Source organism: Vibrio sp. 10N.222.54.A3, from assembly GCF_041474095.1.
Taxonomy (GTDB): domain Bacteria; phylum Pseudomonadota; class Gammaproteobacteria; order Enterobacterales; family Vibrionaceae; genus Vibrio; species Vibrio crassostreae_C.
Window position 1 is genome coordinate 1 of record NZ_JBFRTN010000004.1, and the last position, 57,671, is coordinate 57,671.

57 protein-coding genes (1 of these 57 running past the window's edge) are annotated in these 57,671 nt (G+C 42.7%); 30 read left to right on the forward strand and 27 right to left on the reverse strand.

Annotation, left to right across the window (positions count from 1 at the left end):
* The first annotated feature begins 395 nt into the window (after positions 1-395).
* Positions 396-2,003 carry a BCCT family transporter gene (locus AB4507_RS00640; RefSeq protein WP_372182041.1) on the forward strand — a complete coding sequence of 536 codons (1,608 nt, stop codon included), beginning with the start codon at positions 396-398 and terminating at the stop codon, positions 2,001-2,003.
* A 205-nt stretch (positions 2,004-2,208) separates the two neighbouring features.
* Here AB4507_RS00640 and AB4507_RS00645 read toward each other — a convergent pair whose 3' ends face one another.
* A complete protein-coding gene (locus AB4507_RS00645) occupies positions 2,209-3,135 on the reverse strand; it encodes a M14 family metallocarboxypeptidase (protein ID WP_372138001.1) in 927 nt (308 codons plus the stop codon).
* Positions 3,136-3,309: 174 nt separating this feature from the next.
* Between AB4507_RS00645 and AB4507_RS00650 the strand changes: the two genes are divergently transcribed.
* Entirely contained in the window at positions 3,310-4,215 is a 906-nt protein-coding gene (locus AB4507_RS00650) for a DUF808 domain-containing protein (RefSeq protein ID WP_372138002.1), read from the forward strand.
* A 117-nt stretch (positions 4,216-4,332) separates the two neighbouring features.
* On the opposite strand, the gene pyrC is transcribed toward AB4507_RS00650, so the two are convergent.
* The 3 genes from pyrC to AB4507_RS00665 all read right to left on the reverse strand — a co-directional run bounded on the left by pyrC (position 4,333) and on the right by AB4507_RS00665 (position 7,948).
* Positions 4,333-5,361: a dihydroorotase gene (gene pyrC / locus AB4507_RS00655; RefSeq protein WP_372129481.1), complete on the reverse strand. Its 1,029-nt coding sequence runs from the start codon at positions 5,359-5,361 to the stop codon at positions 4,333-4,335.
* A gap of 192 nt (positions 5,362-5,553) precedes the next feature.
* A complete protein-coding gene (locus AB4507_RS00660) occupies positions 5,554-5,712 on the reverse strand; it encodes a YqaE/Pmp3 family membrane protein (RefSeq protein ID WP_017059962.1) in 159 nt (52 codons plus the stop codon).
* 286 nt (positions 5,713-5,998) lie between these two features.
* Positions 5,999-7,948 (reverse strand): adhesion domain-containing protein, encoded by a 1,950-nt coding sequence (locus tag AB4507_RS00665; protein WP_372158945.1) that lies wholly within the window; start codon positions 7,946-7,948, stop codon positions 5,999-6,001.
* 482 nt (positions 7,949-8,430) lie between these two features.
* Here AB4507_RS00665 and AB4507_RS00670 point away from each other — a divergent pair, with 482 nt between their 5' ends.
* The 8 genes from AB4507_RS00670 to AB4507_RS00705 all read left to right on the forward strand — a co-directional run bounded on the left by AB4507_RS00670 (position 8,431) and on the right by AB4507_RS00705 (position 15,691).
* Positions 8,431-8,961 carry a hypothetical protein gene (locus tag AB4507_RS00670; RefSeq protein WP_102321323.1) on the forward strand — a complete coding sequence of 177 codons (531 nt, stop codon included), beginning with the start codon at positions 8,431-8,433 and terminating at the stop codon, positions 8,959-8,961.
* Between the two features lie 66 nt (positions 8,962-9,027).
* Entirely contained in the window at positions 9,028-9,555 is a 528-nt protein-coding gene (locus AB4507_RS00675) for a hypothetical protein (protein ID WP_240800848.1), read from the forward strand.
* A complete protein-coding gene (locus AB4507_RS00680; RefSeq protein WP_372182042.1) occupies positions 9,555-10,835 on the forward strand; it encodes a TcfC E-set like domain-containing protein in 1,281 nt (426 codons plus the stop codon). Before AB4507_RS00675 ends, AB4507_RS00680 begins: the two co-directional genes overlap by 1 nt.
* A gap of 5 nt (positions 10,836-10,840) precedes the next feature.
* Positions 10,841-12,355 (forward strand): CS1-pili formation C-terminal domain-containing protein, encoded by a 1,515-nt coding sequence (locus AB4507_RS00685; protein WP_372182043.1) that lies wholly within the window; start codon positions 10,841-10,843, stop codon positions 12,353-12,355.
* Between the two features lie 13 nt (positions 12,356-12,368).
* Positions 12,369-13,073 (forward strand): hypothetical protein, encoded by a 705-nt coding sequence (locus AB4507_RS00690; protein WP_229648578.1) that lies wholly within the window; start codon positions 12,369-12,371, stop codon positions 13,071-13,073.
* Positions 13,030-14,157 carry a hypothetical protein gene (locus AB4507_RS00695; RefSeq protein ID WP_372182044.1) on the forward strand — a complete coding sequence of 376 codons (1,128 nt, stop codon included), beginning with the start codon at positions 13,030-13,032 and terminating at the stop codon, positions 14,155-14,157. The genes AB4507_RS00690 and AB4507_RS00695 overlap by 44 nt, the downstream gene beginning before the upstream one ends.
* Positions 14,154-14,894, forward strand: coding sequence for a LysM peptidoglycan-binding domain-containing protein (locus tag AB4507_RS00700; RefSeq protein WP_065584792.1), 741 nt, complete (start codon positions 14,154-14,156; stop codon positions 14,892-14,894). The genes AB4507_RS00695 and AB4507_RS00700 overlap by 4 nt, the downstream gene beginning before the upstream one ends.
* Before the next feature lie 533 nt (positions 14,895-15,427).
* Positions 15,428-15,691, forward strand: coding sequence for a hypothetical protein (locus AB4507_RS00705; protein WP_017062773.1), 264 nt, complete (start codon positions 15,428-15,430; stop codon positions 15,689-15,691).
* Between the two features lie 255 nt (positions 15,692-15,946).
* Here AB4507_RS00705 and AB4507_RS00710 read toward each other — a convergent pair whose 3' ends face one another.
* Together AB4507_RS00710 and AB4507_RS00715 are read right to left on the reverse strand one after the other, a co-directional pair.
* Positions 15,947-16,957, reverse strand: coding sequence for a helix-turn-helix domain-containing protein (locus AB4507_RS00710; protein ID WP_102321327.1), 1,011 nt, complete (start codon positions 16,955-16,957; stop codon positions 15,947-15,949).
* Positions 16,958-17,053: 96 nt separating this feature from the next.
* Positions 17,054-18,010: a helix-turn-helix domain-containing protein gene (locus AB4507_RS00715; protein WP_102321328.1), complete on the reverse strand. Its 957-nt coding sequence runs from the start codon at positions 18,008-18,010 to the stop codon at positions 17,054-17,056.
* 269 nt (positions 18,011-18,279) lie between these two features.
* Between AB4507_RS00715 and AB4507_RS00720 the strand changes: the two genes are divergently transcribed.
* Both AB4507_RS00720 and AB4507_RS00725 read left to right on the forward strand, forming a co-directional pair.
* Positions 18,280-19,044 carry an EAL domain-containing protein gene (locus tag AB4507_RS00720; RefSeq protein WP_017062770.1) on the forward strand — a complete coding sequence of 255 codons (765 nt, stop codon included), beginning with the start codon at positions 18,280-18,282 and terminating at the stop codon, positions 19,042-19,044.
* Between the two features lie 209 nt (positions 19,045-19,253).
* The gene (locus tag AB4507_RS00725) at positions 19,254-21,125 is read left to right on the forward strand and encodes an MOSC N-terminal beta barrel domain-containing protein (RefSeq protein ID WP_372182046.1); all 1,872 of its coding nucleotides are present in this window, start codon (positions 19,254-19,256) and stop codon (positions 21,123-21,125) included.
* Positions 21,126-21,231: 106 nt separating this feature from the next.
* On the opposite strand, the gene nadE is transcribed toward AB4507_RS00725, so the two are convergent.
* Positions 21,232-22,062, reverse strand: coding sequence for an ammonia-dependent NAD(+) synthetase (gene nadE, locus AB4507_RS00730; protein ID WP_017062768.1), 831 nt, complete (start codon positions 22,060-22,062; stop codon positions 21,232-21,234).
* Between the two features lie 109 nt (positions 22,063-22,171).
* On the opposite strand from nadE, the gene AB4507_RS00735 reads away from it, so the two are divergent.
* Both AB4507_RS00735 and AB4507_RS00740 read left to right on the forward strand, forming a co-directional pair.
* A complete protein-coding gene (locus tag AB4507_RS00735) occupies positions 22,172-22,693 on the forward strand; it encodes a nicotinate-nicotinamide nucleotide adenylyltransferase (protein ID WP_372182047.1) in 522 nt (173 codons plus the stop codon).
* A gap of 22 nt (positions 22,694-22,715) precedes the next feature.
* A complete protein-coding gene (locus tag AB4507_RS00740; protein ID WP_116871305.1) occupies positions 22,716-23,207 on the forward strand; it encodes a hypothetical protein in 492 nt (163 codons plus the stop codon).
* A gap of 151 nt (positions 23,208-23,358) precedes the next feature.
* Here the strand turns inward: AB4507_RS00740 and AB4507_RS00745 are convergent, their stop codons facing one another.
* Positions 23,359-23,985: a hypothetical protein gene (locus tag AB4507_RS00745; RefSeq protein WP_061032206.1), complete on the reverse strand. Its 627-nt coding sequence runs from the start codon at positions 23,983-23,985 to the stop codon at positions 23,359-23,361.
* Positions 23,986-24,160: 175 nt separating this feature from the next.
* On the opposite strand from AB4507_RS00745, the gene AB4507_RS00750 reads away from it, so the two are divergent.
* The gene (locus AB4507_RS00750; RefSeq protein ID WP_372182050.1) at positions 24,161-25,267 is read left to right on the forward strand and encodes a 1-acyl-sn-glycerol-3-phosphate acyltransferase; all 1,107 of its coding nucleotides are present in this window, start codon (positions 24,161-24,163) and stop codon (positions 25,265-25,267) included.
* 149 nt (positions 25,268-25,416) lie between these two features.
* Here the strand turns inward: AB4507_RS00750 and AB4507_RS00755 are convergent, their stop codons facing one another.
* Positions 25,417-26,016: a hypothetical protein gene (locus AB4507_RS00755; protein WP_017062763.1), complete on the reverse strand. Its 600-nt coding sequence runs from the start codon at positions 26,014-26,016 to the stop codon at positions 25,417-25,419.
* 103 nt (positions 26,017-26,119) lie between these two features.
* Between AB4507_RS00755 and AB4507_RS00760 the strand changes: the two genes are divergently transcribed.
* Positions 26,120-26,416 (forward strand): YnjH family protein, encoded by a 297-nt coding sequence (locus AB4507_RS00760; RefSeq protein ID WP_017067955.1) that lies wholly within the window; start codon positions 26,120-26,122, stop codon positions 26,414-26,416.
* Between the two features lie 36 nt (positions 26,417-26,452).
* On the opposite strand, the gene AB4507_RS00765 is transcribed toward AB4507_RS00760, so the two are convergent.
* The gene (locus AB4507_RS00765) at positions 26,453-26,752 is read right to left on the reverse strand and encodes a YfcZ/YiiS family protein (RefSeq protein WP_017062761.1); all 300 of its coding nucleotides are present in this window, start codon (positions 26,750-26,752) and stop codon (positions 26,453-26,455) included.
* 530 nt (positions 26,753-27,282) lie between these two features.
* Between AB4507_RS00765 and AB4507_RS00770 the strand changes: the two genes are divergently transcribed.
* Positions 27,283-27,744, forward strand: a complete 462-nt coding sequence (locus AB4507_RS00770; protein ID WP_004731875.1) for a TetR/AcrR family transcriptional regulator — start codon at positions 27,283-27,285, stop codon at positions 27,742-27,744.
* A gap of 384 nt (positions 27,745-28,128) precedes the next feature.
* Here AB4507_RS00770 and AB4507_RS00775 read toward each other — a convergent pair whose 3' ends face one another.
* The 6 genes from AB4507_RS00775 to AB4507_RS00800 form a co-directional block, all read right to left on the reverse strand.
* Positions 28,129-28,911: a heme ABC transporter ATP-binding protein gene (locus tag AB4507_RS00775; RefSeq protein ID WP_017062759.1), complete on the reverse strand. Its 783-nt coding sequence runs from the start codon at positions 28,909-28,911 to the stop codon at positions 28,129-28,131.
* Positions 28,911-29,948, reverse strand: coding sequence for an iron ABC transporter permease (locus tag AB4507_RS00780; protein WP_048609731.1), 1,038 nt, complete (start codon positions 29,946-29,948; stop codon positions 28,911-28,913). Before AB4507_RS00780 ends, AB4507_RS00775 begins: the two co-directional genes overlap by 1 nt.
* Positions 29,949-30,072: 124 nt before the next feature.
* Entirely contained in the window at positions 30,073-30,960 is an 888-nt protein-coding gene (locus tag AB4507_RS00785) for a hemin ABC transporter substrate-binding protein (RefSeq protein ID WP_372182051.1), read from the reverse strand.
* Positions 30,961-31,108: 148 nt separating this feature from the next.
* Entirely contained in the window at positions 31,109-31,522 is a 414-nt protein-coding gene (locus tag AB4507_RS00790) for a biopolymer transporter ExbD (protein WP_017062756.1), read from the reverse strand.
* Positions 31,519-32,220 carry a MotA/TolQ/ExbB proton channel family protein gene (locus AB4507_RS00795; protein ID WP_017062755.1) on the reverse strand — a complete coding sequence of 234 codons (702 nt, stop codon included), beginning with the start codon at positions 32,218-32,220 and terminating at the stop codon, positions 31,519-31,521. Before AB4507_RS00795 ends, AB4507_RS00790 begins: the two co-directional genes overlap by 4 nt.
* Before the next feature lie 2 nt (positions 32,221-32,222).
* Positions 32,223-33,029: a TonB family protein gene (locus AB4507_RS00800; RefSeq protein WP_372182052.1), complete on the reverse strand. Its 807-nt coding sequence runs from the start codon at positions 33,027-33,029 to the stop codon at positions 32,223-32,225.
* 160 nt (positions 33,030-33,189) lie between these two features.
* Between AB4507_RS00800 and hutW the strand changes: the two genes are divergently transcribed.
* The 4 genes from hutW to AB4507_RS00820 all read left to right on the forward strand — a co-directional run bounded on the left by hutW (position 33,190) and on the right by AB4507_RS00820 (position 36,529).
* Entirely contained in the window at positions 33,190-34,599 is a 1,410-nt protein-coding gene (gene hutW, locus AB4507_RS00805) for a heme anaerobic degradation radical SAM methyltransferase ChuW/HutW (protein WP_372182053.1), read from the forward strand.
* Positions 34,600-34,647: 48 nt separating this feature from the next.
* The gene (gene hutX / locus AB4507_RS00810) at positions 34,648-35,169 is read left to right on the forward strand and encodes a heme utilization cystosolic carrier protein HutX (protein WP_016784265.1); all 522 of its coding nucleotides are present in this window, start codon (positions 34,648-34,650) and stop codon (positions 35,167-35,169) included.
* 155 nt (positions 35,170-35,324) lie between these two features.
* Positions 35,325-35,855, forward strand: a complete 531-nt coding sequence (gene hutZ / locus AB4507_RS00815; protein ID WP_004731858.1) for a heme utilization protein HutZ — start codon at positions 35,325-35,327, stop codon at positions 35,853-35,855.
* Positions 35,856-35,968: 113 nt separating this feature from the next.
* Complete coding sequence (locus tag AB4507_RS00820) at positions 35,969-36,529, forward strand: ATP:cob(I)alamin adenosyltransferase (protein ID WP_017062752.1); 561 nt, start codon at positions 35,969-35,971, stop codon at positions 36,527-36,529.
* Positions 36,530-36,623: 94 nt separating this feature from the next.
* Here AB4507_RS00820 and AB4507_RS00825 read toward each other — a convergent pair whose 3' ends face one another.
* Positions 36,624-37,538 (reverse strand): chemotaxis protein, encoded by a 915-nt coding sequence (locus AB4507_RS00825; protein WP_017062751.1) that lies wholly within the window; start codon positions 37,536-37,538, stop codon positions 36,624-36,626.
* A 281-nt stretch (positions 37,539-37,819) separates the two neighbouring features.
* Here AB4507_RS00825 and ppiC point away from each other — a divergent pair, with 281 nt between their 5' ends.
* Complete coding sequence (gene ppiC / locus AB4507_RS00830; protein WP_258185064.1) at positions 37,820-38,101, forward strand: peptidylprolyl isomerase PpiC; 282 nt, start codon at positions 37,820-37,822, stop codon at positions 38,099-38,101.
* 283 nt (positions 38,102-38,384) lie between these two features.
* Entirely contained in the window at positions 38,385-39,791 is a 1,407-nt protein-coding gene (locus AB4507_RS00835; protein WP_017062749.1) for an alpha-amylase family glycosyl hydrolase, read from the forward strand.
* A 128-nt stretch (positions 39,792-39,919) separates the two neighbouring features.
* Here AB4507_RS00835 and AB4507_RS00840 read toward each other — a convergent pair whose 3' ends face one another.
* The 4 genes from AB4507_RS00840 to AB4507_RS00855 all read right to left on the reverse strand — a co-directional run bounded on the left by AB4507_RS00840 (position 39,920) and on the right by AB4507_RS00855 (position 45,158).
* Positions 39,920-41,791, reverse strand: coding sequence for a methyl-accepting chemotaxis protein (locus AB4507_RS00840; protein ID WP_372156715.1), 1,872 nt, complete (start codon positions 41,789-41,791; stop codon positions 39,920-39,922).
* Positions 41,792-42,226: 435 nt separating this feature from the next.
* Complete coding sequence (locus AB4507_RS00845; protein WP_017067418.1) at positions 42,227-43,597, reverse strand: YjiH family protein; 1,371 nt, start codon at positions 43,595-43,597, stop codon at positions 42,227-42,229.
* 228 nt (positions 43,598-43,825) lie between these two features.
* A complete protein-coding gene (locus AB4507_RS00850; RefSeq protein ID WP_017062746.1) occupies positions 43,826-44,500 on the reverse strand; it encodes a YoaK family protein in 675 nt (224 codons plus the stop codon).
* 175 nt (positions 44,501-44,675) lie between these two features.
* On the reverse strand, positions 44,676-45,158 hold the full coding sequence (locus tag AB4507_RS00855) for a GFA family protein (RefSeq protein ID WP_170926836.1): 483 nt from the start codon (positions 45,156-45,158) through the stop codon (positions 44,676-44,678).
* 32 nt (positions 45,159-45,190) lie between these two features.
* Here AB4507_RS00855 and AB4507_RS00860 point away from each other — a divergent pair, with 32 nt between their 5' ends.
* From AB4507_RS00860 to AB4507_RS00870, 3 genes are all read left to right on the forward strand, one after another.
* Positions 45,191-45,844, forward strand: a complete 654-nt coding sequence (locus AB4507_RS00860) for a hypothetical protein (protein ID WP_017064322.1) — start codon at positions 45,191-45,193, stop codon at positions 45,842-45,844.
* Positions 45,845-45,968: 124 nt separating this feature from the next.
* A complete protein-coding gene (locus tag AB4507_RS00865; protein ID WP_372182054.1) occupies positions 45,969-46,268 on the forward strand; it encodes an isoamylase early set domain-containing protein in 300 nt (99 codons plus the stop codon).
* Positions 46,269-46,544: 276 nt separating this feature from the next.
* Entirely contained in the window at positions 46,545-47,855 is a 1,311-nt protein-coding gene (locus AB4507_RS00870; protein ID WP_372182056.1) for a peptidoglycan DD-metalloendopeptidase family protein, read from the forward strand.
* A gap of 106 nt (positions 47,856-47,961) precedes the next feature.
* Here the strand turns inward: AB4507_RS00870 and AB4507_RS00875 are convergent, their stop codons facing one another.
* Both AB4507_RS00875 and AB4507_RS00880 read right to left on the reverse strand, forming a co-directional pair.
* Complete coding sequence (locus AB4507_RS00875) at positions 47,962-49,806, reverse strand: bifunctional diguanylate cyclase/phosphodiesterase (RefSeq protein ID WP_104216192.1); 1,845 nt, start codon at positions 49,804-49,806, stop codon at positions 47,962-47,964.
* Between the two features lie 142 nt (positions 49,807-49,948).
* Positions 49,949-50,845, reverse strand: a complete 897-nt coding sequence (locus AB4507_RS00880) for a LysR family transcriptional regulator (protein WP_017068382.1) — start codon at positions 50,843-50,845, stop codon at positions 49,949-49,951.
* 108 nt (positions 50,846-50,953) lie between these two features.
* Here AB4507_RS00880 and AB4507_RS00885 point away from each other — a divergent pair, with 108 nt between their 5' ends.
* The 3 genes from AB4507_RS00885 (at position 50,954) to AB4507_RS00895 (ending at position 53,030) form a co-directional block, all read left to right on the forward strand.
* A complete protein-coding gene (locus tag AB4507_RS00885) occupies positions 50,954-52,159 on the forward strand; it encodes a multidrug effflux MFS transporter (RefSeq protein WP_104216191.1) in 1,206 nt (401 codons plus the stop codon).
* Between the two features lie 100 nt (positions 52,160-52,259).
* Positions 52,260-52,610: a hypothetical protein gene (locus AB4507_RS00890; protein WP_017057980.1), complete on the forward strand. Its 351-nt coding sequence runs from the start codon at positions 52,260-52,262 to the stop codon at positions 52,608-52,610.
* Between the two features lie 285 nt (positions 52,611-52,895).
* Complete coding sequence (locus AB4507_RS00895) at positions 52,896-53,030, forward strand: hypothetical protein (RefSeq protein ID WP_010431176.1); 135 nt, start codon at positions 52,896-52,898, stop codon at positions 53,028-53,030.
* Positions 53,031-53,183: 153 nt separating this feature from the next.
* On the opposite strand, the gene AB4507_RS00900 is transcribed toward AB4507_RS00895, so the two are convergent.
* The 3 genes from AB4507_RS00900 to AB4507_RS00910 form a co-directional block, all read right to left on the reverse strand.
* Positions 53,184-53,801 carry a glutaredoxin domain-containing protein gene (locus AB4507_RS00900; protein ID WP_017062739.1) on the reverse strand — a complete coding sequence of 206 codons (618 nt, stop codon included), beginning with the start codon at positions 53,799-53,801 and terminating at the stop codon, positions 53,184-53,186.
* Positions 53,802-53,869: 68 nt separating this feature from the next.
* Entirely contained in the window at positions 53,870-54,760 is an 891-nt protein-coding gene (locus AB4507_RS00905) for a DMT family transporter (protein WP_017062738.1), read from the reverse strand.
* Positions 54,761-54,915: 155 nt separating this feature from the next.
* Positions 54,916-55,914, reverse strand: coding sequence for a porin (locus AB4507_RS00910; protein ID WP_372182057.1), 999 nt, complete (start codon positions 55,912-55,914; stop codon positions 54,916-54,918).
* Between the two features lie 376 nt (positions 55,915-56,290).
* Between AB4507_RS00910 and AB4507_RS00915 the strand changes: the two genes are divergently transcribed.
* Positions 56,291-57,307: a succinylglutamate desuccinylase/aspartoacylase family protein gene (locus tag AB4507_RS00915; protein WP_372182058.1), complete on the forward strand. Its 1,017-nt coding sequence runs from the start codon at positions 56,291-56,293 to the stop codon at positions 57,305-57,307.
* A 314-nt stretch (positions 57,308-57,621) separates the two neighbouring features.
* Here AB4507_RS00915 and AB4507_RS00920 read toward each other — a convergent pair whose 3' ends face one another.
* A protein-coding gene (locus AB4507_RS00920) for a DsbA family protein (protein WP_017071614.1) crosses the window boundary here: on the reverse strand, positions 57,622-57,671 show its 3' portion. Its footprint extends 670 nt past the window's final position; 50 of the gene's 720 nt are visible here — the last part of the coding sequence; the start codon falls outside the window, past its right edge; its stop codon occupies positions 57,622-57,624.

Sequence of the window (57,671 nt, forward strand, 5' to 3'; positions counted from 1 at the left end):
GAAAGCCGCGATGAACCTTTTTTATTAGAGCTATAAGTAAATTGGGTGATTATTAAAATTATCTGCAAAAAGTTTGGATGTGACTTTACGGTGCGTCATTTTAATTTAAATTGTTGTATTTGAAGGTTTTTATTCTTTTGTTTTATTCTGTTTTTATTGGGTTAACTATCACTATCAACGGTGGTTTGGGTGACTATTGAGCTAAAAATCAGTCAAAATGCTTTGAGCTGTGCTATAATGTGCGCCTTGGGATTGAGCCAGTAAGTCCATTTATCACTAACTATTGTGATTTTTATTGCCTTTTATTTAGGCGATGCGGCGAGCCAATCAAGTAGTAGTTGGATATGGAGAGCGTCCTTATATTCGTTGAATCGGATATGCGAACATCATAATTTATGAGTTTTAAATCAAAAAAGTACAGTATTGATTCTACTGACTATCAAGTTGGTCAAGACAACGTCAGTAAATGGGGCATGGATGTCCATAACACAGTTTTCGTAGCCTCAGTTGGCTTATCTCTTCTCTTCATCATCACTCTTCTTGCTCTTCCTCCTGCAGATGCTAAAGCTGCAATTGATTCTATTAAGGGTGCTGTTCTATCAAAGTTTGACTTCCTGTTTATGTGGGGAGCTAACATCATGCTAGCGTTTGCTGTTGTTCTTGCTTTTTCACCGTTGGGTAAAATCCGTTTAGGTGGCGAAGACGCGACGGCGGACTATTCAATGTCATCTTGGATTGCGATGTTATTCGCAGCAGGTATGGGTATTGGACTTATCTTCTGGGGTGTTGCAGAGCCAACTGCGTTCTTCACTAACTGGTTCGGAACGCCATTAGACGCAGAACCTTTCACAGCCGCTGGTCGTGAACTGGCGCTAGGCGCAACCGTATTCCACTGGGGTTTTCATGCATGGGCTATCTATGGCATGACGGCGCTTTGTCTGGCGTACTTTGTTTATAACAAAGGCTTACCGCTATCAATGCGTTCTGTGTTTTACCCAATTCTGGGTGAGCGTGTGTGGGGCAAAACTGGTGATGTAATCGATGTACTAACCGTACTGGTTACTCTGTTTGGCCTTGCGACTTCATTGGGCTTAGGTGGTACACAAGCAGCAAGTGGTATTAGCCACGTGTTCGGCTTGGAAAACAACATCTTCCTTCAGCAATCTATCATCGTTCTGATCATGGGCTTGGCGATCATCTCTGTACTACGTGGTATGGACGGTGGTGTTAAGTTCCTAAGTAACCTGAACATGGTTATTGCGTTCGTATTCCTTGGTCTTATCGCTATTCTGAACTTCACAACCGTGCTTGATTCTGTGGCAACGGCGGTGACGGGTTATGCGAACAACATCGTAGCGTTGAGCCAAAGCTCTGGTCGTGAAGACACAACATGGCTGCATGGCTGGACTGTGTTCTACTGGGCATGGTGGGTTGCGTATGCACCATTCTTCGGTATGTTTGTAGCGCGTATTTCTAAAGGCCGTACGGTTCGTGAGTTTTTACTTTGCGTACTGATTATCCCAACATTGGTAACGTCGGCTTGGATGGCTATCTTCGGTGGCGTGGCTATCGAGCAGGTGATTAATCATGTAGGGCAACTTGGTCTCGACCAAGGCATCACAGACGTGTCTCTAAGCTTGTTCTACATGCTAGATGCTTACTCGTTCGGTAGTATTCTGTCAGTTCTCGCAGTCGCGCTGATCATCGTGTTCTTCGTTACAACGTTGGACTCAGGTTCTATCGTTATCGATGGCATGACGGCGGGTGGTAAATTAGAAGTGCCAGTGAAACAGAAAGTCGTTTGGGCGGTTATCTCAGGTGCTATCGCGATGGTGATGCTGTGGATTGGTGGTACTCAATCAATCCAAGCTCTGCAATCTATTACGATTATTGCAGCACTGCCGTTTACGATCATTCTTTTGATTGGTTGTGTGAGCTTGTTGAAAGGCCTACTGACAGAAGTCGGTAAAGGGCAAGAAACGGTTACTCCGGCCACTAAGTAAGTACCTCTAGATAGGAACTTACTCTAATCAGCAGATTCAAAGCTCCCTTGCACCGCGTGCAAGGGAGCTTTTTTATGCCGTAGAAGACATCAGCGAAAGAGAAACAAAAAAGAGCCACAAGTGAGTAGTCATTTGTGGCTCTTTTAGTTCTTGGCTCTTAGTTATTAGTCTAGGTGCCCGGTTCTAGCTATGAGCGGGTTTACGCTTACGCGTTCAATTCGTGCTGAATAACGTAATCCAAAGCACCAACAACAGCAGCAACTTGAGCATCGTTACACTCTTCGTCTGTTACTTTGTCACTGTCTGGGTAAACCTCTGTGGTTGTACCGTACTTACAGTCAGTCACGCCGCCACATAAGCCAAGCTTCTTCATTGGGTAGTTGATCACGCCGTGTTGAGTGACGTCTGAACCAATGATCTTGCCTTCGTCATCCGCAGGCGCAATGTGGGTTACTTTTTCAACTGAAGCGATGACAGCAGCTTGGAATTCAGGTTGTGGGTTTTCAGTATCGCCAACCGTGTAGAAACCGTCTGGGATCATACCTTCGATGTACTCAATGCCATCACGAGCTGCGAGTGCAGGTCGGAATTCAGTTTCATCAGAGTCAGTCGTCTCATGCAGGTCAACGTGAACCAATACTTCTGGCAGAGACGCTACTAGAGCTCGTAGGTTTGCTGATTCTTCTGCTGGCGTACCGTCGTAGAAAGAGCGGTTTGGATCAACAGCATTTGGATTCCAGCGGTTGATCACTTCGTAGCCCCAAGGGCTCACACAAGGTGCGACAACAATGTTGAAGTGCGCCGTGTACTTCTCTGCTTGAGTATCTGCGAATTTGATCGCACCGTGTACACCACTTGTCTCATAACCGTGAACACCGCCAGTTACCAGAACGGTTGGTTTTGATGCATCCCAGTTTTTGCTCTTGATTGCAAAAAGCGGGAAACGAACTTCATTGTAGCTCAGTGCGCCGTATTGCTGGATGTCAAAGCGGTCTGCTAATGCTTGGATTTTAGGAACGACTTCTTGCTGGTATTCGCGCTTAACGGTTCTTTGAGCAAACCATGCTTGACGTTCTGCTTGTTGCCATTTTTGCCCTAGCTTACCAATCGGGTAGGTAGATTCACTTTTCATCTATACTTTTTCTTTTATGTTCGTGAAAGATTAAGACAGATTATTCCTGTCTAACAGAGACAGCAATAGAAAACACAACTTGTGACTTTATTTTTTACAGACTCATAACTTTGATGAGTGGATTGATGGTGTTACATTTTATCAATTGTTTAATCCCTTAAAAGAGACCATAAAATGGCTGGAGCAAGTTTATTAACGCTACTGGATGACATTGCAACCGTGTTGGATGATGTCGCACTGATGTCTAAGGTGGCAGCTAAAAAAACCGCTGGTGTGTTGGGGGATGATTTAGCGCTGAACGCTCAGCAGGTATCCGGTGTTTCTGCTGAAAGAGAAATCCCAGTGGTATGGGCGGTTGCCAAAGGCTCATTTAAAAACAAGCTGATTTTGGTGCCTGCGGCATTATTGATCAGTGCTTTTATTCCTTGGCTGATCATGCCTTTGCTTTTGATTGGTGGTCTGTTTCTTTGTTTTGAAGGCGCAGAGAAAATCTTAGAGAAGCTCTTTCCTCATTCTCATCAAGATGACGAAAAGGGAGAGGATACGAGTACTGGTGAATCCATAGAGGAATATGAGAAGAGAAAGGTCGCAGGCGCGATTCGTACTGATTTCATATTATCTGCGGAAATCATTGTAATTGCGCTGGGTACCGTAACGGGTACAAGTATCGTGACTCAGATTCTTGTGGTGAGTTTGATAGCGGTTGTGATGACGATTGGTGTTTATGGCTTAGTGGCAGGGATCGTTAAGCTGGATGATTTAGGTTTCTATCTCCAGCGAACATCGAATGGCAGTGGCATTAAAACTCGATTGGGTAACGGGCTAGTCGCGTTTGCGCCCAAGTTAATGAAGACGCTTGCGGTGGTCGGTACTGCGGCGATGTTCTTGGTTGGCGGCGGTATTGTGGTGCACAACGTTCCTGCGATTCATCACTTAATTGAACCGATTATTATGGACTTCAGTGGGCATACGATTGCGACTGCGGTGGTACCAACGCTATTAAATGGTGTGATTGGGGTTTTATCTGGATTGATTGTCGTTGCTATTTGGACTGCTATCGGAAAAATTCGCGGTAAGTAATCGTTAAATTACTGCTGGGAATAAGACAGTCTTTCATCGAAACAAAAAAGGGTCACCATAATTACTATGGTGACCCTTTTCGCTAAATGGAGGGTGTTTATTTAACAGCCCAAGTGCTTATTTTACAGACCAAGCAATCGCCTCGCCGCCACGGATTGGCACAACGATGTCTGAACCGAAAGGCATCGTTTCAGCAACATTCCACTCTTCTTTAACGAGCGTAATTGTATCTGAGTTACGTGGCATGCCGTAGAAGTCTGGGCCATTGTGGCTCGCGAATGCTTCTAGGTTCTCAATCTTGCCTTCTAAATCGAATACTTCAGCGTACAGTTCAACCGCAGCGTGCGCTGTGTAAGAACCTGCACAACCACACGCTGACTCTTTTGCACCTTTAGCGTGTGGTGCAGAGTCTGTACCCAAGAAGAACTTCTTGCTGCCGCTTGTTGCCGCTTCGATAAGCGCTAATTGGTGCGTGTTGCGCTTTAGGATAGGAAGGCAGTAGAAGTGTGGCTTAATGCCGCCAACCAACATGTGGTTGCGGTTGTAAAGCAGGTGGTGAGCGGTGATAGTCGCAGCAACGTTGTCGTTCGCGTTCTTCACGAAAGTCGCAGCATCTGCAGTTGTGATGTGCTCTAGAACAATCTTCAGGTTAGGGAAGTCGTTCACAATCGGTGCAAGTACTGTGTCCAGGAACTGCTTCTCACGGTCAAAGATATCAACATCGTGAGTCGTTACTTCACCGTGTACCAAAAGTAGCATGCCAACTTCCTGCATTGCTTCTAGTACGTGGTAAATCTTTTGAGCAGAAGTTACGCCTGAATCAGAGTTTGTTGTTGCGCCAGCAGGGTATAGCTTCGCTGCTACAACAGCGCCAGATTCTTTCGCTTTACGAATTTCATCAGGTGTTGTGTTGTCTGTCAGGTAAAGTGCCATTAGAGGCTGGAATTGTTCACTTGGCTGCTCTGCCATGATGCGTTCACGGTAAGCAAGAGCCATTTCGGTATCGGTTACCGGTGGGATCGTATTTGGCATGATTAACGCTCGACCATTGTAACGGCTGATATCGCGAACTGTATCTTTTAATACTTCGCCATCGCGTAGATGAACGTGCCAGTCGTCAGGACGAGTAATCGTAAGTTGTGTCATTGAAGGCTCCCACCATTTGAAGTGTTATGTAGTTGGAGCCTAAACTCAGCGAAATCTGTGAAAGCAATCGCTTACGTTTAGGCGACAGGATGATAGTGGAAAAGTACTTTCATTTCATCCTATTTTTAACTCTTCATGGCTAGGAGCTTGTTTTTATGGATATTTTATTCGGTATCTATTTGTTAATAAGGGTTAGCGGGTGGCTACCCACAGACCATGGATCATTCCTGGAACCCAGAAGAAGAAAGTAAGAATGATATTAATCACCAAATCTTTCCCGGCGCCGCGAGCGAAGAACACGCCAACAGGCGGAAGCAGTACACATAAGATGATAATGACGAGTTTGTTCATGATAAATCCTTTTTATTCAATGAAAGTTCAATGCGGTAAACGTGTTCATATTATAGAACGTCTCGAGAGTGTTACGGCATTGCTGCCTTAATGTACCAAAATAGAAAGCTAAACATCTCAAGATACTAGCCTAGTATCAAGTGTTTAATGCCTGCCAGTTCGACTAAAGTTAGATTGGATGTAATAGTGAGGTTTGAGTTGAAATTGTTTAAATTGAAACATAAATAGTGTGCAGTCTAGCGTTAAACTAGTTACGAATAACTAGTTTAACGCTAGCGTCTTAGGATTATTCGGTATCAACCCAAAGCTCTAATCCATTTAGGTAGCTGTCTCCTGTGGCCCTAAAGCCTGTTAACTGCTCATCTGCGGTTAGAGTATATTCATCGCTATAGTGACCTGAGTAAGATTTGCTACCACAGGTTAACAGTAAGCCACCAGATTTATTATATAGAAAGAGTCGAGACATATCGTTTCCAGACCCAAACTCTGTGGGTCCCCAGACAGCTCTAACTCTACCTATGTCAGCAACGTTTATTGTATGTTTGGCTCCGCCAGTGCCTCCAATATGAGCACCTCCTACCTGCGAGATAGAATCTACAATAAACCCACAGCCAAACGTCACTTGAGCATTGATACGAGTATCAAATAGATAATCATTACCAATGTCATCACCAAGGAATTTAACTGGATACCCTAGAGGTGTTGCATCGACGCAAGCAGCAAATCGAACACTCGAATTGGCATCATATGTACTAACAACTCTATCTGCCATGTTTACGGAATGATGATAGCTAGTTCCACTTGCTCCTTGGTTACTAGCCCAGTAGCTAACGTCAATTGGCCAGTTGTGATTAGTAAACAAACGGCCACTAGTATTGCCATCATCATATAGGCTTCGAAGTTCCGTCACCGTTGGCAATCGTGCTCCTCTAGCTTGGCACAAGTGATTAGCAGTGTGCCAATCGTGAGAAGCCGTGGTGATACCATTTAAAGCGGTAGTACCGTTACCAACTTGAGGTGTGGCGATGATTTCAGCATCTTTAGCATCTGCGTACATCAACGGTGGTAGGTAGATATTCCCTGAGACGATTGGCTCATATGGGTTACCGACGTAACCTTGCAAAATTCCTGTGGCATAGCCCCCTTTTCCATCAGACACAACATAGGACACAGATGTTTCTCCAGGTTGGGTACTAGTGAAATCAAACTCAGTATCATTGAAAAGATTACCATCGTTGTTGGCATCGTTTGGAATTAAGATGGTTGCACCAAAGCTGTATATGTCAACGAGATGAAGAGTATCACCGTCAGGGTCACTTATAAGATCCGCAACATTGAACCTTAATTGTTTACCATAAGGAATTTTAGCTACCTCGTCACCAGAGTCTGGATCTATATAACTGATTTTCCTACGAGATTCTGCTGTTGGTGCACTGTTTGTGTCTGTTGAGACCGCGATATCAATACTACCAGCTAACACACTTGAACCATCACTATAGCTATATAGGATGCGTTCTACGCCGCTTGGTATGCCATCTCCTGGGGTGTAATCAATCGTATTAGTTGATGTGTTTGCAATAGCAGTTGAATTTGTCGCATCACCATTAGGCAATGTAACCGTGGTTGCTAATGCATATGTGCTTGTGTCTAGAGAGTACCCCGCGTTCCCAAGCTCTTTAGCGATATCTATTTGTACAGATGTGAAAGAGGAGGTTAGTCCTGAAATCGGTGTAAGTTGCTCAGTTGACTCACCGACAGCCGCACGAACTGTCGCTTCAGCAAAACCATCTCCTGATGTTGCTGAAGTAGCGCTAATACGCGCCTCTCCATGGTTACTATGGGAGCTCATAGCGATGTCAGAAGGTAGCGCAGCGCCAACTCGATAGCGGTAGTCGCACACTTTTGCACTTTGAGCGCTAATGGTGAAGCCATTGGCATTTTGGGATACAACATTACAATCATAGCTATTATTCAAAGACGTAACTGTCGTTAATGTAACTGACGAATCATCAGATGACTCCATATTATTCGACAAATCAACAAAAAAGGTATTTGTGGGAGTGCTTTGACGAATTACATCCTGAGCATAGTAAAGGGTATCTCCTGATGTTGGAGATTCGGGTTTGGAGTTAGTAGTCGCTTCGTCGCTAGATGCACCACACCCAAACAGCGCCAATGATATCGCTACTGACAGGGATAATTTATGAAAAGGTGCGTATGTACTTATTCTCATCATGTATTTAATACTCATTAGTGAATGTTATGGGAATTAAGCAAAGAGAGCACAGCCCATTATTTATTTGCGTATTCTAACAAGGCTAAATCACTTTAAATTAGCACGAGCTAGTATCTGGCACTGGTGAGTGCCTAGTTGACAGCTGGCGCTATTAGCAATGATATAAGTTAAAACTCAAACTGTTATACGTCTCTAGTATTTATATTGAAGTGGGGTTGTTCATGTGAATAACTACTTTTATAAGATAAGACCGAAGGTGGGATCTAATACCAGTTACTAAATTAGCGAATGAGTAACCTAAGGAATTAAATGCCTAGGTTATTTTTTAGGTGAATGGTTTTCTTGCTCAAATATCCACTAGGCATATCGGAAGGTCACTTTTCTTTACTTGCTAACCAAAACGTTTATTCATTGCATATCATACACCCGAAGTTAGCAAGGGGCTAACTAATCATATTATGAATATATCGAAGGAAATAAAAGTGAAAAAACTAACACTTATTACACTGCTATCTGCAATTACATCTGTTCCAGCTTTTTCTGCACCTGGCGATACCTCTATTGGTTCTGTAGTATTCAGCGGCTTTGTTCCTGGTTTTGTATCCAACGGTGACATCCTTGTTACTGGTGCGGGCGGTAGTGAAGACCCTGCTTCTTTTGTTGGTACGTTACAGGTGAACGCTGACGGTACGTTCGCAACGACTAAAGCAGTTGTTTTGGAAGCGCATGACTACACGGGGGCTGTGCTTGGGGCTTTAACTCCAGCTAACTGGACGGTATCACAAGTAAATGTGCTTCCAGCTTCAATGGGTGAAGTACAGCCTAACATTGTCGTCGGCGATAACCTTTCAGCGACGGAACTTACTGCAGCTGACTACTTAGCTTCAACTCAACTTTCAGCAGGCGATACGATTCAACTGTATGTTGCTAACGATACAGCACACTCAACTCCAGATGATATTGCTGGTACAGAAGTTATCGTTAACGTTGATATGATTGCAACTTTGCCATAAGAAAAAATCTCATTATTTGATAGGCACTTAATTAATTAAGTGCCTTGTTTTTCGAGGCTGATGAAAATGAATATCTATATAAATTATTTCTTTCTATTATTGCTTGTTATTTTTAGTTTCAATAGCTTTGGCTATGAAAGCTATTCATTTCCAGTAAATACACAAATAAATAGAGCGAATTTGTATGACTATTCTATAAATGTAGATTTATCTGATGAGTTTATTGCACTGAAGTATGATGGTGAGAACGAAACCTTTCTAAATGGGCGTTTTTATTCTTATATTAGAACGAATATACCAACAAGCTCTGGGGATTCGTTTGAATACAGTTATAACATATCAGAGTTCACTTCTAAATGTGTTTTCAACGATAGCGGTGAGACTATGTATGATGATTTTGTCGATCTCTATATCGATAGAAAACATTACTCTGATATTTCAGATATACCAAACTTTGAATTTAATAATATTAAAAATACTGAATATGAAAACTCTACCAATGAATTTGAATTAGTGACAAATAAAAATATACCGAGTGATGAGCCATTAGATTGCAATGGTCGTATTACGTTCAATGTGGAGCTTCAACTATAATGTTTATTAGACTTTGGTTTGGTTTAAACTTAATTATCATATTTTTCTTGGCCATAATATATAGTTCAAAATCCGTCGCAAATATTCCAGATGGATTTGAAGATATGTTTGAAGAGAAGTTGATAAGAATGCCACTAATTCTCTCGGCTGATAACAACAAATTATTCTATTCGGAAGCTTTCATCTCGGGTGATGAAGTAAGAATTCCCACTTCACAAAAACAACTTGTAGCACAAGCATTGGCGAATGAACTTGGTATTGAGAAAGATGTTAGCGATGCGATGGCAACAACACTGGTAAATGGGGTTGAATCGAGCCTAGATTGTAAAGGTTATCGAAGTGAATGTGGTCTACTACCTGATTTATATGATTTTGTTTATGTGCCAGATAGCCAATCATTGATTATTCATGTTAACTCACAATTCTTAACTGAGATAATAGAAGAGTCAGAAATAAAATTTGTAAAAGAAGAGATCGATCAAAACGCGATCATTATGTCACATGGTTTGAATCTATCTGGTTCTTATAGCGACAACACTGATTATACATCGTCTTATTCTTATCAACATGAAAATTATGCAGGTTTTGGCAAGTATGGCTATTTGCATAATGATCTAAACTTTAGTGATGTCAATGGTTTCAGTTCGGATGACTCATCGTATAACTATGTTGGTGGTAATACTCGTTTCTCTGTCGGGTATAAATACCAAGAACGCCCTTGGAATAGTACTCAGTTTTTAGAAAATGGCAGCAAAACTTCTGGTTACATGTTGTCGATTGGATCGACGAGAGAGCTAGTAAAAAAATCATCTTCTAATTCTAGACGAGTATATTTGAACATTTCAAGAGCTGGTCGACTAGAAATTAATGATGATAGAGGCCGTGTTCTATTAAGTCGTAATGTGGATGCAGGGCAAGAATACTTTGACTATAACGAGCTACCATTTGGTACTTATACTGCGACAATTCGAATATTTGATGGCAGTGAAGAGTTTTACACAGAAGATAGGTTGATAGTCAATACAAGCTCTTCGTCGATTAAAACCGGCGAACTAGATTATCATATTACAGCCGGTTATTTATCAAGAGACCTGACGAATACGGGACTAGAGGACGATTTTGACCAGAAATCCATCAACTTTGCTTATGATAATTATGAAAGTCCAATGTTCACCAATGGGAAATTGAGCTATCAAGTTACGGATTTTTTGCACTGGGTGCAGGTTCGTTTATTACAGGGGAAGATAATTATAATTATGTTGGTGGTCACTTATCTTTAGGGGAAGTGTCCAGAATATCGGCAGTAACAGGATTATTTGACGATGGATCTAGTTTTTATAATTTTGATGTGGGGATTTATAACTTAAGTGTATCTTACACAAAATTTGACAGTGAAAATGATAATAGTATTGGAGATATTAGTTTGTCTCAACTTTTATTCAGTAACTCGAACTATACGTCATTATCAGTAAATTACAACAAGTACTTAACGAGAAATATATCATCATATATATCGGGTATATTAACAAAAAACCAATATAAAGATTTTAGTAATGGTTATAATAATGAATCAGAAAGTTGGTCTGCAAGAAGTGGCGTGCAGATATCATCATTACCACTTGACTCAAAGGTGAACTTAGAGTTATCAGCAAGTGAATCGAGCGATATAAATTATGGTGTTATGGCCTCAATAATTATTCCAATAGGCCAGGAAAACACATACACACATAGTACACAAGCACAAATAGATGATAGTGGTGATGTTGCGCTATCGCATAGAGATACAGTCTCAAGTAGTCTAATTAACAGAAACAATCTAAATGTATCAAGCTCTGCGGGACTTTATTATCAAGATTCTACTGAAGACCAAAGCAGTGCCGATTTATCATTGTCTGCAAATTATAAGAATAAATATATTGACTCAAACTCTTATACCTATATCAATTCAAGTAGCAATACAAGTGTTTCTGCATATATTGGTACAAGTAATATCGTAACTTCTCAAGGAATAGAGTTTACGAGTGAAAAGTCATCTTCTTATTTTATTTCGAATAATGATACAGGGGAACTGTCTTCGGATGGAAAATTCTTGGCGGTAGTTAACTCCGAGCAGAATGGAAAACAAAGCAATGCTTATGTTAGTGGAGATGCTTTGACGGTATATCCATTAAAAGAGTTCTATGAATATGAATTCAAGCTTGATACGGAAGCCTCTGATTTTTACAACAATGGTGAGTCTTATACGTCGGCTACTAGTTATCCAGGAACTGTTATCCGTTTGGATACGTCGTTGTCTGAGTTGAAATCATTTATATCGACGTTTAGTGATATAAATGGAAATCCAATAGACGGAGTTGAATGTATCGGTGGAGGTTGTGTTTCTACTGACAAGCTTGTTGAAGGTGTGTATCAATTTAAGGTGAAAGATAAACAACCTTACAAAATTATATCTAAGGAAAACCAATGTGTAATACCGGAGTTATCATCGGTTAATAATTTGAATTTAGGTAATAACTTCTGTATGCCATCATTCGAAGAAAATAGTGAAGGTTATCAGATAGCCCTAGTTGATGGTGTTTATTATTACTACTTAGGGCAATACAAGGATAGTAATATTGTATTGAACTATCAGAACAAACTGAACAACTCAGGTGTTGAAATTATAAACAAAAAGCTTGGCGGTTATTTGTATATATTCGCTAAGTCTCCTGAGCAACTAACTACGGCAAACAAACTGTATGTTGATGAACTCATTAATTATGCAGTTCATATGGAGATGACGCCATATGCTTATAACTAACATAGAGAAAATTATGCAACGTGTAATATTTACTTCGATACTATTAATGACGACCTCTTTTAGCCATGCATTTAGCATAGATAAAATGCTTCTTATAGCTGGAGAAGATGGTAATGGAGTTTTTACTCTGACTAGTTCGAAAACTGAACCTGAATATATAAAAGGTAACGTTAGCCAAGTAAAGGTTGAAAACGGAGAGTTAGAAAAGGTAGAGCTAACAAAAGATAATTTACCTTTATGGGATCTTGCGCTATTACCCAATAAACTGATATTAAATCCGGGGGAAAGACGTCGTGTATCAGTAAAGAATTTATGTCAGGTTAATTGTGATGATTTAGAGAAGGACAAAGTTTATCAAGTGACTTTCATGCCTAGCGTTATCGATGGAGATAAAAAAGAAAGTATAATTGGTATTAATTATGGTTATGCTCCTTATTATATTGTACCTGCAAAAAATACTAATGTTGACTACAAAGTTAAATATAACGGTTCAGAAGTTTATGTGGAAAATAATGGTAACACATTTTTCTACATACAGTTTGATAACTGTAAACCGAATTCTGTTAGTAACAAATGTAAACAAACTAATACAATACTATCTGGTCGAAAGAAAACCATAAAATTAGCAGAAGGCCTGCAAAATGTCGATTCGTTATCCGTTAAGGTAGCCAACCATGATTACAGTTATAACAAAAATATCACTATTAAAAAGAAATAGCCTAATTAGTATAGCGCTATTATTCACGGCTTTAGATAGTAGCCATGCTGCAGATGTATACGGAACGATTACAGCAAACAACTCTGTGGTTTGGAACAATGCGGCGCCAAATAGTTATTTCGGTAGTGAAGCTATATCTCCATCTGCATGGACGATAGCGCAAGAGCAACCAACGGCAGAGTGGTATCCCGCAACGATGGATAACCAACCCGTTAATAACGTTAGCTTTGTTAATCATTCTACAGGCGAAAGTTTTAACACCAGCCTGGAGTTGTTAGGCGTTGAGTATAATTTGGGTAGCTCGGCTAGTTATTTCACATCAAAAGACTACGGGTCAAATGTGGGAATGGGAGTTGCCAATGAGTGTGCAGCTACAAATATAAGTGGTTCGAGTGCGAAAGTGGGCCAAGAGTCGACTTTGTGTGTGTCGCGAATGGGTTACACAGCAACAAGCCGAATAGAGCCTTTTAAGTTTTATCGACCTGCTTTCGCTTTGCCTAATATCAGTAATGATGTGTTCGCAGCCCCTGTTGGATCTGGAACTTTTACGGCATCAATTAACCTTTCACCCACTTACTTTTTTACAAGTCAAACCGGTATGATGACTTATACCAGAGTGCCGGAGACGTTAATTATCACGATTGATTATCAAGCTGCGATCCTTGAATCATTAACGGTACTTGGAGACGGGAATATTGAACCCCAGTATGATACTGCAACAAAAAGGATCTCTGGTACAACGAGGTATGATGTTAGCTTGTTAGGGACTTTACCTACAGGCGTTATTATGACATTTAGCCCTACGTCAGGTGACTATGAGCTTACAAATATTGATAACTCGCTAGAAAAGATACCCTACACAATCACGTGTGCCATTGGCTGCGAAAGCCCTGACAAGGTGATTGTCCAAGACGGAGTACTTAATACCGTATCTTTTCCTGATTCAGAAGTGATTACAGTGAATGGAGAAGGTAGTAACAAAGTTGATGTAGCATACGATGTTAGTTTTGATGTCGATGGAAATGCACTCAGTTCAGGTAATTACCAAGGGTCGTTTAATGTTGTTTATGAGGTGAACCTGTGAACCGACTAATTAATAATATTTTTTTTATGTTTCTAGTACTAACCAGCGGTGCAGCGGTTGCTGAGAAGCCAACTGCTCATATTTTGGGGGTAGGGGCAAACTATGGCTATAATTTTGATGGAGATATGTTTGAGAATTCTCAATCTATTTATTTTCTCTACCAATATAACCGACTTCAATTGAATCTAGGTATCAAACATTATAAATTATTAGATGATTCTGAGTACATACCTGATTTAGGTTTGCTTTATAGTATACATGATGGAGAAGAAATTGATTTAAAGGTTGGAGTCGGATTTGAAGATAAATATCCAACAATAGAGTACCTTGCTGAGTATGCTTTGAATGAATATTTCGGTGCGAGTATCGCACTTAATCAAACGTTGAATGATGATTTTGGGCAAAATCAACGAGAAGCCGTGGTTGGATTATCTTATTATTTCAATGACAGCAAGCGTAAGATTGAGTCTGACCAAGTTGAACCTCGCCCTTCGTCACTTGAAATTACGAAAGCTCCGGATTGCACATCTGACCCAACTGATACGGACTGTGACTTCGATACTATGTCTAACAGTATATCCGAAGTTGCTGTTAAGCCGACATTACCTTATGTCGTACAAGAAGGTGATTGGTTATATGAACTACGTAGAAAGTTCGGCTTCGATTTAGAAGAGATCATTGAGAGTAATGATATTGAAAATCCTGATTTGATCATTCCTGGCCAAGTATTAGAATAAGCTCTTACCGGTAACCTGATCAATATTAAAGTATTACTAGACCTATTTCTTATAAGGTATGGTGATGCTTTTTTTTTGCACTCGATTAAATCTGTCTAACTATTCATCTATGATCTTACATAGCTTACGTTGATGTGAATAATCAAGTGTTGCCAAGAATCATGGTTTACATACCAGATCTTAGGTTCAGGTATTAAATATTACGAAGTTAGATAAAATTTAATTCTCTTAATGTAAAACCATTAAACTACTATGAAGACTTGCAAGATATGTATTAGCGTTTTACTCTTCGGTCTCTCCCTAAGGTTTAACTGCCATCAAATCGCTAACCAGTGCATAATATGCATAAGTCTGGTGAATTGATGTGGCCGTATCCATGCTATATCATGATCGTTATGAATGGACTTTTCTGAACAAATTAATGTTTACAAATCTAACATCACGGATGCAAGAGTGGCTGGTAGGCATTAGACTTCTTTTTTCCTGCGAATAAGCTAAACTCTCATATGTAACCAATTACATTTGAGGTGTTTATGAAGTCGTTTGTCAATATTAAGGTCGTTTTATGTTCGTTTTTATTTTTTGCAACCTCAGCGATTGCTTCTATTAGTGCTGATGATGTCACGTTTTCAGGCCGAGTCGATGGAGATATACGAGCAATTTATTCTGACAAAAGTCTAACGAATGTGGATGGCATGCAAAACACGAAAGCTGTAAGAGGCATGACTCAGAGCAGTTATGTAACATTACTAAACAATGAAGTAGATGATGTAATTGTTCGTGAGGTTGACATGTAGTCAAGCGAACATAGCATATTAGATTCTAACTTTTTACCATATGCTTTAATACTCAATCGCTTAATTACATAGTATATAGATTGTACTGATAATTTAAGTGGGAAAATAATGAGGTATATTGGTTCAATAATATCGAATACGAATGTCAAAACTGTAGAGCTGTGTTTTGAAAGATTGAAGCAAGCAGGAGTTCATCCATCAGAACTATCTTTCGATGGATTGGTACTCCTGTTAATGTGCGCGGAAAGAGACCGCTTAGCAACACTGAGAGCTAATTGAGCATGGGTTTGAACAGGTTTGACAGCCTGTAAGCAAGTTCAAGAACTCGGGTTGAGTAAATAGCTGGCTTGTTTTTATGTGCATTAAAGCTTTAGAATAATAGTGTTTACCAATTTTGATTGCACCGTTGGTTGATTTTTTCTCGTACGAAACAACAGAAAATCCCATTTTTTCGAGTACTTCTGCTGAGCTCTTTATAGCAACTGTTGTGTAGTAGTCGGTAATGTTAGCGTGTTTTGCTAGAAACCTGAATTCTCTATTTAATTGTAGACGAAAAGGTCGCTCGTACAGCGAATGATGGCTCACCGCAAAATAAGCTAATTTTCGTCTTTTATTATAAGGAACGGTTTTTCTTAAATCTATTTCATCAATCGACTTTTGAGAAAGTGTTTCAATTTCGGAGATCATACCTTCAGTCGTGAATATAGTGCCTATGTTATGTCCTAATAGCTCCCCTGTGACGCTGTCGACATATTTATAGGCAATGAAACGTTTTTCATTGCAATATTTTAAAAAATCGATTTTATAGAGTCCATGCTTAATATTCTCATCAGAGGTTTTCTCATGAAAAACAAGTACAGAATTTACAATCTCACTATCATTAGAATTTCCAATCGGATATTCACAAACAGGATTGTGTTCGATCATCGATGTTGACTGATAATTTGCTCTGGCGATCAAGTTATTTAAACTACGGTATTTCTCTTCCATCAGAGTATTGAATTGATCAACTCTATTTTTAGAACTAGGGTCTTGATGTTGTAAATGACTAACTTTAGATAGATAAGGCTCAAGATCGTTGGTAAATTCTCGCAAAACACGAATACTACGGCTAAGAGTTGGTTTAGTTGTTCCTCTTTCCCATCGACTAAGTGTAACGGTATCAATGTTCGATAGATCTCCTCCGAGTAAGTTGAGCTTTGTAGCTGCTTGACTTTGTGTTAGTTCATTCGCGATTCGATATTTTTTTAAGTATTCGCCAAACACAGTAGTTTTCTCCAATCTTTTGCATAAGGCGAAGTATTATTATGTGTAGAAACTTAAGATGGTAGGCATCTTAATTTAAAGTCTGTTTGGCTATGCCTAATGATTTTTGATTGAGTATTGGTTATCCCACTGGGTTGTTTTTATGAGGGTTATTATTTCGGGTTGAGAAAGAAGTGTCGCTGTATCAATTTCGTATAAGCAATGTTCGAATGAGCGGTTGCCTAATTTAAAACCTCCTTTTTCTGACTCAATATCAAATGCTATTTTCTTAAATCCAAGTTGCTCTAAAATTTGTCCGATTTCAGGCCATGCACTAAAGAAATAATAACGTTGAACATTTGAATAGTGAATTAGGTTTATAAATTGAGAAACTAACATACATCGAAATATCTGGAAATTAGAAGAGTAACGATTATAATTACAAACCGATAACTTAGTCGAATTTTTATAACTGACAGATTTTGTCAGGTCGATATCAATGATTTTTGAATGAGTAACTTTGTCAAAATAGTCACTTTCGAATATAAAACTAATTGAGTGACCTACCAACTGCCCGCTTTCTGTTATAAATCTTTTTAAAATAGCTCGTTTGTTTTGTTGGTAGTCATATAGATTAATGTCGAAAAAACCCTTCGGTGTATGGATGGCTGTTTCGTAAAAGATTTTAAGGCTAGATAGTATCTTGTCATCATCTTTCAAAAGAAGTGGCATCTCAGTAATTAAAGTTGATTGTGGCTCTTGTGGCTCTTCATAACTTAATGATGAAAGCTTCGTTACCCTGTTATTAAAACGAAGTTGTTCAACCTCGTCTAGTAGCTTTGTTTCGTTTGGATTAGGTATTAATTCATAAAAGTCACTCAGGTCAACCTGTAAACAACGCAAGATTCTTAGGCATTTTGCAAGTGTTGGTTTGGTTTTTCCTCGTTCCCAACGACTGAGAGTTACCACGTCTACAGAGCGAAACTCTTCATTTGCAAGGTTTAACTTAACAGCAAGCTCACTCTGAGTAAGACCTAGTGAGACTCTCAATTCCTTTAAATAGTCACCAAACATACATTATCCCTAAGCGTAATTTGATCTAATTGAAGTATAGTCATCTATGATAGTTTATGGCGTTTTTAATAACCTATCTAAATGTAACAGACTCGAGATTACCGTTTTGAAACGGCATTGTGTATTTGTACAGGAGTTCGTTTAACTACTTATGCAGTTTGTCTTCACGGTTAAGAAGTAGGCATGTAAAGCTACATATGATTTGTTCATGCTAATCCTTGCTAGTTATTGATCTGTAGTATGGATTAATCACAAAAAGAGGTTTGTTTATGAATACGAATATGTTGTCTGAAAATTTACAAGCCGAAGCACTTATTGACGATGTTAATCAGGGATTGTTTTATCCTGTTTTTCAACCGATAACTAATGGCAATGGAACTGTCGGTGCTGAGGTTTTGTTACGTTGGGAAAAAGGGCACGATGTTGAATCGTCAATTCGCTGTCTGTTAGACTCTAAGAAGATTGCATGGTTTACTCAAATATTCTTGTTAAGAGTGTCCGAGGAATTATTGTCTCAGAAGAAAATGATTGATTTTCTGACTATTAATATCTCCCCTGATCACGTTTTAAGTTTCACTTTTCTACGTGATATTTCCCCAATTTGGCAAGCATGTAATAAGTTGGGTATAACCTTATGGATTGAGCTTACTGAGAATGAACAATACCCGGTTGGCATTGACGAGAAAAGGATGATGTCCCAGTTTGGAGTATGTCGTGGTCTTGGAATTAAAATCGCGATAGATGACTATGGCAGTGGTTATAACACTGGTGAAGCACTGATTAGGGTTGTTAAACCGAACATAGTGAAAATAGATCGGTCGTTAATGAGAAACCGGAGTGATAATTCGACCTTTTGGGAGCGTCTTAGATTTTTAGCTCGGAAGTATCAGATTGAATTGTTATCTGAAGGTATAGAAAACCATGAAGATTTACGTTTTGCACAATCGCAGGGCATAGATTATTTTCAGGGCTATCACTTAGGCAAACCTGGCTCATTGAGTCAATTGTCGAAACAAGGTGCAGCATATTGCTGATCTACTTAAAAATAGCGTGAATAAATTCGGGTTACTTTTAGTGTGTAAAGCATCATCGTTAGTTTCAAGAGTTTTAGGTTTGCCGGAACATAATGCCATTCTATTAGTTTAATCATGCCTACTTAGTATCAAGTGTTTAATGCCTGCCAGTTTATCTATTTATAACCATTTGTTAGCATTGGGACAAACAACAAAACATTGGAATCGTTATGTCGCAGTCACCTTTGGATCAAAAGGCTTTGGAGCAAGAGCTTTCAGGTCAACAGCCCTCCTTATCTCAAATTAATGTGTTTCCGGTTAAATCAGTAGGTGGGATTGCACTCTCTTCTGCTTGGGTCGAAAAACAGGGCCTTACCTTCGACAGACGTTTTATGTTGGCGTTGGCTGACGGATCAATGGTGACGGCACGTAAGTACCCTAAAATGGTCAAGGTGTCTTCTAGCTTGCAGCCAGACGGTTTGATTTTTACTTACGAAGGCAAAGAACCGCTGCGCCTAAAATATGCAAACTTCAAGATGCAAGAAGCGCCAGCAACGGTGTGGAAAGACAGCTTCACGGCATACACGACATGTGATGAAGCCGATGATTGGTTCAGTGATGTGTTGGGCGTGCGCGTTGAGCTACTGTTTTCTGGCGAGCAATCGAATCGTGTTCGTGAAAAGCTCGGTCACAATGTGAGTTTTGCTGACGGTTACCCAATGTTAGTGATCAGCCAAGCCTCTCTTGATGAACTCAATCGCCGCAGCCCTGAAACCCATTCAATGGATCAGTTCCGCACCAATTTTGTCGTCTCAAACACTGAAGCGTTTGCTGAAGATGGTTGGAAGCGCATTCGAATTGGTGAGGTTGAATTCGAAGCGGTGAAGCCTTGTGAGCGCTGTATCCTAACGACAGTCGATGTTGAGAGCGGCGAATTCAGAGCAACAAAAGAGCCACTCAATACCTTTTCTACGTTCAGAGCCAATGAACGTGGTGGCGTTTTCTTTGGTCAGAACCTTGTGGCGAAAAATGAAGGTCTGGTGAAAGCGGGTGACGTTGTTGAGGTACTTGAAACCAAAGAGAAAGAACACTACGAAGACTCTTGGGTCGAGTCACTGCACTTAACTTGCGTCGAGCGTGAAGAGATCGCTCGAGACTTTACGACGTTCTGGCTAGAGCCAGCGAAAGAGAACCACGCATTACCAAGCTATCAGCCGGGGCAGCATCTACCGATTGAAATGGTGATTAATGGCGAGAAAGTGTCTCGTCGTTACACGTTATCTTCTAGCCCTTCACGCGCAGGTCGTTTGGCGATTTCCGTGAAGCGAGTGGACGATGGTCAAATCTCAAACTGGCTCAATGATCACTTCCAAGTCGGTGACACGCTAGTTGCTCAGAATCCAGATGGCGCATTCTACTTAGAAGATAACCCAACACATCCATTACTGCTGTTATCAGCGGGAAGCGGCATCACCCCTATGTTGTCGATGCTTCGTTACTTAGCCGACCATGGTCAGATTGATGATGTGGTGTTCTATCACCAATGCAGCAGTGAAGAAGATATCCCTTATCAAGCTGAGATTGATAAGATCGCTCGCGAACATGCTGGTCTAAGTGTGATTTATTCACTAAGCCAACCAACGAAAGAGTGGGATGGTTTGTCAGGTCGTTTGAGTGTGTCTCATATCGCCAAAATTGAGGACCTTCATAAGCGCCAAGCATTCGTGTGTGGCCCTGACGGCTTTATGGATAATGCCAAGAAATTGCTGATTCAAATGGGGCTGAATCCTCAGCATTATCATCAAGAAGCGTTTGGTGTTGCTCAATCAACGGAAGAAGCGGTGAAGCAACTGCAGTTGAGCGTTAACGGCTACCTGTTCGAAGGCAACAACCAATCAACACTACTAGAGCAAGCTGAGTCGGCAGGTGTGTCTATCGCATCAAGCTGTCGCGCGGGTTTCTGTGGTGCTTGTAAAGTGACCCTTGAGTCTGGGCAAGTTCATCAACCTGATGTACCGGCGTTGCAAGAGCATGAACGCAACATGGGGCAAATACTGGCGTGTTGCAGTGTGCCTCAAACTGATATCGAAGTTGTAGACTAACTCGGTAGGTCGGAAGGCCAGAAAGAAAAGCACATTGAATAGAAAAGGCCGGAAGTTCACTGAAATGAACTTCCGGCCTTTTTGATTCTAAGATTAATTCAAACAATTAATCGTAGATCGTTGGGATCGGTTGACGCTTGTGCTGTGTTGCTTTGTAGATGCCTACTAAGCGGTCTGACACGTCTTGAGGGACTTCTTTACCTTCAAGGAAATCATCGATTTGGTCGTAAGAAAGGTTCAATGCTGCTTCGTCGGCTTTCTGTGGATCAAGCTCTTCTAGGTCGGCAGTAGGCACTTTCTTAACCAATAGCTCTGGCGCACCTAGCGTTGCTGCAAGTTCACGAACTTGACGCTTGTTCAGGCCAAACAAAGGCGCTAAATCACATGCACCGTCACCGTGTTTGGTGTAGAAGCCAGTGATGTTTTCTGCTGAGTGGTCAGTACCAATCACAAGACCACCAACGTAACCCGCAATTTCGTATTGCGCGATCATGCGAGCGCGAGCTTTCACATTACCTTTAACAAAGTCGATTTTTGCTGAGTCTGTTGGTAGTAAACCTGTACCTTCAAGTGCAACGTGAGATGCTGCGTGAAGCCCATCAACACCCGCTTTGATGTTTACAGAAACAGATTGAGAAGGCTGGATGAAAGAGAGAGCAAGTTGTGCTTCATCTTCATCTTTTTGTTCGCCGTAAGGTAGGCGAACCGCAATGAATTGGTAGTCGTTGCTGCCAGAGTTTTCATTCAGGCTATCCACGGCCATTTGTGCCAAGCGGCCACAGGTCGTTGAGTCTACACCGCCACTGATACCAAGGATCAGAGACTTGCAGCCTGACTGCTGAAGTTTCGTTTTAATAAAGTCCACACGACGAGTCACTTCGAAGTGAGGGTCAATTGAAGGTAGTACGCGCATTTCGTCACGAATTAACTGTTCCATTCGTATTCCTTTCCTGCAAGCAAATTAAAAATCTAGTGTTATCATACCTAAATCATCCGATTTAAAAACCTCTTTGCACAAGCTTAGAAAGAGAAGGCAGCAATTAATAATGGAAAAAATAGCCATTTTCGGTAGTGCGTTTAATCCGCCGAGCTTAGGGCATAAAAGTGTGATTGATTCACTGGCTCATTTCGACAAGGTTCTTCTGGTACCAAGTATTGCCCATGCTTGGGGAAAAGAGATGCTAGACTTTGATACGAGATGTCAGTTAGTTAACGCATTTATTAGTGATCTTTCATTGGATCAAGTTGAACTATCATTGATCGAAAAGAGTTTGTTTACGCCCGGTGAAAGTGTGACAACTTATGCTGTACTAAGTGAATTACAAAAGTTACATGGTGACGCTGAACTCACGTTTGTTATCGGACCGGACAACTTCTTCAAGTTCTCATCTTTCTATAAATCAGGTGAGATTACCGAGCGATGGTCTGTAATGGCTTGCCCAGAGAAGGTGAAGATCCGTAGCACAGACATTCGTAATGCGTTGATAAGTGGAAGCGATGTATCAAAACTGAGTACAAAGTCAGTTACAAAGATGTTGCAAGATAGTGGACTGTATACAATAATGTAGATTCACTAATTCAAGAGGTCTGATGACTATGCTAAAGCGCGCGATACCAGCGACGATGATCATTGCAGCATGCAGTTTACCTGCACAGGCTGAATGTGACTTTTTTAGCTTAGATTCAATCATGCTGACTTCTGATGATGAGAATAGCTGTTTAGATCTTTCTACGAGCATTGAGTCTTTTGGTGAGCGCATGCTGGAAATCACTGGTATGAGTGAAGACGAAGCCGAGAGCACACCAGACTATTGGTCTGACTGGGTACTTCAAACCAAAGATGCACCACTGTTAACTCAAAGCCTTGAGTCAAATTATGTTGGCTTAGGGATGTGGTTTCCTGAAGACTTAGAAGATGCGCAATATGATATGTCTACTGAAGAGTGGCTACTGAATCACGGTTTGCAATTAAGCATTGGCTTCGGAGAGAAAGTAGAAGGGCAACCTCGTATGCGCTTTGATTATCGTTGGCATGATTCAAGAGATGCCGATTTGATGATGCAGGTCGAGTTACCGTTTTAGAAGGACGCTATTGTTCTTCAAGATTGCTAACTTAGCTTCTATTTAACCTGAATTAGTACTAAGAATTAAAAAAGCCGCAGAAACTCAGTTTTTGCGGCTTTTTAGTATCTAGGTTCTCGCTTTTCTTAGCGACGATCGGTCTGATTAGTGACTATAGGTCGTCACCAAACACCAGCATACACAACTGTTCAAACTCTTCTTCTTTACCTGAGAATAAGTCGTCGATTACGGCAGAGCGCTTTTGACCTGATTGCATACGCTTCTTCGCTTCGCGCATTACCATGACTAAGGTGTGCTCTTGTGGCAGGTTAGAGTCATCAATGTTCCACTGATTGAATCGTTGAGACAACGCACTTTCACAAAGCAGTGGTTTGAATGCCAACACTTCTTGCTTGAGTACAGAGAGCATATCTTTACACGCTTGCTCGGTATTGTTCGCACCTGAAGCTCGGCCGTGAGTCAGCTCTAGTTTCTCTAGCAACGCCAAAGAGAGGTTAGTTTGCGTGATGTAACCAGCTTGGCGCGGGAAGGCATCTGTCAGTCGCACTGAGAAATCGACACGGCTAACTTGAGTGTTTGGGAAGTAAGTCAACGAAGTTAAGCAGTCAAAGGGAATCCAAACGCTTTGGCCAGGTTCAACAGCGTACTCTTGCTTACCCAGTTTGATCAAAACCAAGCCACTTTGAACCGATACAAGGCTATGTTTTAGTACTTTCTTGCGTGGTGTGATCACCAAGTGTGAAAAGTAAGCCGATGTATATTCAATAGCGAAGTTCATAGATAGTACCTTAATTTTGGGGCGTCAAGATTACCGTTAATCTGAAAGAATGCCAACAATAACAGGGGATTTTCACTGTTTCTGGTCTGACCTTGTCAAAAGTATGGGCTCTGTAGCTGCGAGAAGTCAAAACAACGCGTAGAATGAGCTAGCTTTTTATTATATGAATGAAAAAATGACCTCTCCAACCGATCCATATGTTGATATTCGTCCTTACGGCGATGATGAAATTCCAGCGGCACTAAACCGTCTTATTAATGATGAAGAGTTCATCAGTGCGATTCTGAACTACCGTTTTTCAAATCACTCAGCTTGGTTCCAAGCATTAATGAGCCCAGTTCTATGTGTTTACTTAAAAATGAAGTGGAGCAAGCTGACTAGCGTTGAATCCATTCAGATTGAAGTGAAAAAGTACTTACGTGACACGCTAGCGAACACCACAAACGGTGTGACGTACACAGGCTTAGAGTCATTGGATGTGAATCAAGCATACTTGTTTGTATCAAACCATCGTGACATTGCTATGGATCCAGCATTGGTGAACTACGCATTGCATCAACAAAATCACCAAACTTGCCGTATTGCGATTGGTGATAATCTTCTGAAGAAGCCGTGTGCGACAGAGTTGATGCGCTTGAATAAGAGCTTTATCGTTAAGCGCTCGCTTAAAGGGCCGCGTGAAATGATGAAAGCGTTAGGCCAGCTCTCTTCTTACATTAAGCACTCATTAGAAACAGGCAACTCAATCTGGATCGCTCAAAAGGAAGGTCGTGCGAAAGACGGTAACGATTTTACTGAGCCAGCAATTTTGAAGATGTTCCACGTTGAAGGACGTAAGCAAAAAATTGCTTTCCCTGAATACGTGAAGTCATTGAAGATTGTTCCTGTGGCTATTTCTTATGAGAACGACCCATGTGACACGGCTAAAGCGATAGAGCTTTTCGAAAAAGACGTAAACGGCAGTTACGAAAAGGGTGAGTTTGAAGATATCGAAAGTATCATTCAAGGCATCATCGGTGATAAAGGACGCGTTCACGTTGGTTTCGGTCAGGTTATCGACCAAGATTTTGATACGCCTGAAGCGCTTGCTGAAGAGATCGATCGTCAGATCCACGATAACTATAAACTGTTCCCAGTAAACTTGCTGGCAGCAGAAAAAGAAGATGAGTCGATTACAGCGGCCGTTAAACAAGAGTTTGAAGCTAAACTGTCGAGCCTGCCACAAGGTGCGCGTCAGTACTTGATCGATAGCTACGCCAACCCAGTGAAGAACATTGGTTAACGAGCGTTAGTTAGCTTGCTAGTTGATTAGCAACTTGATTGAATTGAAAAAGGAGCCTTGGGCTCCTTTTTTGTTTCTGAATCACCATTTGTTGCTGCGATCGAGCATTAACGTATTAGAGCATTAGAGCATTAGAGCATTAGCCTGAATTAGCGAGCGACTGCACCACCGAGATCTAGATTGGTTGGCCATTTGGTTACGGTGTTGCCGCCCAGATAGATATTGCCTTTGACTGTCATGGTCTCGGGGAATGTTGTAATCCCAGAACCACCTATATAAAGGTCGCCGTCAATCACGATCCCGTTGGGTAACTCGGTTAAAGGAGTGCGGATCACGCTCAGATCGCCTTTTACTCTAAAGCCATTCGGTAGCCTTTCCAGTGGAGTGTCGGTGAGGTTGATAAAGCCGCCCACTCTTACACCTCTTGGCCAGCTGGTGATTTGGCTGCCAATCAAGTCGACGTAACCTTTTATCTTAACCCCGCTCGGGACTCGAGCGAGTTGGCTGTTAGAGCCTTTAAGGCTGCCGTTCACTTCTAACCCTTTGGGTAGGCGTGTTATCGCAGTATTCTCTATATTGAGATTACCATCTACCACCAAGCCAGTTGGAAGTGATGTATAAGGCTTATTTCGTAGATATAAGTTTCCGTAATTATCGAGATGGTTCAATATTTGATAGTGATCGAGTGGTTCAGCACTGACATTTGTTATGGTTAAGGAACCAATAATAAGTGCAATTATTCTGAGCATAACAGGCTTCTTATTACGATAGACGCTTACACTATAATGGAAAAATTAATCTCGCATAGTGTTTTACCCATTTGGCGGTAGATTAACGAGGAATGGAGCAAAGATGATAGGTAAATTAATGATTAGAGTAAATATACGAATTATTAAGGTCTTTCTGATAGCCGCTTCAGTGTTTGGTTCAATGTCTGCGAGTGCCAACAAAGTAATTTCAACGCCCGGTAAAGCTGCGGTGGTGGTGACACAAGGCGGTCAACAGCAACGAGTTTGTTATTACGATGACAAGGCTTATAGCATTGGGGCAGTGTTAGAGGTGGGGGGCGTAGTGATTCAGTGCGCTGCAGAAAACGATTTTGAGCAAAATGGGTCACTGGCTTGGGTTCAATTAAAAAAAGACGAGTAATTCACTCGTCTTTTAATAAGCATATAAATGCTTATATTAACGCGCTAGAGAGCGAGTCTTAAGTTCAAAAATAATCTTCTCAGCGCTAACTTCAAATTTAAAGCGAGCATGCAACTCTGTGCTTTCTTCAGTCATCTCTGATGCTTCGAACTCAACGTTGCTAGACACTTGTTTAGCAAGTTCAACATACTTAGCAAACTCAGCTTCAATCAGTGCTTTTGAGTTTCCGTAAACCGTTACTTCAGCAACATCGTCGCCTTCTTTAATGATGAACCCGATTTCGCCTGCACAGCCGCAAGCCTCACATACATCGTTGTTACCAATATCTTGGCTCATAAATAATCCTCTTACAAAGTCTGAGGTTATTCTAACGAGCAATTTGAACTGTATCTACAAAAATTAAAACCTTTGAACTAATTTATACTGGTATGCTATGTTGTTTGTTAAGGTGTTTGATGAATATCTATATTCGCGCCGCCAAATATGTATGTGATTTACCTCACGTTTTGTTGAAGAGGAATGTTATTAATATGTCAGAATATCATTCACTTAGTTGCGCCAGAAATGATTTTATAAGACTATCTATCGCTTGATAGGTATTTATACAATGAATTTTTCGTTGGGTATTTCATATTCTAAGTAGTTATTTAAACTTATCGACTTAGGATTGTAAGGTGATTTTCGAAGAATAATTAGACAAAGTGTCCAAAGAGGCATCACTGTAAAATTGTTCGTACATAGTATTTGTGTGAATTTAGTTATAAATACTTGCGAAAAAATACCTTGCTCACATAATGCTGATAACGATTTTCATTCTGACTTCATTTGATTGAGTTAGATGGATTTACAAAGAGAAGAGCCTGAATATGCCAAAGCGTAGTAAAGAAGATACAGAAATCACGATCCAGAAAATCATGGATGCCGTTGTAGACCAGCTACTAAGATTGGGTTACGACAAGATGTCATACACGACGTTGAGTCAACAAACGGGTGTTTCTCGTACAGGTATAAGTCATCACTTTCCAAAGAAAACGGATTTTACTGCTGCTCTAGACGGTCGTATTTTCAAGATGTTCATGGAACACATTGACTTCGAAAATGGCCTTGACGCATTTTCAGCTAGCTGGGTTGCAGCACTTGAAGACGCTGAGTTCCTAGCAATCTTACGTTTACTTTTCCATCATATCGTTACTGCTGAGAGCGCACATGAGTTCGCTGCAAACGGTATTGATCGTCTATACAAGCTGACTGAAACTCAGTTTGGCGATACTAGCGGTAAAGAACTAGAGTGGTTGATTGGTAAATCATTGATTCGTATGAGCCAATAATCAGCACTCAATAAAAGAAGCTCCTGCGGGGGCTTTTTTTGTGCCTGCCGTTTCACTTCTTGTGCGTTTTTCTCTCAATCCCACACCGATGTTGCTGTTTGCTGAATGATGTTATTTCTTTTCTTTTTATATGCTTACGCCCGCGGCTTGTTTTTCTCTTCAGTGTTAAAAGCTAAGTAACCCTAACGGGTAGTGTTCATTTCTAGAGCCTCAAATGCTCAAGGTGAGTCGTTTTGGTGCTTGCTGCTGTGGTTATTAATAAAATTGAGTTTAAGCCGAGAGAGTGGCTGTGAGCCAATAAAAAGCCCCGAACAAATCGAGGCTTAGGATTACGTCATTGTTATCAAGAACGAATACTCAAAACGAGTCGCTCCTTAATCGGACTTATTGTGCGGGGTGAACCTGAGGGAAGCTCATGGTTGGGTGTTTTTCTACGATACTTTTGTAACCATACACATCTTCTATCATCGAAGGTTTCAGTGCATCCCAAGGCTTGCCATCACACACCAAATTGCCATCTTTCAATACCACCAATCGATCGGAATACTGCGCGGCTAAGTTGAGATCATGCAAAACTACGATAACCGCGGCATTGTGGTTGTCGGCTAATTCTCTCGCAATCTTTAAGGTGTTGTGCTGGTGGGCAAGATCCAGTGCAGACGTTGGTTCATCAAGCATCAAAATACATTGGTCACCAGAGTGGTGAAGCTGAGTTAATACTCGAGCCAAGTGCACTCGCTGCTTTTCACCGCCTGATAGCGAAGGATAAAGCCTTTCACTCAAGTGAGTCACATCAGCAACATCCATTTTTTGGCTAGCAATGCTGGTCAGCTTCTTGTTGGATTCTTGCAGAGGAATCCCACCAAGCTCGACAACTTCATGTGCCAAGAATGGGAAGGTCAATGTGCTGTGTTGAGGAAGCATAGCAAGGTGCTTCGCTAACTTTTGAGAAGGCCACTTGTCTTTACTGTGTCCAAAATACTGGATATCGCCGTTGCTTGATATCTCTTGGCACAAAGCTTTAAGCAGCGTGCTTTTACCTGCGCCATTTGGCCCAAGCAGTGTGGTTACCTTTCCCGCTTCAATCTCAATAGAAACGCCATCTAATATCACTTTACTGCCGAACTTCACTTCGATATCGGTCGCTTTTAAAGCTGAAGGAAACATTAAAGGATTCTCCCTTTCTGTTGAAATAGTAGATATAAGAAGAATGGGGCGCCGATAATCGCAGTGACAATACCAACAGGAAGTTCAGCCGGAGCAAGTACCACACGTGAGAACATGTCTGCGGCGGTTAGCAGCAGTGCGCCTAGTACCGCTGATAGTGGCAACAGAACTCGGTGGTCAGGGCCTGCCAACATGCGACCTAAATGTGGGATAACCAATCCAATAAAACCAATCATGCCAGACAGGCTAACTGTGATACCAACGCCCGCAGCCGTCAGTAGAATCAGCTTTCGTTTCAGCTTTTGAACTGGGATACCAAGGTGTTGCGCTTCTGACTCGCCCAGTAATAGAGCATTTAGAGACATCGCTTGGCGGTAGAAAACAACAAACAAGCCAACGAGCGTGACAGCTGCCAGCAAAATTCCTGACCACTTAGCGCCCGCCAATGAACCCATCGACCACAATGAAAGATCGCGCAGCATTTGGTCATCAGCAATGAAATTCAAGAAGCCAATACCTGCGCCAGAGAGCGCACTGATCGCCACACCCGCCAACAACATGATGGTGACAGAGGTGCCGAATTTACCTGTACCCAGCTTATACACCAGCAGCGTGGTTAAAGCGCCGCCAAGAAAAGCGAACACAGGAACCGCAGCAAAGTTCATGAAAGCAGGGTATTGAAGCGATAGCTCAGAGAACAAAACGATAGCCAGTGCAGCACCTAATGCTGCGCCCGCAGACACACCGATGATCCCAGGCTCAGCAAGCGGGTTTCGAAATAGGCCCTGCATAACAGCACCACATAACGCGAGAATCGCACCAATCAACATGCACAAGATGGTTCGAGGTAAGCGAATCTCTTGAATCACCAAGTTGATGTGGGGGGCTAAATCATTGTTTGGCTGAAGTAAGCTCGCTGCGCTGTCAGCCAAGCTAATGTTCATTGGCCCAACGGTGATTGAAAACAGTGCGACGAAGACTAGGGTAGCACCTAGGCCTAACATCGATGTTTTCAGCGGGACGGATCGTAACAACATAAAGGGCCTCAATGTCCGTCACTAACTTCAATATCCATCACCAACATTGCGAAAGTAGGCTGGTGACGGGCATTGAACTAGCAACAGTAAAAATAGGGTAGTCGCGTTATAGCGGGTAGATAAGTTATAGCGGGTAGATAAGTGCGTTTAGACGCTTTGCTTCAGAGAGGCTTTCTAGGCCAAGCCCGCCAACCAAAGCACTGCCATTTACGGTAATGATTTGCTTGTTCATACCTGCAGGCGTTGCCACTAGCATAGGCAGTGATTTCAGGATGGCATCTGCGCCGCCCATTTTTTGATAACTACGGCCGCTTACTAAAATGACATCAGGTTGCATCTCAACGAGTGATTCCATTGAAAGTGGCTTGTAAGACGTTAAGCTCTGAGCGGCAGGGTTGATACCGCCAGCTAACTCGATGATTGCGTTTGGTGATGTTTCACCGCCAGCAACGTTGGCAGGGCGACCTTCATGCAGCAACAGGAATAGAACTTTCTTCGCTTCGTTGCTTGGTACTTGGTTCGCTTTCAGTGCTGCGATCTTTTGATTCACATCGGTTTTCACTTGCTGCGAGTGGTCTTCGGTATGGGTGATCTTTGCGATTTGGTCGATACGCTTTAATAGCCCTTCCACGTTTGCTTCAGTGTTAACAATCTCTACATCGACGCCTGCCGATTTTAATTGAGAGATAGCGTTGTCTGGTCCCATTTCATCCGAGCCAATCAATGTGGTTGGCTCTAGGGCGAGTAGACCTTCAGCAGACAGGTTTCGGTGATAACCAATCTTTGGCAGGTTTTCTCCTTGAGGGAAGTGGCTGGTCACATCAATCGCGACTAACTGCTCTTCGGCACCTAATGCCAAAACCAATTCAGTAACGGCACTACCAGCACTGATGATTCGAGGTTGTTCAGCGTCGTTGGCCATTGCGGGTGCGCTAAGTGCCAGGCTGATTGCAGCTAATGAAAGAAGAGGTGTCTTGGTCTTTAATTTATTGAGCACGTTTAAGTTGTTCATAATAAGTTCTTTATATTTTCTTTTTGTATCGCGAAGATACTCAGTGAGCAGTCCGTTCGCATTGTGAGTTCGAATCGATAGAGAGGCTTAGTCTGCTTGTTTAGTTTTATCAACCAGAAGCCAAACCTCGTGAAAATTGAGTGTCGCTCTAGCCATCGTCCGTGAGCAATTGAGTCGCTGGTATTCCGTTTTCTTGAAGGAATGAAAGCAACTTCACTAGGTTCTCCACGTTAGCGGCTTTATCTGCGCCAATGATGATCGGTTTTTTATCCGTTGAACCAGTCTCTTCTAACAGCGCAATCTTGAAGTTTTCCCAGTCGATGTATTCTTGGCCGTTAATTGCCCAGTAGGGTTCGCGGTCTAAAATATTGACGCTAATTGAATCCTTGTGGACTTCAGAAACGTTTTTAACATCCGAGCTTGGCAGCTCAACTTCTAGCGATTCCAGCTTTACCGATGCCGTAAGCAATAGAAAAACCATCACGATAAAAATGATGTCGAGCAGCGGTGTTAAGTCCGGCGCTAGGCTCTGTGTGTGAGATGAGTGGGGCGTTTTAATCATGCTTGGCTCACATCACCGATAGAGGTTTTGTTGACAGGCTTACCTTGAGTATCATCTGACTGATTGGTTTGAATCGACATGCCTTCTAACCACACATTCACATAGTTCAATGTATGCTCCAATTGAGCTAGCACTCGATCGGCCCATAGCCCGAGTAGCTGAGCACCAGAAATAGCTGGAAGCGCAATCATTAAACCTGCTGCTGTGGTTCGCATTGCTAATCCAAGACCATCTGCCAAATCATTAGGCGTGATGCTGCCTGTTGTCGCGGCAACGCCTTTAAACATCTCAATAAGACCAAGTACCGTACCAAGCAAGCCGATGAGTGGGCTGATCACGCCGATCAAACCAAGCAGTCTTAAACCTGCATGAAGCTGGTGGCGTTTTTCTTGTAGCCAGATCCCAGCGGCATCTTCACGTAACCCTTTTGAGAAAGAGTGGTGAGCAAGCAACATTGACACGCCCTTGTACAAGAGCGGGCGTTTACCTGAAATCGACTGAGCAAGCGCTTCAATCTCTTTGCTGTTGGTTGGTGAAATTTGGTTAAGCTCACGACGAATAGCACGTTTGCCCACACCAATGCTGAGCATGACTTGGAAGACACGTTCAGCGATGATCATTGCTGTTAATGCTGAGCAGATAAGAAGAGGCCAAGTCATTAAGCCAAGTTGATCTTGTAAATAACTGATTTGTTGCATGATTAATCCAACCTAAAACGAATAGGTATTTGTACTCGGTGAGCAATCGCTCGACCATTGACAGTGTGAGGTGAGAATTTCCATTGTTTAATGGCATCTAATGCGGCGTTATCGAGCATTAGCGCGCCTGATGAATTTACTAATGCTTGTTTAATTTGTTTGCCTTCAGCGTCTAGCCAGATCTCATAAGTCGCGACACCTTCAACGCCACGACGTCTTGCTTGGCGAGGGTAATTCGGTGGGGTAGGACGCGCAGAGAACGAAGGCTTAGTGACTAAAACCGGCTCTTGGTTTGATACGCCTTGGTTTACTTCCTGAGACTGGTTGGCAGATTCGTCCATATTCTTATCGACTTTCTTGTCGGCCAGTTTCTCTGGTTGAGTGGCTGGCTCTGGGCGTTCTTTCTTCACCACCTTTTTCTCAGTCACTGGTTTCTTTTGAACAGGCTTTTTCTCGACAACCTTCTTTTCAATCACTTTTTTCTCAACTTTCTTTGGTTGAGGTTTATTGGTGATCGCTTTTTTCTTTGGGGTTGGCTTAGCTTGCTTTGGCTCAATGGCCTTGGGTTCGACAGGTTTAGGTTCAGCTTGTGAGACCGTTTCTTGGATTGGTTCTGGTTCAACCGGCTCCGTGATGGTTTTTTGTTGAGCTGGAGAAGGCGTGCTCTTGGGAGTGAAGTTGATCGATACCGTGTTCGATTGGCTACCTGCAGGCATCGCGAATACTTTGGATTCTTGAGCAACAAATAATAGCGCTGCATGAATCACTAACGATGCACCGCCTGCAATAACATATCTAGGAACGTTCACACTCAATCCTTTACCAAATCCAAAATCTGTATCGGATTATTGCTTAGAATCTAAATAAGATCAATTATCAATTGCATTATCATTTGCGTCTATTTATGATTATTTCAGTTTTAGCGAATAGTCTTCCAGACTTTGCTATGTAAGTGTTTAGAGAGATTATATGAGTCTTAATATCTATAAGTATGACGAATCGGTCTTGGGTATTTCTAGCCCTGATCCGCTTCGTTTTGCGTTTGCTAAAAAGCATTCTGCCCATGCCGGAGGAAGTTCAATTCCGGTCGACCCGAGCAAGAAGTTGGAGCTCTTTGATGAACTGATGTTAAGTGAAGGGCAAAAACAGGATAAACGTTGCTTGTATATCCATATTCCTTTTTGTCGTGTGCGTTGTACGTTCTGCAATTTCTTCCAAAATGCCGCCAGCCGTAAATTAGTCGATGAGTATTTCGATGCGCTGATGGTTGAGCTAAAGCAAAAAGCCAAAACGCCATGGGCTCAGTCTGGACTATTTCACGCCGTCTATATTGGTGGCGGAACACCTACCGATTTGTCTCCTCAACAAGTAGAGCAGTTAGGCAAGGCTATTCGCCAATATTTCCCACTAGCGAACGATGTTGAGATGACATTGGAAGGGCGAATCAATCGATTTGGTGACGAGATGTTTGATCGTACGCTTGAAGGTGGCTTCAATCGTTTCTCATTCGGTATTCAAAGTTTCAATACTCAAGTTCGACGTAGTGCTAAGCGCCTTGATGACCGAGAGGTTGTGCTAGAACGTATCAGTTCACTGAGTCGTACCGAGCAAGCGCCAATCGTTCTTGATCTGCTATACGGATTACCGCACCAATCTATGGAAGTGTTCCAACAAGATTTAGAAGACTACATGTCTACTGGCGCACACGGCATTGACCTCTACCAACTGATCGTTTCGGGCAATGCTCCTATGCTGAATCTCGTTGAGAAAGGAAAAATCCCACCACCGGCCAATACGCCAGATCAGGCGAGTATGTATTTGGCGGGTGTGGAGTTCATGGCAAAAAATAAGGTCAAGCAACTGAGCGTAAACCACTGGACTCGTGATAACCGCGAACGCAGCATTTACAACAGCTTAGCGAAAACTTATGCCGAAGTTCTACCCATTGGTTGTGGCGCTGGTGGCAACATCGGCGGTCATGGTGTGATGCAGCATCGAACTTTAGACAGCTACATGGAGTCTATAAAGCAAGGTCAATTACCTATTGCCATGATGACTAAGCAAAGCTCATTAGAGCCTATCTTCTCAACATTAAAGGCAGGTTTCGATTCTGGTGTTGTTAGAAGAAGTACGCTACCGAGATTTATGGGGCAAGATACGTTCGACTACCTCAAGCCTTTGTTCGCGCATTGGGAAAAGAACGGTTTAGTTGAGCTTTCGGAAGATTATCTGAGCCTGACTGTTGCTGGCAGCTTTTGGGCGGTAAGCCTAGCGCAGAGTGTGATTCAAGTGCTTAACGCTGAATACCAAGCTATGCACCCAGCGCCTAAAGCGTCAGGTTCGGGCGTACACCCGCATGCAAGTTTGAAGCACGCTTAATATCGAATTTTTAGTTTATAACTTACTCGTTTATACGGAACATATTCAATGACAGATACAACATTAGAAATGACAGAAACTCTAGAACAACGCGTAGCTCTAATTTTAGAAGAAGAGCCAAAACTACTGCCAACAGCAATTGCTGAGAAGCTAGGTGTTTCAGAGGTTGAAGTGGTTGCTGCTTTTCCAAACGACATGGCGGTAATGCTAGATGGCAGCCGTGCTCAAGAGATTCTAGAAGGTTTAGTGGGTTGGGGCCCTGTGACCACTATCGTGCATTCATTTGGTTCTATCTTTGAAGTTAAAGCGCCATTCCCGAAAGGTAAGGTAGCGCGTGGTTACTACAACCTAATGGGCAAAGAGGGCGAGCTTCATGGTCACCTTAAACTTGATAACGTTAAACATATCGGTTTGGTGAGCAAGGCGTTCATGGGTCGTGAAAGTCATTACTTCGGCTTCTTCAGTGAAACCGGTGAGAACATTTTTAAGATCTACCTAGGTCGCAACGAAAAGCGTGAGCTTATTGCCGACCAAGTAGAACGCTTCAAAGCGCTAAAAGAACAAGCTTAAGTTCAATTTACAGTAAATAATCAGCAGCAATCTTACATAGGGTTGCCAACTGGCTTAAACAAGACATCAATGCTCGAGGATCGTTTAGTTCGCTAATGATCGCTCAACCTTGGGCAAAAATAATAAATCAGAGAAAGTGAAGAAAGGAATTACCCATGGAACAGCAAGTAAAACAAGAACGTCTACAAGGTCGCCTAGGTCCAGAAATTAAAGAGTTTCGCCAAGAGCGCCGTACCCTTCAACTTGCAACGGTTGATGAAGAAGGTCGCCCGAACGTAAGTTACGCACCTTTCGTTCAGAACCAAGAAGGTTACTTTGTTCTAATTTCTGATATTGCTCGTCATGCTCGTAACTTGAAAGCGAACCCTCAGGTATCTTTGATGATGATTGAAGACGAAGAGAGCTCGAAGCAGCTTTACGCACGTAAGCGTTTAACGTTTGATGCTCAAGCAAGTGTTGTGGAGCGTGAAACGGAACTTTGGACTCAAGTGATTGGCCAGATGCAAGAGCGTTTTGGTGAAATCATTGATGGTTTGAGCCAACTTCAAGACTTCTCTCTGTTTAACCTTAAAGCTGAGAACGGCCTGTTCGTTAAAGGCTTTGGTCAAGCATACCAAGTGTCAGGCGACGATCTGGTGGACTTCGTTCACCTACAAGAAGGCCACAAAAAAGTATCTAACGAGTAATCTCGTTTAACCGATTTCTTTAGGAGCCCTCCAATGTGAGGGCTTTTTTATGTCTAAATCAAAGAGTTTGGTATATTGACGTTTGATGACTATTTATGTGTAAGGATCGGTACGTGAAACCAGTAAGTCGAGATTGGGACGAGTTCTGTTACCCGTTTATTTATGAAGACAGTCCTATCTGTGATTTTGAGATTTTGTCGGATGAACTTTGTTGCCGAGTTGGATTGGTGTTGTCTTTAGAGCTAGAGCCTCAGGTTCGTGAGATCCTGCAACGCTTGCAGCCAAACATCTACCATTTGAATGGCTCTGTGCGCGGTAAGCTTGCCATCACCGAGTCTGAATTGGTCGAGCTCAAGCAAGATTATCATCGTATCCGTGAGCAGTTAGAAGGGGGGGTTAAAGGCTTTGTCTTACCCGGTGGACACCGAGTGTCTAGTGAACTTCACTTGTGTCGTTGTCAGGCTAAGAAAGTTGTGCGAGCTTTGGTGAGTATTGAACATCATGAAAGCAAAAAGTCGCCAGACCCGATTCTTTTTAAATACGCCAACCTAGTCGCGAACACTCTCTATGCATTGGCCTCTTTTACCAATCATGTGAATGAAGTCGAGGAAGTGGAATTTGTGAGTAAGAGCTACTCTATGCCGAAAAAGTCTATGCCAGAAAACAAAGACTAACGGTTAGCTCTATTCTTATTAAGATTTGAAGAAAGAAGAGACTAAGAAGCTAAACCATTGAGCACTATGCCAGGTTTAGCTTCTATAACAGAGCCTAAGCAGCCGTAGAGGCGCCGTTTAAGACTTTTGCGCCGCGTAGCATAGCTTCGATTAATTCACCCGCGTTGAACTTCTCAAGCGCTTCATGCGCCCCCACCTGATTAGCACGGTCGACACAGATCTCACTGGACAGTGAGGTATGCAAAATACAGTAAGCGTGACTTAAAGCGCTGTCGTTTTGCACTTCAAATGCAAGCTCATAACCATCTAATCCCGGCATCTCGATATCACTCACCAGAAGATCAATGGCATTGCCAGCGCTGGCTTGGCGTCGCATTAGGTCGATGGCATCTAAGCCGTTGTTACATATGCTGTAAGGGATGTTGATGCTGTCTAAGGCATCAGATAACTGTTTACGTGCAATCAAAGAGTCATCCACTAATAAGATGTTCAATGCTTTGAGGCGTTCCCTTTCTACATCGGTCAGCATCGGGATATGAGCATTCTCATAAGCTGGGTAGATCTTAGAAAGCAGCAGTTCCACATCGAGCATTTGCACAATACGGTCTTCAAAACGTGTAATACCCGTTACAAACACATTGCGACCCACACTGGTGGGTGGAGATTCAATGCTCTTCCAGTCGCATTCAATGATTTTATCAATTGAACGAACCAAGAACGCCACAACTGTTCTCAAACAGTCAGTAACGATGAGTACACAATCTTGGTATTCAGCGGGTGTTATCGGACGGAAGCCAATCGCAGCGGACATATCAATCACAGGAACTGTAAGGTCGCGGATAGTCACTGTACCAATCACGTGATGATGGGAGTAGGGGATCTGAGTCATCGGCTGAAAAGGGACGATTTCTCTGACCTTAAGCGTGCCAATCGCAAAACTTTGAGTGAGGGACAACTTGAACATCAACATTCCCTGTGACTGACTCGCTTTACTGATCGGTTTGGCCATAAGTGGCTCCTACTTAATACGCGCTTAATTTATAAGGATTAATTTAAAGGGAAATGGAAGCCGCAGCAAGTCGCGATGCGGTTTTTAATGGCCTTTAAGGCAGTTGTTTTCGGTTATAGAGTGAAGAATAGCGGTTCTTGGGTTAAAATCACGCTAAACGCTGGCTGTCGATGAATTTATGTCGATAAGCCGTTAGCGGCAAACAGATTTACAACAGTCAGTTCATTCGCGATGTTCTAAGTAATCGTCGTAAGTAAACTGGCAGCAACAAACTGAGAATTATCATGGCAAGAACAGCAGCAGCGCTTCATATTTTGGTGAAGCATAAAGAACTAGCAGAAGACATCATGACGCAGCTTAAAAAGGGCGCTAAATTTCAAACGCTAGCGAAGAAACATTCAACCTGTCCATCTGGTAAAAAGGGCGGCGACCTAGGTGAGTTCAAAAAAGGTCAAATGGTGCCTCAGTTTGATAAGGTTTGTTTCTCTGGCGAGACGCTTGTACCACACCTTGTGAAAACAAAATTTGGCTGGCACGTCGTGAAGGTTCTTTACAGAACTTAGTTATAAATATGTGTTAGATTGAATAAAAGGAGCGTATATACGCTCCTTTTTTGTGACTTTTGTGCGCGTTTTAAAGCACTACGGTTGAGTGTTCATCCCAGACGTTATGCGATAATTGGTGCTACGCCCTCAACCATCCACCGTGAGTAATTGGTAGGAGGAGGAGGGTTTTTAATGAGTAACTCATATAATAAATGCCATTCTTGAGGAAATTTATTGCAGCTTTGCCTTTTAGCCTTTGCCTTTTCTAAAAAGCTGTAAACGAGTTTGGTAGGAGAACAACATGGAGAGTTCAGCTATGTTAAGCAAACCAGCGACAGATGTCATATTGCATGCCTTTGACTGGTGCTACGCTGACGTAATGAAGAACGCCCCACTGATCCAAGAGTTGGGTTATAAATCTGTTTTAGTATCACCGGCGATGAAATCGCTGCGCGGCCCTAAAGGTTGCGATCGAAATTCTGGCACTCAATGGTGGCAACGCTATCAGCCCCAAGACTATCGTGTGATCGATAATCAGTTGGGTGACACACAAGATTTTAAAGCGATGGTCGACACGTTAAAGCGACATGGGCTTCGTACTTATGTGGATGTGGTGTTTAACCACATGGCCAACGAATCGGGTATCCGCGGTGATCTAACGTATCCCAATCAGCAAGACATGGCGTCTTATCAAAAAGATGCTGACTATTATGAATCCATACGTTTGTTTGGTGACCTTTCTGAGCCTCTATTTGATGAGAACGACTTCGTGGAGGCGTTTGGCATCAAGAACTGGAAAGACACTTGGGAAGTGCAAAACGGGCGTATTACCGGTGGCGCGAGCGACCCTGGCCTGCCAACGCTGCTTGATAACGATAATGTGGTGGCACAGCAAAGAGCCTACCTAAAAGCACTGAAAGAGATTGGTGTGAAAGGGTTTCGCATTGACGCGGCAAAGCACATGACACTGGCACATCTACGCAAGGTGTGGACTGATGACATCTGCGAAGAAATGCACATCTTCGGTGAGATCATTACCGATGGCGGCGCGACAGAAGAAGAGTATGAGCTGTTCCTTGAGCCTTATCTTAAACACACTCGCTTAGGCGCTTACGATTTCCCGTTGTTCAACACCATCTTCAAAGCATTTGAAGAGCAGGGCAGCTTTAAGTCTTTGATTAACCCATACTGTTTTGGTCAGGCTCTGTCGAATATGCGAGCGATCACGTTTGCGGTCACTCATGATATTCCCAATAACGAGGTGTTTTTGGAGCATGTGATGGATGAAGTGGATGAGCGATTGGCTCATGCTTTCATTCTTGGTCGAGACGGCGGTGTGCCGCTTGTTTACAGTGAACTGAGCACCAGCGGTATTCTGGACAAGAGCGGTCAGCCTCGTTGGCTTAACGACTGGCAAGCGCCTTACATGAAAAGCATGATTCAATTCCATAACCATGTTCATGGCGAAGCGATGCGTGTGGTTGAAGCGAATGATGATTTGTTGGTGTTTGTCCGTGGCGATAAAGGCATTGTGGTGATCAACAAGTCGAAGCGAAGCAAAACAGCCTCATTAAATTGGACTGGTGCGGTAACCGATTTACTGTCGGATGATGTGTTTGAATGTGTTGGTAAGGATTTAACCATCAAGGTGGAATCGAACCAATGCATGATGTTAACGACGAATGAATTGAAGCCTGTCACGAGTTAACTTGGATAGACTAGAAAGAGAAGCCCCGCTTACTGGCAATCAGTAATCGGGGCTTTTTATTTTAAGCTATTGCTCGGTAACTAAACCAAATGGCGACTCAGCCAAACGGCAACTGAGCCAAACCTTGGTTAAACCGTAAACTTATTCAATAGCTCGTCTTGTTGGCGAACATTGTCAGTTTGCTGCTGCATTGCGGTATTCGCTTCTTGGGCCGCTGTTGATACTTGTGTTGAAAGGTCTTTGATCTTAACAGTGTTGTTATTGATCTCTTCCGCTACTAAGCTCTGCTCTTCTGCCGCTGAAGCAATCTGGATGTTCATATCTGAGATGCGTTGAATCGCGTCACGGATACGGTCAAGTGAAGAGTTCGCTTGCTGAGCGCGTTCAACGGCGTCAGTGGCTGTGTCTTTACTTTGGTTCATCGCGTTCGATACTGAGCTTGCACCCGCTTGGAGCTGCTCGATCATGTTGCGGATTTCCGTAGTTGATTCTTGAGTACGTTGTGCCAGAGTACGAACTTCATCGGCAACGACTGCGAAACCACGGCCTGATTCACCAGCACGCGCCGCTTCAATAGCTGCATTCAATGCCAGTAGGTTGGTTTGGTCTGCAATATCGTTGATTACTTTTAGAATCGTTTCGATGTTGGCTGTTGCTGATTCAAGTACTTGTACTTCGGCAACCGCTTGGTCGATACGAGCTGAAAGGTTATCAATCGCTTGAGTGGTGTCACTTACGACAGATGTGCCGTCTAGCGTTGCTTCATCAGCTTCACGAGCCGCCGCAGCCGCGCCTTGAGCGTTGTTCGCCACTTCAGTTGCAGTCACCGCCATCTCGTTCATTGCAGTCGCTAACTGTTCAAGCTCTTGAAGTTGCGTATTCATCGCGTTTGCTGATTCGCCTGCACCTTTAACCGTGATTTCAGTACCGCGTTTAATCTCAACACCAATCGCTTTCGATTGAATAATTTGATTTTGCAGGTTTTCGGTAAAGGTGTTGAAGCCTTTCGCTAGGTCAGAGAACTCTTGGTCTGTGTTGGTATCTAGGCGCTTAGTTAAGTCACCTTGTCCACTTGCTACATCTTGAATCGCTTGGTTAAGTGCATCCAGTGGACGCATTAACACGCGAATTAGAACTGTTAGAGCAATGATGCTGAGAATTACCGCAATTAAAGAGTAGATCATTGAGCTGTTCTTCAACTCTTCAACGGTTTGGAAAGCGATCTCTTCATCCAGGATGGCACCGATGTACCAATCTTCACTAGGGATGTGGGTGAAATTAACTAGGAACATTTTGCCGTCGACTTCAATTTCTTGAGAGCCTTCACGAATAGTCGCTTGTGGCATGTAGCTTGATAGCGTTTCACCGTTGTTTTTCGCATTTGGGTGAGCAATCGTGGTGCCGTCGGCTGTTACTAGGAACAGGTAACCCGCATCAAACAAGTTCACTTGGTTGATCAAGGTAGCAAGGTTCGTCAATTCTAGGTCGTAGAACATACCCGCAGTAAAGCGGCCGTTGTCTTTAACTGGAGTACCTACTGATATGATGACTTTCTTACTTGATGCATCCACATAAGGAGCGGTAACAACTAAACTGTTTTTGGATTTAGCATCAATGTACCAAGGACGAATTCGTGGGTCGTAGTCTGGACCGGCATCCCAACCATCATCATTTTCAATAACGAAACCGTTTGCTTCATAACCAAAACCAACCGCTAGGAAGCTGTTTTTAAGCTTTGGCTTTTCTAAGATTTCTTTAACGTAAGCGCGATCTTCAGGGTTGATCTCGATGACTTCAGTCGTCGATTGAGCCAACGCTTTCTTGGCGTTCATCTCCGATACGACGGTATTTTTCACGCCCGAGACCATCTCTTTCAGGCTCGCATTGACGTGGTTTTCTACTGCACTTCTTACGGTGTAAAGTTGTTGTATTGAAAGCAATGATACTGTCACTAGCAGCAAGGCTGATGATGCAGCAACCACCTTATGGCTAAATTTCATTGAGTTTTCCCCTTCTCACAGGCTTTGCGAAGACTAAAGTTAATCGTGTTTTTGTAATTATATATATCGACTAGATTGGATTTTACTTGAATGTAATTTCACAAAATAGACTACAAAAATACAACAACCTAAACAATGCAAAATTCACTAAAGCGCATATTTGTTGCTTTTAGTATTTGGTTCAATGAGTTGGGGAATGGGGCTAGACGGAGTTTAAGGAGGAATTAAGAATGTATTAATTTGATAGTTATGCGTTCAGTTTTCTATTAAAAAGAGGCGGGGTGAATAAACGATATGAAATCAAATGACATGCAGAGCTTATAAATTAATTGAACTCCAAATAATACTGTGTATATATTTTCGCAAATAAAAAGCCCCACAAAAGTGAGGCTTTATAAACTGAATCTTTATTGAGTTACATAAGTAGTATCTAATTTAGAATATTAGATGCGCTACACCAGCGATAACTGGAAGCGTAATTAACGTACGTAGAATAAAGATAATAAACAGTTCTAAGATGTTCACTGGAATCTTACTGCCTAGAAGTAGAGCGCCCACCTCAGACATGTAGATCAGCTGAGTTACCGACATTGCTGCAATAACAAAGCGAGTCATCTCGTTGTCGATAGAAGCCGCAAGGATTGCTGGGATAAACATGTCCGCAAAACCAACAACAATCGTTTCAGATGCTGCAACCGCTTCAGGAACACCAAGTAGCTCTAGGAATGGAATGAAAGGCTGACCTAGGATTGAGAACACAGACGTGTATTCCGCAATAACTAGTGCCATTGTACCTAAACCCATAACAACAGGCAGTACGCCAAATACCATATCTACGGCGTTACGAACGCCTTCGCCAAATACAGATTTAGCCGACTTTACTTGAGATGCTTTATTTACCGCTAGCTCAAGACCCCAAGAGAACGTTGAGTGACCTGCTGGGATCGCGTCAGCGTCTTTGTGCGGCTTGCTGCCATCAATGAAAGTATCTTTCTTCATGCTTAGTGGTGGAAGGCGAGGGATGATCACCGCTGCCACAATACCCGCTAAACAGATTGCTGCGTAGAAAGGTAGGAACAGGTGCTCTAGTTCTACCTGAGCAATAACCACAAGACTGAATGTGATAGATACTGCTGAGAAAGTCGTACCAACAACCGCAGCTTCACGCTGAGTGTAGAATTTCTTCTCGTACTGTTTGCTTGTAAGCAGGATACCAACACTGCCGTCACCCAACCAAGAAGCCATACAGTCAATAGCACTGCGGCCTGGTAGGTTGAAGATTGGACGCATGATTTTACTTAGTAGCGTGCCAAACAGCTCTAGTAGACCAAAGTTAAGTAGAAGCGGAAGTAGCAAACCAGCAAAGATGAATACTGAGAACAGTGTCGGAAGCAGGCCTTCTAGAACCAGACCACCAGTATTTTCTTCCCAAATAACCTCAGGGCCAACTTGGAAGAAAGCCATAACGGCTGCAGCACCACCAATTAAACGAACCAGCAACCACAGTGGAGATGGGTTGAAAAGGCCGTTTAAAAATGAATTTGATGTAATGAATGTAGGCTTAAAAATGGTGCTTAAAACTGAAGCTACAGACATGAAAGCAACGATCGCAGTGATGATAGGGACTAGATATTCACCGAAAACCGCTTGAATTGATTTGGCTAAGATAGCTACAGGGATGGTTAGATCACCTTGATAGCTGATTGGCGCCATGAAAAGGAATAAACCAATCAATGATGGGATTAAGAAAACCCAGAAACTGCCTTTAGATTTCTCTGTTTGAGCAGTATTCTTGTTGTTAGACATGTTATTGTTCTCGAATTTCTACACGTAAAAAAGCCACATCCTTGGCATTTTTATTCACTAAACGTCCGTATTTTCTCATTGGGTGCAAGATTACCCAGTATTAATATCGCTTGCAATACTATTCATCAAATATAGCTAAATATTCATACTGGTTATTCTGCAACGTATTAAGAGTTTAGAATAAAGTGTTGCGGATGTTACGTAGTTTGAGGTTATATTGCCAGATATTTATAAATTGACTGGGGTTTCAGTTCGATAGGTCAAGTATAACCAGTAGCTAAACGCAATAATGAAAGCAAAAGAGGCAGGGAAAGCCAATGCCAAGATTTCGAAGCGTTGGAACAGACAAGCGCCAATTAAGCCGCCAAACAGGAAGCCAACCACAATGAAAATTAGCAGTTTGGCTTTACGGCGGTCAAAAGGCATCCCCTTTAAGCGAGCGCCAATCATGATCCCAAGATCGGTAATGATCCCGCTCATGTGTGTTGTTCGAATGATTGCCCCGCTGTAAGTGGTGATCATCGCGTTCTGCAAACCACACGCGGCTGAAGCGAAATACTGACCTGAAGTATAGCCTTGCAACAGTGTCCACAGCGCCAAAAACAGCAATCCACCCTCAATACATAGTGCAACACCGTAACGGCGTCCTAACTTCAATGCTTGGTTTTCAATAAAGAACCCGCTGAACGCCGCACCTAACATGAAGCTCATGATCACCAATAGGAGGTGAACAGAAGCCGAGGTCGGTGTAAGCAGGCTACTGCCTAGCAAAGACATGGTGCCGGAGATATGGGAGATAGCTTGATGTTGGAAGCCAAGTAAGCCGATAGCATTAACACTGCCAGCAAGACCAGCTAACAAAAGGGCGCCGTATTCAACCCAGCGAGGTAACTTAGAAATCATGTGGTTCACCCTGGGTTAAATAGAGGAGCAAGATTATAACGCTAGACAAAAGATACGCTAGCGCTGTGAAGCGGTGATATTTGATCTTAGGCAACAGTATTGCAGTTTGTTTTAATACTGTTGCTATATAAAGATAACGGTCAATAACGAGATAAAGATAACGCTCAATGACGAACTAGTTGTAATGGCTCATTTGGTGGTCGAACTTAACCCAACCGTGTTTGCGTTCTTCATAAACCGAAAAGCTCGGCAGTGGGAAGTCTTGCTCTTTAAATAATCCGAGCGGGACGATATAAAAATCAGCGGCGGCAACCGACTGCAAAAGCATGGTGGTGCCACACTTGGGACAAAACTGATAGGTGACTTCATTACCCGTATCGCTGATGCGTGAAAAAGAGGTCACTTCACCGCTGAGTGTAACTTGTTCTATTGGGAACCGAGCCTGAACGCCGAACACACTTCCGGTGCGTTTCTGACACTCATAGCAATGGCAGACAGATGTACGTTGAGGTTCACCTCGGCATACTAGGTTGACTGCTCCACAGCGGCATTCGCAACTTCTGATATTTCTGTCTTTAATATGATTGATATCCATCCATGCTCCACTTCTGGTTAACCCTGTATTGATAATTATACTAAAGCCCTTTATGGTCTGCACAACTGGATGAAAACAAAAGAATATAATTGCCCATGAAAAAGAAAATCTTACCTATCCCTCTGATTCTACTGATTCCAATTGTCATGCTGGTTGTGGTGATAGTAGCGGGTATTTATCGCTTTAGCTTAAGTGATGAAGAGATCTTGGCGAAGTTTCCTTCTTCTCAAGTGAGTTATGACCCAGTCGTAGAAACCGTTTTTGATTTGAAGACGACCAATCCATGGACAATTAAAGTTCCTGAGACTAACGCCTACGCTTTTATCAATGAAGTTGATGAGCCTAGAGCCATCGCGTTTGGACGCTATGACTCAGGTGTTGAGCGCGGTGTGGTAACGGTAGACACCAATAATCTTTCAGCCGCCACGTTGGGCAAGGCGAGTTTCTTTGTCGCGCCGATGTGGATATCTAACCAAGGCAGCGGTGTTTTCTATTATCTAGGCCTGTTTAAGCATGACCAGCAACGAAGCCGTGTGGTGTTAGTCGACCAACTTTTACTGGGTGATCGTATACAAATTCAGACATTGGAGGTAGCTCAGCAGCCAGGTTCGCAATCACAGAATAAACTTACTGGGGAAGGTTTTATCGGCTTTACTCAGCATTCTGCGGAACAATCATTTGCAGAACCCCCTTCTGAAAAGGTGTTAATGAGTTTTTCTTTTGATACGCAATCAATTGGTAAGCAATAACGTTTTCGTGAATGTAAGGATCTGTTGTTTATGTGAGCCAAATTACATATTATCTTAGTTAGATGAATGAAATTTAGACACAGTTAGCTTTGTGTCCGCTTATTATTACTAATGGAGCTTGCGAATGATTAATAAACGTTTTTTTAAGACGAAAGATGAAGTTGAAGTGACCTTCGAGCTAGAAGCTCAAGAAGCGAACTCTGTATCCATCGTTGCTGACTTTCTTGATTGGAAAGCCACCCCAATGAAAAAACTGGCCAAAGGTAAGGTTTACAAGTTTAAAACTCGCCTACCTAAAGGTGGCGAGTTTCAATTCCGCTACCTAGTTGATGACCAACAATGGGTGAACGATGCGAATGCCGATCGTTACATCCCAAATGAATTTGGTGAAGACAACTGCCTAGTGTCGACGGTAAACGCATAATCTTTTCTTAAAACCAGCGACTAATTTGCTTCGTTTATTAATTATTCGAAACGGAATAACGTCAACCAATAGAAAGCAGAAACTAGCCGTTTCTGCTTTTTTATTTTTAAATTTAGCGGTTAATTTTATTTCTTATCTAGTGGCTCTTCATCTACGGCAACTCAATGACTTAGGCTAAGTTGGGAAGATTCACATCATATTATGACAATGCATTGATGATTTATGCGTTTGAAAAGCATATCCTATGCCTTTATATCGTAGAAAGACCTGTTTACCGTGTATTCAAAAATATTTCCCTCTCCGTTTGCTGAGCTTTCACCTGTAAAAAAAGTAGCTATTTTGGGACTGCCACTTATTGCTGCGATTGGTGTTGCTTTGCAATCGTCACAATCGGATCTGACGAAAACGATCGATCTTGATTTGCCCGACTCAACCGTTATTGAGTCAATTCTGTCACCATCTTCTGTTACCGTTATTGAGCCGCCGACATTTGAGTATCAAATTCAAACGGGCGATAACTTGAGTAGCATCTTCACTCAGCTTGGATTTTCTTACAAATCGATGATGAGCGTGATGGAAACTGATTTGAACTTCCTTGCTTTAGATACGCTTCGTCCGGGTAATACATTACGCTTTTGGCGTGATGAAGCGACCGGCGACCTTTCTAAAATGGAACTTCAATTTAGCGTCGCGGACAAAGTGGTTTACCGATTACTTGATGACGGCAGCTACGAATTCGAAGACATCTCTATTCCGGGCGAGTGGAAGCAGCGACCTCTCGTGGGTGATATTCAAGGCAGCTTCTCTATGTCGGCGAACAAGGTTGGCCTGAGCAGTCTTGAGATTGACCATATTGTGACTCTTCTTAAAGATAAGCTGAACTTTAGCCGAGACCTACGTGCTGGCGATCAGTTTGAAGTGCTTCAAAAAGCGCAATATGTTGATGGTGTTGCAACCGGAAAACGTGAAATTGAAGCAATTAAGATCATGAATCGTAACCGCGTTGTGTCAGCATACTTACACACTGACGGACAATATTACGATGCTAATGGCGATAGCTTACAACGTGCTTTCCAACGTTACCCAGTGAGCAGTAGCTGGCGCCAAAGTTCTCAGTTTAACCCTAAGCGCTTACACCCTGTGACTGGCCGCATTTCACCGCACAACGGTACAGATTTCGCGACGCCAGTTGGTACGCCGGTTCAAGCAACGGGTGATGGCAAAGTGATTATGACGCGTAAGCACCCATATGCGGGTAACTACGTGGTCATTCAGCACGGCAGCACTTACAAAACGCGCTACTTGCACTTAAGCAAGATCCTTGTTCGTAAAGGACAAACGGTATCTCGTGGTCAACGTATTGGCCTATCGGGTAAAACGGGTCGAGTGACAGGTGCTCACTTGCACTATGAACTGATCGAACGTGGTCGCCCTGTTGATGCGATGAAAGCGAATATCCCAATGGCTGATTCTGTGCCTAAAAAGGAAAAAGCGACATTCACAGCCGCGAGAGATGAAGCCGACAAGCTATTGAAGGCAGCGTTAGAAACGCGCAATCTAGCAATGGTTAATAATGCTAGTAAGTAGCTAGCCATTAAACTGTTTTAAAGCCGCAAGAGCATCACAAAGCACAGTCAGTGTTAAGTGATGCTCTTGCGGCTTTTTAGTTCTCAATAGAAGGTTCGGTAAGGGTTTAAACTAAAGGCTCTGAGTGCGCGACATAGCTAACGATAGCTTCAGGTCGCATTGGAGGTGAGTAGAGGTAACCTTGGATCTTGTCACATCCCATCGCGTGCAGCTTTTCTAATTGCTCACGCTTCTCAACACCTTCCGCAACCAAAGATACATCGAGTCTATGGGCCAGTTGAACAATCAGCCATACTACGCTCTCTGAGGTCGAACTAGTTAACAAGTCTCGAATAAAGGTCGCATCAATTTTAATGCAATCGATAGGGTAGCTGTGGATGTAGTTCAAACTGGAGTAGCCTGTACCAAAGTCGTCGAGTGCAATCGTGAAGCCTTGTCCTCTCAGAAAGTTAAGCGCGGATTTTGTCTCTTGTGTTGGCGATAACAGAACGGTTTCGGTTAACTCGATAACAAACTCATTCGCCTTAAAATGGTGCTGTTCAATGGTTCGAGTCAGGTAGGATATATAACGTTTCGAATCAGTAAGCTCGTGCGCAGAGCAGTTGATTCCAAGTTTAACCTTGTAGCCCAAGCCTTGCTCTAGTGTGGTTTTAGCGCGGCACACCAATTCAATAATGCGTTCACCTAATTCGACAATCAGCCCTGACTCTTCTGCCACTTGAATAAACTCTACGGGTGAGATGTCTCCATGTCTGGCGGTTTTCCAGCGAGTCAGTACCTCGAAATATTCCCATTGCGTTTCACCTTGACCCACAATCGGCTGTACCACTACGTACATTCCATTGCTGTCGGGGATATAGCTTTGTGAAATTGGGTTTTCCAGCTCACTTCGTAGCGCTGCGACTAGCTCGGTTTTTCTTTGGTAACGAACTCTTAAGTGAGTGTCATAACATTGAATATGAGTATCTTGGCTGTGTTTACACTCTTTAAGCGCCAAGCTGGTATTGAAGATGATTTGCTCAACGTCTTTGTTGTCTCCATCCGAACTGGCAATACCGATGCTGACGTCGAAATCTATCTTGATATCAACGCTACTGTAGCCCTGCTTAATTTTGGCCAGTATTTGTTCGCACACGGCTATCGGATCAGAATGGTAGGTGATGAAGGCGAACTCGTTGCCAGCAGTCCGGAAAGTCAGGTTGCTTTCGGGTAAGGTTCTCCGCAAGGTTTCTGCGACAAACTGCAGCACCTTGTCGCCAATATAATTACCGTGCATATCATTAATGGCTTTGAAGCTATTGATATCGAGTAAAGCCAATGTAAACGGAGTGACGCTCTGTTGAGTAATCGACTCTAAGGTATCTGATAAACAGCTTCGGTTGAGTAACCCGGTTAGGCTGTCGTGTGACACCTCATAACTAAGCTGATTTACAAGTTGTTCGGAACGATCGTTAAACCACATTTCACGCAAGGTGTGGATGATGATGTCGGCGAACAATTGATGGTGCTTTACCACGTCTTGTTGCTGATCAGGGCTAAGAGGCGAGGTGAACGTTGAAAACAGCACGCCCATCACTTCGCCACTTTGAGTTTGAGTCGGGATCGCGATGGAGTTTTGTGAGGTGATTTCCTGCCTAAATGCCGATGTTGGCAATGACTGGACGATGTACTGAGAAAATGAGCAATCTGGGTGTCTTTGATTGACGGCTTGTTGGTAGATGTGACCATGGCGCGCATTGATTTTGTCATGTAATACATGATCAGAATGGGCGATCACCAAAGGAACGGTTTGGTCAGGGAAGTACTTCTTCTCAATGATGCTAGTGTATTGAGTATCAAAGGTCTGATGTAAAGTAAGCACAGCTGACTCTAAAAGGTCGATACCTTCCAATTTCAGCAAACGGCCAATGCGCTCTGTGTCTATCATGCTATTGTGCGTATGTTGAGTCATAGCCACCACCCCTAGTTAACCAGATTCACTGTGTAAGCGGTATACGTATTATCTTGTATATGTGCGAACTTGTATAATCTATATGCGTCAAGTTTATTATTGACCGTGTTGTATAACTTTTCAAATTAAAACGTGACTTATTTCACAGAGCTTGCGTGCTACGCTCTTTGTCTAGCCTGTCTTTCAGATGGTCCAAAAAGAGCTTGGTTCGCGTGTGCGAGTAATCAAGCTTAGGGTAGTACGCGTAAACCATCACTTCGTCGGCGGTAATATTTGGCAATACTGGAACTAATGTCCCTTGCTTTAGATCCTCTTTGATCATCGCTTTGATGGTTAACAGTACGCCCATTCCTCGCTTCGCAGCATGAAACAAAGCCTCTGGATTAGTGGTCGCAAAGTTACCGTTTAACGTTATTCGCTGCCCTTTGGTGAGTGCTACTTCACGGGTCGGACGCTCTCCCCAAATTAACGAGTTGTGTTGCTCCAAATCTTGCTCGCAAGTGGGGTAGCCGTGTTTGGCAAGATAGCTTGGTGCTGCATAGAAGCTGGCTCTGTGTTCAAACAGCGGTGTTTTCTTGAAGCTTAATGAGTTGAGTTGTTCTAGTTCACGACTGATTACCAAGTCCAAGCCAAGCTCGGGTAATTGACCGGGCGTAGTGGTGATGAGTTGTACCTTAATATCAGGGTACTTTTCTAAGAAGTCGTCCATGTATTGCACCAGAAACTTAGAGCCAACCGCAATCGTAGCGCCAATCTTTAATAGGCCTGCTGGGGTTTGGTTAACCGAGCGAGTCTCATCAATAATGGACTGCCAATTGTCGAGCTGATCCTTGGCTCGCAGGTAAAAGAGCGCACCTGCTTCGGTTTGGCTAATTGATCGCGTGGTACGCTTTAACAGTTGGGTGCCGATGCGCTCTTCTAACCAGTTCACTCTTTTACTGATCGCCGAGCTGGTGGTGTTCAGCTTTCGAGCAGCACCATTGAAGCTGCCTTCTTCGACTACTCTGACGTAGCTTTTTACGTTAAGAATCCAATCCATATTATTTCCTGTTGGGACTTAATAAAATTCCAATTTAGCTAATTATCAATTATTGGTTTTGAATGTAAACTCGTCTAATGAACAAATATCAAACGAATAGGGAATTTTTTGAGCCAATCGACCTTTAAAAAAACACCGTTACTCTTAGCAATGATGATTATTGCTACGGGGCAGGTGGGTGTGAGCATCTACTTGCCAGCATTACCGTTAATTGCTTCTGATTTAAGTGCTACTCAAGTAGATGTACAGCTTCTCGTCACGCTGTTTCTGGTGGGTTTTGGCTTGTCTCAGCTATTTTACGGACCGATGTCCGATGCGGTGGGAAGAAGACCTATCTTCTTGTTAGGTCAGGGTGTTTATTTGATTGGTACAGTCGTTTGTGTTGTGTTTTCTGACAATATGACGGCGCTAGAAGTTGGTCGCTTGCTGCAAGGTTTAGGGGCGGGCAGTGCCTCGGTTCTTGGGCGAAGTGTGCTTCGTGACAGCTATGATGGTTCACAGCTTACCAAAGCGTTGTCTTATATCTCGATCACCGCGTCGATTATGCCGATCATCGCGCCTGTATTTGGTGGCTGGATTTCATTCCACCTTGGTTGGCAGGCGGTGTTCCTTTTCGTTCTATTGTATTTACTGGCGATATTCACACTGGGTTACTTCGTGTTGCATGAAACTCTGCCATATGGGAAGAGCCGTTTTGAAGTCAGCCAAGTGGTAAAGAACTACGGACGCTTGTTAACGAATCGCCAAGTGATAAGCAGCGCCAGTTATAACTGGATGAGTTATATGGCGAGTTTGGTATCGTTATCTTTGTTCCCATTCTTAATGCAAGAGCAATTGGGGTTGACCGCCGCTGAGTATGGTTCATTGATGATTGTCCCTTCGGCAGGCTTACTGATCGGTAGCGTTGCTTTGAACTTGCTCAATCGTAGGTTTAGCACTCCGCAATTGATGAGCCTTGCGATTTTGATTATTTTGGCTTCGGGAACTTGGCTTCTTACTCATGAGTTATCCATCTTTAACTTGGTTTGGGCGTTTACTTGGTTGGCGATAGCACAAGGCATTTCGTTCCCATTATCAATCAGCATGTTATTAGAACCTCATAAGAAGCAAGCGGGCGCAGTATCGGCATTGTCGGGCTCTATTCAGATGTGTTTAGCGGGTTTATTGGGTGGGTATCTAGTAGAGAGTTGGGTCACGACTCATCAACAGTTAGGCGTGTTCTACCTCATTATTGGCGCAGCCATGGGCGGAGTGCTTTGGTCTTCAACCAAAATGAACAACAAAGGCGATACTGTTGAAGTGGAATATAGCTAAACACTAAATTCACTATCGTTTAACGCACCATCGTTAATACGTTGTATTTGTGCTGATGGTTTTCTACAATGCTTCGGTCCATTGAATAGGTAAAAACAAAATGCAGCAAAATGAATTTGAAGTACTGGTAAAAGCTATCTGCGCACTAGATGGCCTGCCTCAAGCGCTTGAGCTATTGAAATCCAATGAGGATACAGAAGTCGCTGAGGCTGCTGCATCACTGACTGGTCAATTTGCACTTGCTGAAGTGGAAGGCGAAAAGCGTATTTACCACGTGACGCTTCAAGAAAATGAACAAGGCGAAGAGCAAGAGTACATCGAACATGTTATGAATGAAGGCGATGACTTAATCAAATTTGCAGCTTGGTTCTTTGAAACGATGTTTGAATTGAAGCAAAAAGACACATACCAAATTGCCGGTAAAACTTACAGACAGCCAAAGCGCAGCTAGGTTTCTCAGTAAAGCATTTTAGAAAGCAGCTCTATTGAGCTGCTTTTTTTATCAGTGTCTAAATCAATGTCTTGGGTTGTTATTAGGAATGGAGCATTAAGCTCAAACCAGAATTTAGGTTAACTCATTGATATACAAAAACAATGCTGATTAGCACAGAGACAAAATTAGGCTAATTGCAAATGAATGCTTAATATTGCATTAAAGTGTGATTTAGATCTTGTTTTTGGGCGTTTTAAGTGTAGAATCCGCGCTAAAGAAAGTTGATTATGTGCGGAGATAAGCATGAATTACGAACTAGGCCACGCATACCTTGGTCAAATGGCAGCAAAAAACATGATGCACGAAGCATTGTACGGCACTTCAAAGCCAAAGAAACCATCGTTCTTTAAGCGAATGATGAAGAAAATGGCTAAATAAGCATTTTCAAAAACGGAATTTTAAAAGGCCTTAAACTCGATGAAGTTTAAGGCCTTTTTCGTTTTAGCGATTGGTGAAAGTTATCGCTTTGTTTTGTTGTGGATGGACACAAAAAATACCAATTAAGCTTCTGACTAATGGCTTTTAATGAACTCAGCCAGCAGATTGATTGGATAAGTCGACCACATTATTAGGGATGCTATCTAAGCCATTCTCTTTCATCCACGCTTCTAAGTTATCGGCACCACCGATGTACTTACCATCAAGCCAGATCTGCGGGACGGTGACCGGTGTTTTCTCACCAATGTGTGCTTTTACCTCTGGAATCATACGGTACAAAGCGGCGCTGTCTTTTACGACATCGTGGTATTGGTATTCAACACCCGCTTCATCCAGCATTTTCTTCGCTTTAACACAGAATGGGCAGGTCGCCTTACCATAAACGATGTTGCCTTTTAGGCTGTCTCGTTTGGTCCACTCTTTGATCACGGATTGGATTAACACACCGCGATTAAGCGCTTCACCTTGGCTGACAACCTTGCCTTCAACAACAAGGATTGGGGCGTGCCAAGAGCCAAGTTTTAGAGGCTCCCACCAGTGAGACAACCAATCTTTCACTTCCAGTTCGACATCGACATCGGCCAACTCATTCTCAAAAGTATCCTTCAGAATGTCTTTGGTAAGGGTACATTCTCCACATGGGATGTTAACTTTAAATGGACCCCAGCTGCCTGCCCAACGGTATAGTGTAATCTTGACTGGTTTCTTCATGGTTACGGCCTCGTTTGAATTCTCTTATCCATATAGAACGGACTGTCGAACTATTTATTTCACCAACCTTAAACTTTCTTCACTTTTGAAGGTTTTTTAGTTTCCCAGTGCGTTATAAATGCAACTGACGCAATAATAATAGCAGCCCCTAGCCATAAACGACCCGGTGGAACCCAACTAAATACAATCCAACCTGCTAAAACGTTTAGCGGTAATTTGGCGTGGTCAAAAGGTTGCACAAACGAAGCATCAGCGACCGAGTAGGCTTTTACTATCGCCCATTGAGCGAGTGCCGTCATAACACCGATAACAATCAATATAGCCCAGATTGTACCGCCGCTTGGCGTTTGCCAATCTGGCGCAGCAAGCAGGATGTTAAATGGTGTGATTAATAGTAGAAGATAGACCACCATGGTTGAAGGACTGTCTTGCGAAGAGAGTTTTTTCACCATCAGTGAGTAGCATGCCCAGAAGAAAGCGGCACCGACTGGTAATAACGTTGCCCAGTTAAAATCTTCAGCCCACGGCTCTAGAATCACCATCGCACCCACGAAGCCTGCTAAGGTCGCGCCCCAGCGAGCAGCCCCAACTTTCTCTTTTAAGAAAAGCCCTGAACCAATGGTTGCAAACAATGGCGATGTCATGAGAAGGGCAATGCCTTGCCAAATTGGTACTGGGTAAGCCAGTGCCCATATCCAAAGTTGAATACCAATAACAGACAAGAAGACACGGAATACGTGCAATTTGAGGTTGTCGGTTTTTAGCGCGCGGCGAATACCCAGCGTTTTTAGGTAAGGAAGAATAGCGAATAACGCGATGGCGTATTGAATGACGGCAACGGTGGTAGAAGTAAGTCCGAAATGAATGCTAGCAATTTGAGTTAGGCTGTTAATAACGGCAAAGGCTAGGCCTGCGGTTAGCATCCAGCTAGCGCCTTGGATCGGATGGTGTTGTGACATGATGCTTCTAATTATTTGATGTGGTTCACCTATGATACGGATTTAGCACCACTTAACCAGAAAAAGCATTGATGAAGTTAGTCAGAATATTTGAATATGAAAAAAGGTTGAGCTACTGCCCAACCTTTTTAGTCTTCATCTAAAGTAAATTTAGATTAGAAGTCGTAGCGCAGACCTAAACGAAGAGAGTCTTCGCTTTGTGTTTCTAAACCTGCAACTTTTATGTCGTCTAGGTTGTTTAATTGGTAAGCAACGTATGTGCGAATTGAACTGTTGAACTTGTAAGTACCAGTCAGCTCAAAGAAATCAGCTGTGTCTACGGTTAAGTTCTGCGTCGCGTCTTTTTCTTGTTTTTGGTACAAACCAGCCAGTTCAAATTGGTCTGTTAGCTTGTACTTAGCAGCAACTTCCACACCAGAGAACTCAGTGTTTGCTTTGTCGTCTAGGTCGCCCATTGTGTAGGTAGCACCTAGGTATAAAGCATCCATTTTGTAGTTAATACCAGCAATCAATGCTGTAGCTGAACCATTACCAGTACCGTTGTCGTTACCTGAGTAACCAAGACCGAAACCTAAGCCCATCGGCAGTGTGTAAATACCAGAGATACCGTAGCCGTCAGTGTCCTTCTTCTCGCCAGCTATTAAACTTGCTTTAAGAGAAAGAGCGTCAGCGTCGTAAGCGTATACAAACGTGTTGTTAATCTGCTCGTTGCCTGCATTGATGAACGCTTTTTGGTCACCAGAGTAGATAGTAACATCCGACATTTCCGAGATTTGAGCTGCAGCTGTATCTTGACGACCTACCGAAACAGCGCCAAAGTTACCTTCAAGACCAGCGTACATGTAGCGCTGATCAAAGCTATCAGTTTTATCGTTGTCAGCAGAAGAAGTTACGCCTTGTTCTGCTTCGTAGAAACCAAAACCAGATAGGTCGCTAGTGATTTCTGTAGTACCGCCAACATTTAGACGCACACGGCTTTTATTTTTCATTGTTCCGTCGATTTCTTTACCACCAGAGCCAATGAAATCACCACGGAATTCCGCACGACCGCCAATTTTAAGTTCTGTACCATCAGAGCTGTAAACTGTTGCTGCTAGAGATGAACCTGAAACTAGTGCCGCTACCACTGCAGAAGCTAGAACTGCCTTTTTCATAATCACTTACCTTGTATTTTAAAATCCGTGAGCAATGTGCTCTCCGTTTCGATATGAAGCTAATTTAGAGCAGATAAATTAAGCTTTCATTTCCATAAAATTACATTTTCGTGAATGGGGAACTTTTTAAGTGTTGATTTTATTGCACTTTTATTTCAAGCGACTGAGTGTTAGGTGAATAAATATACAAGTTGCGTGTATTTCAACGGTCACATTGACAAGTTTTACCTTGAAATCACGGATGTCGATGGTGATGAATTTTGGTAGCGCTTGAGGGCTTGTTAATCTGATTAACTGCTTGTACTGGTTAGGATATCCTCTATGATGCAAAAACTTAGAAGAGAATAGATTCTGCTCAACAAGATGGAGACGTTGGATGAAAACAGAGTACTTAGGTGATGTTTTACAAGGTAGGCAGGTTATTGGCTCCTTGAATGTTGAAGACCTACCCGTTGGAGAGCATCAGTTTTGGTTTCAAGTCACCAGTGATGGGTTAGGGCAACCCAAAAACATGCCGGTTTCTGTTTTCAAAGGCAGTCAAGAAGGTCCTAAGTTGATGATCACCGCCGGTATTCACGGTGATGAGCTAAACGGAGTGTTGGCTGCACAGCAAATTATCAGGGACTTAGTCGGTAAAACGCTCAAAGGTACGGTAACGATTGTGCCTACTGTGAATTTGTCTGGCTTGCTGAACCATAGCCGTGATTTTATCTCTTCGGATCCGGGCTCTTGTCCTGCCAATCTCAATCGACTCTTTCCGGGTGATGCGAATGGCCTAGCTGCGGAACGCTTTGTTTCGTCTTTGTGGGAGCGTCTGCTTAAGCACAATGCCACCTTCGCCGTTGATCTCCATACTCAAACTCGTGGCGCAGTCTATCCACTTTATGTGTTTGCTGATTACCGCATTGAACAATGTTTGGAGATGGCGAGGCTGATGCAGCCCGATTGTGTTCTGAATGACCCTGGTGACCCAGGTATTTTAGAAACGGTTTGGAATCGAAGTGGAATTCCGAGCATCACGGTGGAAGTTGGTATGGGGAAATTTACTCAGCCTGACATGATTCAACGAGCGGTAGACGGTGTTTTTAACATGCTGTCTTATTATGAAATGTTCGAGGTTGAAATAAATCATCCCGAGAAAATGCAGCTGCCGAGTATGGATTGGATAGAGGGTAATGATGTGGTTTCTATCCGCGCTGATATTGGTGGTTTCGTATTGCCGCAGGTTGAGCTTCTGCAGAGCGTAGAACAAGATGATCTGTTGGCTATTCAATATGACGCTTTTGGTAATGAGTGTCGCCGTTATCACGCGCCGTCTGCCGGACGTGTCCTTAGCTATAACGTGGATGCGTTAAGGGAGCCGGGTGCGCTTGTTTGTCGTTTGCTAAGTTAAGGCTTAGTCGGTTTGACGTTTCCGTGTTAATGCACTGTGTTGTTATCTAAAACACGTAAAAAAAGACCGAGCTAGGCTCGGTCAAAGGACAGTTGTCTAGAGTAAGCACGTCTTGGACTCATCGAGAGAACTGCTTTTAGAGTAGCGAGGCTAGATTAAGAATCCATTGCAAGATAGTGACACTTCGACTGCTTTTCTGTTTCAAAAATAATATTGAAAACATTACCTTAAGCTCATCAAAAGCCGACTGTGAGTTACGCAGGTCGGCTTTTTATTCACTTCTCTTTCGAATTTTTATCTCTATCTACAGTCGATTAAAAAGCGTCGTCCACGATCTCTTTTAATCGGTCATAAGGCACATATC

What these genes read in the sequence shown, in the direction of transcription:
- AB4507_RS00640 (WP_372182041.1), top strand. Translation starts at nt 396, where the DNA reads ATGAGTTTTAAATCAAAAAAGTACAGTATTGATTCTACTGACTATCAA.
- AB4507_RS00645 (WP_372138001.1), bottom strand. Translation starts at nt 3,135, where the DNA reads ATGAAAAGTGAATCTACCTACCCGATTGGTAAGCTAGGGCAAAAATGG.
- AB4507_RS00650 (WP_372138002.1), top strand. Translation starts at nt 3,310, where the DNA reads ATGGCTGGAGCAAGTTTATTAACGCTACTGGATGACATTGCAACCGTG.
- pyrC (WP_372129481.1), bottom strand. Translation starts at nt 5,361, where the DNA reads ATGACACAACTTACGATTACTCGTCCTGACGACTGGCACGTTCATCTA.
- AB4507_RS00660 (WP_017059962.1), bottom strand. Translation starts at nt 5,712, where the DNA reads ATGAACAAACTCGTCATTATCATCTTATGTGTACTGCTTCCGCCTGTT.
- AB4507_RS00665 (WP_372158945.1), bottom strand. Translation starts at nt 7,948, where the DNA reads ATGATGAGAATAAGTACATACGCACCTTTTCATAAATTATCCCTGTCA.
- AB4507_RS00675 (WP_240800848.1), top strand. Translation starts at nt 9,028, where the DNA reads ATGAATATCTATATAAATTATTTCTTTCTATTATTGCTTGTTATTTTT.
- AB4507_RS00680 (WP_372182042.1), top strand. Translation starts at nt 9,555, where the DNA reads ATGTTTATTAGACTTTGGTTTGGTTTAAACTTAATTATCATATTTTTC.
- AB4507_RS00690 (WP_229648578.1), top strand. Translation starts at nt 12,369, where the DNA reads ATGCAACGTGTAATATTTACTTCGATACTATTAATGACGACCTCTTTT.
- AB4507_RS00695 (WP_372182044.1), top strand. Translation starts at nt 13,030, where the DNA reads ATGATTACAGTTATAACAAAAATATCACTATTAAAAAGAAATAGCCTA.
- AB4507_RS00705 (WP_017062773.1), top strand. Translation starts at nt 15,428, where the DNA reads ATGAAGTCGTTTGTCAATATTAAGGTCGTTTTATGTTCGTTTTTATTT.
- AB4507_RS00715 (WP_102321328.1), bottom strand. Translation starts at nt 18,010, where the DNA reads ATGTTTGGTGACTATTTAAAGGAATTGAGAGTCTCACTAGGTCTTACT.
- AB4507_RS00720 (WP_017062770.1), top strand. Translation starts at nt 18,280, where the DNA reads ATGAATACGAATATGTTGTCTGAAAATTTACAAGCCGAAGCACTTATT.
- AB4507_RS00725 (WP_372182046.1), top strand. Translation starts at nt 19,254, where the DNA reads ATGTCGCAGTCACCTTTGGATCAAAAGGCTTTGGAGCAAGAGCTTTCA.
- nadE (WP_017062768.1), bottom strand. Translation starts at nt 22,062, where the DNA reads ATGGAACAGTTAATTCGTGACGAAATGCGCGTACTACCTTCAATTGAC.
- AB4507_RS00735 (WP_372182047.1), top strand. Translation starts at nt 22,172, where the DNA reads ATGGAAAAAATAGCCATTTTCGGTAGTGCGTTTAATCCGCCGAGCTTA.
- AB4507_RS00740 (WP_116871305.1), top strand. Translation starts at nt 22,716, where the DNA reads ATGACTATGCTAAAGCGCGCGATACCAGCGACGATGATCATTGCAGCA.
- AB4507_RS00745 (WP_061032206.1), bottom strand. Translation starts at nt 23,985, where the DNA reads ATGAACTTCGCTATTGAATATACATCGGCTTACTTTTCACACTTGGTG.
- AB4507_RS00750 (WP_372182050.1), top strand. Translation starts at nt 24,161, where the DNA reads ATGACCTCTCCAACCGATCCATATGTTGATATTCGTCCTTACGGCGAT.
- AB4507_RS00755 (WP_017062763.1), bottom strand. Translation starts at nt 26,016, where the DNA reads ATGCTCAGAATAATTGCACTTATTATTGGTTCCTTAACCATAACAAAT.
- AB4507_RS00760 (WP_017067955.1), top strand. Translation starts at nt 26,120, where the DNA reads ATGATAGGTAAATTAATGATTAGAGTAAATATACGAATTATTAAGGTC.
- AB4507_RS00765 (WP_017062761.1), bottom strand. Translation starts at nt 26,752, where the DNA reads ATGAGCCAAGATATTGGTAACAACGATGTATGTGAGGCTTGCGGCTGT.
- AB4507_RS00770 (WP_004731875.1), top strand. Translation starts at nt 27,283, where the DNA reads ATGCCAAAGCGTAGTAAAGAAGATACAGAAATCACGATCCAGAAAATC.
- AB4507_RS00775 (WP_017062759.1), bottom strand. Translation starts at nt 28,911, where the DNA reads ATGTTTCCTTCAGCTTTAAAAGCGACCGATATCGAAGTGAAGTTCGGC.
- AB4507_RS00780 (WP_048609731.1), bottom strand. Translation starts at nt 29,948, where the DNA reads ATGTTGTTACGATCCGTCCCGCTGAAAACATCGATGTTAGGCCTAGGT.
- AB4507_RS00785 (WP_372182051.1), bottom strand. Translation starts at nt 30,960, where the DNA reads ATGAACAACTTAAACGTGCTCAATAAATTAAAGACCAAGACACCTCTT.
- AB4507_RS00790 (WP_017062756.1), bottom strand. Translation starts at nt 31,522, where the DNA reads ATGATTAAAACGCCCCACTCATCTCACACACAGAGCCTAGCGCCGGAC.
- AB4507_RS00795 (WP_017062755.1), bottom strand. Translation starts at nt 32,220, where the DNA reads ATGCAACAAATCAGTTATTTACAAGATCAACTTGGCTTAATGACTTGG.
- hutW (WP_372182053.1), top strand. Translation starts at nt 33,190, where the DNA reads ATGAGTCTTAATATCTATAAGTATGACGAATCGGTCTTGGGTATTTCT.
- hutX (WP_016784265.1), top strand. Translation starts at nt 34,648, where the DNA reads ATGACAGATACAACATTAGAAATGACAGAAACTCTAGAACAACGCGTA.
- hutZ (WP_004731858.1), top strand. Translation starts at nt 35,325, where the DNA reads ATGGAACAGCAAGTAAAACAAGAACGTCTACAAGGTCGCCTAGGTCCA.
- AB4507_RS00825 (WP_017062751.1), bottom strand. Translation starts at nt 37,538, where the DNA reads ATGGCCAAACCGATCAGTAAAGCGAGTCAGTCACAGGGAATGTTGATG.
- AB4507_RS00835 (WP_017062749.1), top strand. Translation starts at nt 38,385, where the DNA reads ATGGAGAGTTCAGCTATGTTAAGCAAACCAGCGACAGATGTCATATTG.
- AB4507_RS00840 (WP_372156715.1), bottom strand. Translation starts at nt 41,791, where the DNA reads ATGAAATTTAGCCATAAGGTGGTTGCTGCATCATCAGCCTTGCTGCTA.
- AB4507_RS00845 (WP_017067418.1), bottom strand. Translation starts at nt 43,597, where the DNA reads ATGTCTAACAACAAGAATACTGCTCAAACAGAGAAATCTAAAGGCAGT.
- AB4507_RS00850 (WP_017062746.1), bottom strand. Translation starts at nt 44,500, where the DNA reads ATGATTTCTAAGTTACCTCGCTGGGTTGAATACGGCGCCCTTTTGTTA.
- AB4507_RS00860 (WP_017064322.1), top strand. Translation starts at nt 45,191, where the DNA reads ATGAAAAAGAAAATCTTACCTATCCCTCTGATTCTACTGATTCCAATT.
- AB4507_RS00865 (WP_372182054.1), top strand. Translation starts at nt 45,969, where the DNA reads ATGATTAATAAACGTTTTTTTAAGACGAAAGATGAAGTTGAAGTGACC.
- AB4507_RS00875 (WP_104216192.1), bottom strand. Translation starts at nt 49,806, where the DNA reads ATGACTCAACATACGCACAATAGCATGATAGACACAGAGCGCATTGGC.
- AB4507_RS00880 (WP_017068382.1), bottom strand. Translation starts at nt 50,845, where the DNA reads ATGGATTGGATTCTTAACGTAAAAAGCTACGTCAGAGTAGTCGAAGAA.
- AB4507_RS00890 (WP_017057980.1), top strand. Translation starts at nt 52,260, where the DNA reads ATGCAGCAAAATGAATTTGAAGTACTGGTAAAAGCTATCTGCGCACTA.
- AB4507_RS00895 (WP_010431176.1), top strand. Translation starts at nt 52,896, where the DNA reads ATGAATTACGAACTAGGCCACGCATACCTTGGTCAAATGGCAGCAAAA.
- AB4507_RS00900 (WP_017062739.1), bottom strand. Translation starts at nt 53,801, where the DNA reads ATGAAGAAACCAGTCAAGATTACACTATACCGTTGGGCAGGCAGCTGG.
- AB4507_RS00905 (WP_017062738.1), bottom strand. Translation starts at nt 54,760, where the DNA reads ATGTCACAACACCATCCGATCCAAGGCGCTAGCTGGATGCTAACCGCA.
- AB4507_RS00910 (WP_372182057.1), bottom strand. Translation starts at nt 55,914, where the DNA reads ATGAAAAAGGCAGTTCTAGCTTCTGCAGTGGTAGCGGCACTAGTTTCA.
- AB4507_RS00915 (WP_372182058.1), top strand. Translation starts at nt 56,291, where the DNA reads ATGAAAACAGAGTACTTAGGTGATGTTTTACAAGGTAGGCAGGTTATT.